At 37.2% G+C, this 57,671-nt stretch carries 50 protein-coding genes, 1 rRNA gene, 1 pseudogene and 3 riboswitches (1 of these 55 running past the window's edge); of the genes and pseudogenes, 17 read left to right on the top strand and 35 right to left on the bottom strand.

Translation table 11 applies throughout. The annotated features are described in order from the left end of the window. From B5473_RS00310 to B5473_RS00320, 3 genes are all read right to left on the bottom strand, one after another. Positions 1-221 (bottom strand): 16S ribosomal RNA (locus B5473_RS00310); the annotation flags it as partial. A gap of 403 nt (positions 222-624) precedes the next feature. Further along, positions 625-1,101, bottom strand: coding sequence for a GNAT family N-acetyltransferase (locus tag B5473_RS00315; protein ID WP_079523152.1), 477 nt, complete (start codon positions 1,099-1,101; stop codon positions 625-627). Positions 1,102-1,198: 97 nt separating this feature from the next. Further along, the gene (locus B5473_RS00320; RefSeq protein ID WP_079523153.1) at positions 1,199-2,533 is read right to left on the bottom strand and encodes an NCS2 family permease; all 1,335 of its coding nucleotides are present in this window, start codon (positions 2,531-2,533) and stop codon (positions 1,199-1,201) included. Positions 2,534-2,674: 141 nt separating this feature from the next. After that, a riboswitch (purine riboswitch) is annotated at positions 2,675-2,776 on the bottom strand. Positions 2,777-2,975: 199 nt separating this feature from the next. Here B5473_RS00320 and B5473_RS00325 point away from each other — a divergent pair. Together B5473_RS00325 and B5473_RS00330 are read left to right on the top strand one after the other, a co-directional pair. Beyond that, positions 2,976-3,383 carry an NUDIX hydrolase gene (locus B5473_RS00325; protein ID WP_079523154.1) on the top strand — a complete coding sequence of 136 codons (408 nt, stop codon included), beginning with the start codon at positions 2,976-2,978 and terminating at the stop codon, positions 3,381-3,383. Positions 3,384-3,463: 80 nt separating this feature from the next. After that, positions 3,464-3,865, top strand: a complete 402-nt coding sequence (locus tag B5473_RS00330; RefSeq protein ID WP_139377662.1) for a hypothetical protein — start codon at positions 3,464-3,466, stop codon at positions 3,863-3,865. Positions 3,866-4,154: 289 nt separating this feature from the next. Here the strand turns inward: B5473_RS00330 and B5473_RS00335 are convergent, their stop codons facing one another. The 4 genes from B5473_RS00335 to B5473_RS00345 all read right to left on the bottom strand — a co-directional run bounded on the left by B5473_RS00335 (position 4,155) and on the right by B5473_RS00345 (position 8,100). Then, positions 4,155-5,042: a DUF2382 domain-containing protein gene (locus tag B5473_RS00335; protein WP_079523155.1), complete on the bottom strand. Its 888-nt coding sequence runs from the start codon at positions 5,040-5,042 to the stop codon at positions 4,155-4,157. Between the two features lie 206 nt (positions 5,043-5,248). Then, a complete protein-coding gene (locus tag B5473_RS00340) occupies positions 5,249-6,940 on the bottom strand; it encodes a methyl-accepting chemotaxis protein (protein ID WP_079523156.1) in 1,692 nt (563 codons plus the stop codon). A 199-nt stretch (positions 6,941-7,139) separates the two neighbouring features. Beyond that, positions 7,140-7,292, bottom strand: a complete 153-nt coding sequence (locus tag B5473_RS20555) for a hypothetical protein (protein ID WP_176141982.1) — start codon at positions 7,290-7,292, stop codon at positions 7,140-7,142. Next, the gene (locus B5473_RS00345) at positions 7,270-8,100 is read right to left on the bottom strand and encodes a putative bifunctional diguanylate cyclase/phosphodiesterase (RefSeq protein ID WP_303047297.1); all 831 of its coding nucleotides are present in this window, start codon (positions 8,098-8,100) and stop codon (positions 7,270-7,272) included. Before B5473_RS00345 ends, B5473_RS20555 begins: the two co-directional genes overlap by 23 nt. A gap of 36 nt (positions 8,101-8,136) precedes the next feature. Here B5473_RS00345 and B5473_RS00350 point away from each other — a divergent pair. Further along, positions 8,137-9,683: pseudogene (locus B5473_RS00350) on the top strand (IS3 family transposase). Here the strand turns inward: B5473_RS00350 and B5473_RS00355 are convergent. The 5 genes from B5473_RS00355 to B5473_RS00375 all read right to left on the bottom strand — a co-directional run bounded on the left by B5473_RS00355 (position 9,630) and on the right by B5473_RS00375 (position 15,310). After that, positions 9,630-11,111, bottom strand: coding sequence for an MHYT domain-containing protein (locus B5473_RS00355; protein ID WP_254865204.1), 1,482 nt, complete (start codon positions 11,109-11,111; stop codon positions 9,630-9,632). The pseudogene B5473_RS00350 and the gene B5473_RS00355 overlap by 54 nt on opposite strands. Positions 11,112-11,845: 734 nt before the next feature. Beyond that, positions 11,846-12,406: a hypothetical protein gene (locus B5473_RS00360; RefSeq protein WP_079523157.1), complete on the bottom strand. Its 561-nt coding sequence runs from the start codon at positions 12,404-12,406 to the stop codon at positions 11,846-11,848. A 14-nt stretch (positions 12,407-12,420) separates the two neighbouring features. After that, on the bottom strand, positions 12,421-13,788 hold the full coding sequence (locus tag B5473_RS00365; RefSeq protein ID WP_079523158.1) for an AAA family ATPase: 1,368 nt from the start codon (positions 13,786-13,788) through the stop codon (positions 12,421-12,423). A gap of 317 nt (positions 13,789-14,105) precedes the next feature. Continuing rightward, entirely contained in the window at positions 14,106-14,417 is a 312-nt protein-coding gene (locus tag B5473_RS00370; RefSeq protein WP_079523159.1) for a hypothetical protein, read from the bottom strand. Between the two features lie 14 nt (positions 14,418-14,431). Then, entirely contained in the window at positions 14,432-15,310 is an 879-nt protein-coding gene (locus B5473_RS00375) for a helix-turn-helix domain-containing protein (protein WP_079523160.1), read from the bottom strand. A 595-nt stretch (positions 15,311-15,905) separates the two neighbouring features. Here B5473_RS00375 and B5473_RS20365 point away from each other — a divergent pair. The 6 genes from B5473_RS20365 to B5473_RS00405 all read left to right on the top strand — a co-directional run bounded on the left by B5473_RS20365 (position 15,906) and on the right by B5473_RS00405 (position 20,074). Then, a complete protein-coding gene (locus tag B5473_RS20365; protein ID WP_139377665.1) occupies positions 15,906-16,124 on the top strand; it encodes a hypothetical protein in 219 nt (72 codons plus the stop codon). Continuing rightward, positions 16,121-16,918, top strand: coding sequence for a cell division protein FtsK (locus B5473_RS00385; RefSeq protein WP_254865205.1), 798 nt, complete (start codon positions 16,121-16,123; stop codon positions 16,916-16,918). The genes B5473_RS20365 and B5473_RS00385 overlap by 4 nt, the downstream gene beginning before the upstream one ends. A 266-nt stretch (positions 16,919-17,184) precedes the next feature. Continuing rightward, entirely contained in the window at positions 17,185-17,658 is a 474-nt protein-coding gene (locus B5473_RS00390) for a hypothetical protein (protein ID WP_079523162.1), read from the top strand. After that, positions 17,658-18,686, top strand: a complete 1,029-nt coding sequence (locus B5473_RS00395) for a replication initiation factor domain-containing protein (RefSeq protein WP_079523163.1) — start codon at positions 17,658-17,660, stop codon at positions 18,684-18,686. Before B5473_RS00390 ends, B5473_RS00395 begins: the two co-directional genes overlap by 1 nt. Before the next feature lie 12 nt (positions 18,687-18,698). Beyond that, positions 18,699-18,893 (top strand): DUF3173 domain-containing protein, encoded by a 195-nt coding sequence (locus B5473_RS00400; protein ID WP_079523164.1) that lies wholly within the window; start codon positions 18,699-18,701, stop codon positions 18,891-18,893. A gap of 5 nt (positions 18,894-18,898) precedes the next feature. After that, positions 18,899-20,074 (top strand): site-specific integrase, encoded by a 1,176-nt coding sequence (locus B5473_RS00405; protein ID WP_176141983.1) that lies wholly within the window; start codon positions 18,899-18,901, stop codon positions 20,072-20,074. Positions 20,075-20,104: 30 nt separating this feature from the next. On the opposite strand, the gene B5473_RS00410 is transcribed toward B5473_RS00405, so the two are convergent. The 7 genes from B5473_RS00410 to B5473_RS00440 all read right to left on the bottom strand — a co-directional run bounded on the left by B5473_RS00410 (position 20,105) and on the right by B5473_RS00440 (position 30,513). Next, positions 20,105-21,742 carry a hypothetical protein gene (locus tag B5473_RS00410; protein WP_079523166.1) on the bottom strand — a complete coding sequence of 546 codons (1,638 nt, stop codon included), beginning with the start codon at positions 21,740-21,742 and terminating at the stop codon, positions 20,105-20,107. 227 nt (positions 21,743-21,969) lie between these two features. Beyond that, a complete protein-coding gene (gene guaA / locus B5473_RS00415; RefSeq protein WP_176141986.1) occupies positions 21,970-23,508 on the bottom strand; it encodes a glutamine-hydrolyzing GMP synthase in 1,539 nt (512 codons plus the stop codon). Positions 23,509-23,640: 132 nt separating this feature from the next. After that, positions 23,641-23,742, bottom strand: a riboswitch (purine riboswitch). Between the two features lie 31 nt (positions 23,743-23,773). After that, the gene (locus B5473_RS00420) at positions 23,774-25,924 is read right to left on the bottom strand and encodes a DUF4129 domain-containing transglutaminase family protein (RefSeq protein ID WP_079523167.1); all 2,151 of its coding nucleotides are present in this window, start codon (positions 25,922-25,924) and stop codon (positions 23,774-23,776) included. Then, positions 25,921-27,108, bottom strand: coding sequence for a DUF58 domain-containing protein (locus B5473_RS00425; RefSeq protein WP_079523168.1), 1,188 nt, complete (start codon positions 27,106-27,108; stop codon positions 25,921-25,923). Before B5473_RS00425 ends, B5473_RS00420 begins: the two co-directional genes overlap by 4 nt. Continuing rightward, positions 27,108-28,049: an AAA family ATPase gene (locus B5473_RS00430; protein ID WP_079523169.1), complete on the bottom strand. Its 942-nt coding sequence runs from the start codon at positions 28,047-28,049 to the stop codon at positions 27,108-27,110. The genes B5473_RS00425 and B5473_RS00430 overlap by 1 nt, the downstream gene beginning before the upstream one ends. A 151-nt stretch (positions 28,050-28,200) precedes the next feature. Next, the gene (gene nadE, locus B5473_RS00435) at positions 28,201-29,025 is read right to left on the bottom strand and encodes an ammonia-dependent NAD(+) synthetase (RefSeq protein ID WP_079523200.1); all 825 of its coding nucleotides are present in this window, start codon (positions 29,023-29,025) and stop codon (positions 28,201-28,203) included. Between the two features lie 18 nt (positions 29,026-29,043). Next, positions 29,044-30,513, bottom strand: coding sequence for a nicotinate phosphoribosyltransferase (locus B5473_RS00440; protein WP_079523170.1), 1,470 nt, complete (start codon positions 30,511-30,513; stop codon positions 29,044-29,046). 361 nt (positions 30,514-30,874) lie between these two features. On the opposite strand from B5473_RS00440, the gene B5473_RS00445 reads away from it, so the two are divergent. From B5473_RS00445 to B5473_RS00465, 5 genes are all read left to right on the top strand, one after another. Further along, complete coding sequence (locus B5473_RS00445) at positions 30,875-31,216, top strand: P-II family nitrogen regulator (protein ID WP_079523171.1); 342 nt, start codon at positions 30,875-30,877, stop codon at positions 31,214-31,216. Positions 31,217-31,245: 29 nt separating this feature from the next. After that, positions 31,246-32,598, top strand: coding sequence for an ammonium transporter (locus B5473_RS00450; RefSeq protein WP_079523172.1), 1,353 nt, complete (start codon positions 31,246-31,248; stop codon positions 32,596-32,598). 171 nt (positions 32,599-32,769) lie between these two features. After that, positions 32,770-33,495, top strand: coding sequence for an ABC transporter ATP-binding protein (locus B5473_RS00455; protein WP_079523173.1), 726 nt, complete (start codon positions 32,770-32,772; stop codon positions 33,493-33,495). Next, positions 33,492-34,250, top strand: a complete 759-nt coding sequence (locus B5473_RS00460) for an ABC transporter permease (protein WP_079523174.1) — start codon at positions 33,492-33,494, stop codon at positions 34,248-34,250. The genes B5473_RS00455 and B5473_RS00460 overlap by 4 nt, the downstream gene beginning before the upstream one ends. A gap of 77 nt (positions 34,251-34,327) precedes the next feature. Continuing rightward, a complete protein-coding gene (locus tag B5473_RS00465; RefSeq protein WP_079523175.1) occupies positions 34,328-35,299 on the top strand; it encodes a proline dehydrogenase family protein in 972 nt (323 codons plus the stop codon). A gap of 93 nt (positions 35,300-35,392) precedes the next feature. On the opposite strand, the gene B5473_RS00470 is transcribed toward B5473_RS00465, so the two are convergent. The 10 genes from B5473_RS00470 to B5473_RS00515 all read right to left on the bottom strand — a co-directional run bounded on the left by B5473_RS00470 (position 35,393) and on the right by B5473_RS00515 (position 48,437). Continuing rightward, the gene (locus B5473_RS00470) at positions 35,393-36,007 is read right to left on the bottom strand and encodes a response regulator transcription factor (protein WP_065216319.1); all 615 of its coding nucleotides are present in this window, start codon (positions 36,005-36,007) and stop codon (positions 35,393-35,395) included. Further along, on the bottom strand, positions 36,004-37,140 hold the full coding sequence (locus B5473_RS00475; protein WP_176141984.1) for a sensor histidine kinase: 1,137 nt from the start codon (positions 37,138-37,140) through the stop codon (positions 36,004-36,006). The genes B5473_RS00470 and B5473_RS00475 overlap by 4 nt, the downstream gene beginning before the upstream one ends. A gap of 88 nt (positions 37,141-37,228) precedes the next feature. Next, a complete protein-coding gene (locus tag B5473_RS00480; RefSeq protein ID WP_079523176.1) occupies positions 37,229-38,260 on the bottom strand; it encodes a fatty acid desaturase in 1,032 nt (343 codons plus the stop codon). 129 nt (positions 38,261-38,389) lie between these two features. After that, the gene (locus B5473_RS00485; RefSeq protein WP_079523177.1) at positions 38,390-38,902 is read right to left on the bottom strand and encodes a GNAT family N-acetyltransferase; all 513 of its coding nucleotides are present in this window, start codon (positions 38,900-38,902) and stop codon (positions 38,390-38,392) included. A 70-nt stretch (positions 38,903-38,972) separates the two neighbouring features. After that, positions 38,973-42,404, bottom strand: coding sequence for a methionine synthase (gene metH / locus B5473_RS00490; protein ID WP_079523178.1), 3,432 nt, complete (start codon positions 42,402-42,404; stop codon positions 38,973-38,975). Further along, a complete protein-coding gene (locus B5473_RS00495; protein ID WP_079523179.1) occupies positions 42,397-44,241 on the bottom strand; it encodes a bifunctional homocysteine S-methyltransferase/methylenetetrahydrofolate reductase in 1,845 nt (614 codons plus the stop codon). Before B5473_RS00495 ends, metH begins: the two co-directional genes overlap by 8 nt. A 104-nt stretch (positions 44,242-44,345) precedes the next feature. Further along, a riboswitch (SAM riboswitch) is annotated at positions 44,346-44,443 on the bottom strand. A gap of 87 nt (positions 44,444-44,530) precedes the next feature. Beyond that, a complete protein-coding gene (hemG, locus tag B5473_RS00500) occupies positions 44,531-45,916 on the bottom strand; it encodes a protoporphyrinogen oxidase (protein ID WP_079523180.1) in 1,386 nt (461 codons plus the stop codon). Positions 45,917-46,062: 146 nt separating this feature from the next. Further along, complete coding sequence (locus B5473_RS00505) at positions 46,063-46,557, bottom strand: chemotaxis protein (protein WP_079523181.1); 495 nt, start codon at positions 46,555-46,557, stop codon at positions 46,063-46,065. A 143-nt stretch (positions 46,558-46,700) separates the two neighbouring features. Further along, positions 46,701-47,543, bottom strand: a complete 843-nt coding sequence (locus tag B5473_RS00510) for a tetratricopeptide repeat protein (protein WP_079523182.1) — start codon at positions 47,541-47,543, stop codon at positions 46,701-46,703. 6 nt (positions 47,544-47,549) lie between these two features. Further along, positions 47,550-48,437 (bottom strand): LysR family transcriptional regulator, encoded by an 888-nt coding sequence (locus B5473_RS00515; RefSeq protein WP_079523183.1) that lies wholly within the window; start codon positions 48,435-48,437, stop codon positions 47,550-47,552. A gap of 188 nt (positions 48,438-48,625) precedes the next feature. Between B5473_RS00515 and B5473_RS00520 the strand changes: the two genes are divergently transcribed. After that, complete coding sequence (locus B5473_RS00520) at positions 48,626-49,372, top strand: alpha/beta hydrolase (protein WP_079523184.1); 747 nt, start codon at positions 48,626-48,628, stop codon at positions 49,370-49,372. A gap of 146 nt (positions 49,373-49,518) precedes the next feature. On the opposite strand, the gene B5473_RS00525 is transcribed toward B5473_RS00520, so the two are convergent. The 3 genes from B5473_RS00525 to groES form a co-directional block, all read right to left on the bottom strand. Next, positions 49,519-50,889: an S-layer homology domain-containing protein gene (locus B5473_RS00525; RefSeq protein WP_079523185.1), complete on the bottom strand. Its 1,371-nt coding sequence runs from the start codon at positions 50,887-50,889 to the stop codon at positions 49,519-49,521. Between the two features lie 146 nt (positions 50,890-51,035). Further along, entirely contained in the window at positions 51,036-52,667 is a 1,632-nt protein-coding gene (gene groL / locus B5473_RS00530) for a chaperonin GroEL (RefSeq protein ID WP_079523186.1), read from the bottom strand. A 116-nt stretch (positions 52,668-52,783) separates the two neighbouring features. Beyond that, a complete protein-coding gene (groES, locus tag B5473_RS00535) occupies positions 52,784-53,068 on the bottom strand; it encodes a co-chaperone GroES (RefSeq protein WP_008408486.1) in 285 nt (94 codons plus the stop codon). Between the two features lie 490 nt (positions 53,069-53,558). On the opposite strand from groES, the gene B5473_RS00540 reads away from it, so the two are divergent. Then, a complete protein-coding gene (locus B5473_RS00540) occupies positions 53,559-54,071 on the top strand; it encodes a CPBP family intramembrane glutamic endopeptidase (RefSeq protein WP_254865206.1) in 513 nt (170 codons plus the stop codon). 83 nt (positions 54,072-54,154) lie between these two features. Here the strand turns inward: B5473_RS00540 and tatC are convergent, their stop codons facing one another. The 3 genes from tatC to B5473_RS00555 form a co-directional block, all read right to left on the bottom strand. Further along, positions 54,155-54,979: a twin-arginine translocase subunit TatC gene (gene tatC / locus B5473_RS00545; RefSeq protein ID WP_079523188.1), complete on the bottom strand. Its 825-nt coding sequence runs from the start codon at positions 54,977-54,979 to the stop codon at positions 54,155-54,157. A 17-nt stretch (positions 54,980-54,996) separates the two neighbouring features. Next, complete coding sequence (gene tatA, locus B5473_RS00550) at positions 54,997-55,224, bottom strand: twin-arginine translocase TatA/TatE family subunit (RefSeq protein WP_008408483.1); 228 nt, start codon at positions 55,222-55,224, stop codon at positions 54,997-54,999. A gap of 78 nt (positions 55,225-55,302) precedes the next feature. Next, on the bottom strand, positions 55,303-55,938 hold the full coding sequence (locus B5473_RS00555; protein ID WP_079523189.1) for a redox-sensing transcriptional repressor Rex: 636 nt from the start codon (positions 55,936-55,938) through the stop codon (positions 55,303-55,305). Positions 55,939-56,171: 233 nt separating this feature from the next. Here B5473_RS00555 and B5473_RS00560 point away from each other — a divergent pair, with 233 nt between their 5' ends. Beyond that, positions 56,172-57,671, top strand: the 5' portion of a protein-coding gene (locus B5473_RS00560) for an ABC-F family ATP-binding cassette domain-containing protein (protein ID WP_079523190.1). Its footprint extends 441 nt past the window's final position; the window shows 1,500 of its 1,941 coding nt (coding positions 1-1,500); it begins with the start codon at positions 56,172-56,174; the stop codon falls past the right edge of the window.

Genomic DNA, 57,671 nt, shown 5'->3' on the forward strand with positions numbered 1-57,671 from the left:
ACCGTCTTTCAACTTTCAAACATGTGTTAAAAAGTATTATTCGGTATTAGCCCCGGTTTCCCGGAGTTATCCCAATCTATAAGGTAGGTTACCCACGTGTTACTCACCCGTCCGCCGCTAAAATTTTAAAGGTGCAAGCACCAATAAAATTTTCGCTCGACTTGCATGTATTAGGCACGCCGCCAGCGTTCGTCCTGAGCCAGGATCAAACTCTCCATAAAAGTAGTTTGAAAGCTCATTTGCTTTGCTAGCGATCCAACTTCGTTAGAAGTTGGAATCTATTGTTTGCTTCATTTAAGAAGCTTGTTTCATTAACGTTGCTTGTTCAGTTTTCAAGGTTCATAGTGTTAGTCGTTTGGTGCGACTGTTTTAAATTTTAACAGCGTTGTCTTTGTTTGTCAACAACTTTATTGAAATTTATTTTTTCGCTTATGTTGTTTGCGTTTGTTTCGTAACAACGTGATTAACTATACACCCGTTACAAAGGTTTACGCAACCCTTTATTTAAAGAAAAAATTTTCTGATTTCTATATGGTGAGCTAAAATGAGTTTCTTCCTATTATATATAAAGTAAAGTTAATTTACTTGTCACTTAAAAATAATTTACTTTTCCTATAGAAATAACTATTGAAGAGCCAATCTCAATTTCCTGCTGATAGTTTTCATAGAATGTTTTTTATAAAATGCAATGGCCTCTTCATTGAATTCCCATACATTTAACTCCACTTCATCAACATTCATTTCTTTCGCCCACTTTAGACAAGCTTCAAATAACAGCGATCCAATTCCTTTTCGTTTTTCTGACTGGTCTACACCAAAATCATGAATGTATGCAAACCTCCTCTGAACTAACGAAGGGAAATCAGGTGAAGCTTCTATACTAATGACAGCAAAGCCTATTATTTTATTTCCCTCCCTTGCTATTAATACTGTACTTTGCTCTTGCTCAAGCAATTCCAAATAATATTCTTCTGGCATAACACTCTCTACTTCACGGAATACTGTATTATCCCCCCTTACATGATCGTCATGTCCTTGTCTTACTAAACGATTTACTTCTATATAGTGTTGTTCCTTTGCTTCTTCTATTTTGATAACCATTCAACTCTCCCCTTTCTAATATTCAGTTCGATTACCAAATTATATTTTCCTGCAAAAACAAAGAAACCAGCCAACAATAGTTGACTGGTGAATGATTTTACATTGAACCGACAGTACCTAAATAGATCAGGAAGAGCACTGCGAAAATATACATAATCGGGTTTACTTCTTTTGCTTTACCTTTTAACACCATTGTTAATGGGTAGAACACGAAACCTACTGCAAGGCCTGTTGCGATTGATGATGTTAACGGCATCATTAACATTGTGAAGAATGCTGGTACAGCTACTTCGAATTTATTCCACTCGATTTGTCCAAGTGAAGATACCATTAAAATACCTACAACGATTAATGCCGGTGCAGTAACAGCATTTGTCACAACACTTAATACCGGTGATAAGAATAACGCCAACAAGAAACAGATACCTGTTACGATTGAAGCAAAACCTGTACGTGCGCCTGCTCCAACTCCTGCTGAAGATTCTACATAAGATGTTACTGTAGATGTACCAAAGATCGAACCTGAAATAGAAGCGATTGAATCTGAGATTAATGCTTTTCCTGCACGAGGTAATTTATTGTTTTTAACAAATCCTGCTTGGTTGGCAACGGCCATTAAAGTACCCGCGTTGTCAAAGAAGTCTACGAACAGGAATGATAGAATAACCGATACCATTGTTAGTGAATAGAACTCCGGATGAGTGAACGCTGAGAATAATTTACCGAAAGTTGGTTCAACACTTGGTGGTGCCGAAACAATTTGAGATGGTAATTCAACTAAACCAAAAATCATACCTGCGATTGCAGTAATAGCCATTGCAATAAATACGCCAGCTTTCATTCCACGAACTAAGAAAATTACTGTAAGAAGAATACCAAAAATCGCTAATAATACTTCTGCATCGTGTAAGTTACCTAAACCGACAACTGTTGCTTCACTCGCAACGATAATGCCAGCATTTTTTAAACCAATAAAAGAAACGAATAACCCGATACCAGCACCAACAGCAATTTTAAGTTCCATTGGGATGGCGTTGATTAATTTTTCACGTAATCCTGTAACCGTTAATAACAAGAAGAATACACCAGATACAAATACTGCAGCCAAAGCGTGTTGCCAAGGGCTTCCGTTTGTTAATACAACCGTGTAAGCAAAGAATGCGTTTAAGCCAAGACCTGGCGCTAAAGCTAAAGGATATCTTGCAACAATCCCCATAATGAAACATCCAATTGCTGCTGATACAGCTGTTGCCACAAATACTGCCCCATAATCCATGCGTAATGCATCTGGTAAACCTTCAATATCAGATAGCGTTAAAATGCTAGGGTTTACTACTAAAATGTAAGCCATTGCCAAGAATGTTGTGAAGCCACCTAAAATCTCTCGACGATAATTAGTTCCAAGTTTATCGAACTCGAAATACTTTTTCATAATGAAACTTTCCTCCGTGTTGTCGTCTTCAACATCTAAAGAACATTTTACCTTAAAAACAAAAAAGACACGCAAAGCATAAATGCCGCATGTCCACGATTTAAGGAAAATAAGTATACTACACTCCTATTATAGTAGTGTTATTACTTATTTATAAATCGTAGTCGAATCATTTACGGTGATTCGGTAGAAACTCACGGGCCATATTCCCGACATTATACGACGACGTATTTAATTTACGTTTGTAATATATCATTTCATTTTTTAAATTACAAGCTATTTCCGAACATTTTTTATAAATTTTAATTCATAGTTCGTAAAAACATCCATAAATTAGTCATTTACTTCTGTTCCTGTATTTTTATTTGTTATTATTAAACTTGGAATACACAAAAATCCATTCTAAGTTTTACTATATTTATACTGAATTGGGGAGTTCAAATTGAGTGAAATTAAGGTAGTTATAAAAGGAGTCCTTGTTAAAAATAATAAAATACTGATCGTGCAGCGTTCACAAATCGAAGCAGTTGGCGCAGGCACATGGGAGACGGTAGGGGGAAATATGCGTTTTGGCGAAGCATTTGAAAGCGCACTTAAGAGGGAATTTTTAGAAGAAGTTGGATTGAATATTATTGTAAAAAATCAGTTGTTTTCGACAACATTCCACACGAGTAAAACGCGACAAATTGTCCTGCTCACTTTCTTATGTGATACAAAAGAGGAGCAAATTACTTTATCCGATGAACATCTACACTATTTATGGGCGTCGAAGGATGAATTGCTCACATTATTACCGCAAGAGATTATCGCAGACTTTCACCAGCATAACGTTTTCGATTTGTTAGACTAATAATTATTTTATAGAAAGTTTATAGAAATGTTATATTGCTCCTCTATAGTGAAGTTTGAACAAATAGAGGAGGGGTTTTTTTGCAACATCAACGAAAATGGGCAATGTATCTAATACGATTTGCTGCTGTTTCAGGTTTTATCGGTGTATTAATCGGATCAATTATGAGCGGTAACTTGAACTATGCTTTACGACCAGTCCACGCACATTTTGTATTGGTAGGCTGGTTATCGGTTTTTGCATGGGGGATTTTCTATTATTCAGTACCCGTGCGCAAACTGATCTTTGTTAAAATCCAGAGTATTTTAGGTATGATCGGCGCTTTAGGTTTATGTATAGGGATGTGGCTGCATTATTTAAACCCGCTGGAAACAAATGAAACAATGAACATGGTCTTCTTCATTGTAGGCGGTACTCTTTTATTAATCGCATTTTTCTTATTTATAATTGTGACATTTTTTGTCACAAAGAAAGAGAATTAATTATATCCAGCTATATAAAAGTAAGTGTATTTCCCTTTAATATGTTAAAATAATAAAAGAAACACAGAACATTAAAGGAGCGGTTTGAATGCCATATTGGTTACATAACACATTATTTGTACTGTTAATAATTGTTACATTCGGATGTGTTACTAGTGGAATCGAGTGGAAAACTCGCGAAAAAGCCACTGTTGAAGAATAATTTAAGCCTAAAATGACTTACTAGCATATAACTAACATATAAAACAAGGAAGCCTGTGTAAAACAGGCTTCCTATTTTTTATGCTATTTATAATCCGCGGTTTGTTCGTTTTAACGGATCATTATCCAAATCATCTAAATCATTCAAATGATTCGTAGTATTAGTCGTATCCTTAATGTCTGCTTCTTCACGGCGAACCGTGTCTGAAACAGTTTCCGTATCTGTTACTTTTCGTTTGCCGACTACGATTTCTTCCGTAACGACATCTTTCTTCGTAACATCCACTTGTTCTTCAGTTACCGGGATATGGATTTTACCCTCTTCTTCATAGGCATGAGTAATACCGTCATGAAGTTTTCCATTTGCATTAAGTGTTGTGTCTTCATTAACAGGACGTCTTTCTACATAAACTTCTTCATGCTCTACTGGCACTTCAATCGTTTGTTGTTCTTCGACTACATGTTTGTCGACTTGCACCTCACCCGTTTGTACGCGTTTTTTATCTACTTGCAAGCGTTCTTCATGAAGCGCTAAACGTTCTTCATCCGTTTTATCATAATCACGCTCATAATGATTATTCACACCATAATTTTTAGTACCTTCATCAAAATAAGTACCGTAGTCTCTATCTACATATAATAAATATTTCCCTGCCTGTAATTCATCATAATAACGGTTTCGTTCATCCTCAGAGATGCCCATTTGTGTAAAGTGCTGATCGCGTACTAGATCTTCACCCATCATAAATGCTTTAAAGCGGTCCCACCAAGAACCTTCTTTATGATCAGTGTCATAACCATCCGTGTTAGTGCTGTAACCTTTTGAGTTTCGGTACATAGATAGTTGATCATTGCGATTCGATACGATGTACATATCTTCCTCACCATAGCCTTGTGCACGAAGGCGATCCATTTCTGCCTGTAATTCCGCTTCATTGTCATAAATACCATATAATTTGTTATCACGTGTTTCCATGTTTCATTCCTCCAGTTTCATTAAGTTAGTTTTTTTATACCGACTGTCTATACTTGATTTGGCATACTATACAATACCTTTTCTCCTAAATAATAAACGCAAGGATGATAAATTTAACATTCTGTAATAAAAATGAAAGAAAAAGCTCTCTTCCACCACGTAAGAGAAGAGAGCTGCAATTTAGTATTCTTTTCCCTTTTATAAAACTACAATTTAAATTGACGAATGACTTGTGTTAGTCGGCTAGACAAACCTTGTAAACCCTGTGCACTGCTTGAAACGCTGTCCATAGAAGTTGTTACTTCCTGTGTAGCTGCGGATGTTTCTTCAACACCAGCTGCAGACTCCTCAGAAATCGTTGCAATTTCCTGTACCTTCAAATTCATCGACATCGATGTTTGTGAAATTTCCTGTATCGAATTCATTACAACTTGAATATCCTCTGTAATTTTCTCCAGATTCGTTTGAATTACCCCGAAAGTTTTTTGTGTATCCTGAATTTGGACAGTGCCTTGTTCAACCTCTTTATAACCAACTTCCAATGCCCGGACAACATCCACCGTTTCATGTTGCACCCCCGAAACAATTGATGTTATTTCATCAACCGAGTTATTTACTTGTTCAGCTAAATTCCGAACTTCATTCGCCACAACCGCAAAGCCTTTACCATGTTCACCTGCACGGGCTGCTTCTATCGCTGCATTAAGTGCAAGTAAGTTAGTTTGCGCAGCAATTTGCTTAATCACTTCAACTAGTTGGGAAATTTCAGATGATTGTTTTTCCAATTGACGGACTCTGTTTACAGCGCCTTCCATAATCCCATCTATCTTCTTCATTTGTTCTGTTGACGAAGTCATTAATGAATAACCATTTTTACTCATCATTAAAATTTCATTAGCATTCGTTGTCACATTGCTGCTTCTGTCAGCCATACCTTCAATAGCATGCGCAAAAGTTCCCATCTCTTCAGATAAATGCGTTGCATGCCCTGCTTGGGATTCTGCTCCGGCTGCTATTTCTTGCATTGTACTAGCAATTTGTTCAGTACCTTCCGATACATATATAGAAGTTTCCGCCAGCATATTACTTTGCTTTTCTGTGGCATTAGAAACATCCGTTACATTTACAATAATCTCACGTAATTGCGAGTTCATTGAATTTGTTGATTCAATTAAAGTAGCAAATTCATCTTTTGATGTTGCAACAATCGGTTCCTGATCAAGTTGTCCATTTTTAATTTCAGTTAAACGTTCCATTACTTTTCTCAACGGATTAATAATTGCATGTGACGTCGAAATACCGATAATAATTGAAAATATCATAATAACTACCACAATAACTACACCAATTAGTAAAGTGCTTTTGACTAGAGAAATGACATTTTGGCCATCTTCCTGCATTAGCCCCTCACGCATTCGAATAGACTGTTCATATCCACTGAGGTATTCCTGCAGGTCATCTTCAGTAGCAAGCATTTTGGTCAATGCACCCTCACGATCCCCAGCATTATAAGCGGATAAAACTTCATTTTGCATAACTTCAAACCATGAAGCTGAGTTTTCCATTAATTTGACCGCTGCTTCTGATACACCAAAGTCAGCTGCTTCTTGTCTCAAGTTTTCATGTTGTTCATAAATTGATTCAAATTTTTCTTTATATTGCTGTTCTCCCGTCAATAAATAGGCACGTAATGATGATTCCCCTTGCGTTAAACGAAAGGCCATTTTTTCACCATATAGTAATATTTGCAGATTCGTATATGTAAATTCTTCTGTTTTTTCCTGCACAACCGATAGTTGTTTAAAATTCACCACCAACAAAACACAAAGTAACAGTAAAATGGAACCAAAGGCAAAAAAAATACGTGTTTTAACACTTTTAAAATTTAATAACCTCAATAAAACCCCTCCTATTAGCCTAATAACATATTCCTTATTTAATACTACACAAGTCCCAATTATACCAAAGACATAGTACTTACAAATATTCTATTAATGTTATAACAGTCATAACAAATTACTTATAATATAGAGAAAACGTCAAATAAAAAAACATAGAAAGACGTTATTCTCCCTATGTTACCAGTCAACCTATTTACTATTTATCATCTTGTTTTTGCTTCTTCTTTTCCAAATACTCCGCACGCAATTTTTCAAGTTGCTGCTTTTTATCGAATTGTGCCGGCTTGTTTTTTTCATGATATTTCGCTACAGCTGCCTTACCTTTACTATCCAACTGATATTTTCCCATTTTGTTCACCTACTTTTTTTCGCTTTTCCAACCAATATTCGTACTCTTCAGCTGTCAATGGCTTTGAATAATAGTAGCCTTGGACGATTGGCACTCTCTCCAAGCCCATAATAAATTGAACCTGCTCTTTCGTTTCGACACCTTCTACCAAAACATTTAAATCCAGTGAATTGCACAAGTGAATAATCGATTTTAGGATCGAGGCATCTTTTGCGGAATCAGGCACACCATCTATAAATGATTTATCAATTTTAATAGTGGATATCGGTATTTCTTTCAAATAAGATAAAGACGATAAACCGGTACCAAAATCATCCAGCGCAACAGACAAGCCATTTTCCCTGAAAGCCCTTACTGCTGATATGGCATTATGAATATCATGAATGACACTTGTTTCAGTAACTTCCAATTCAATTTTAGACGCTTGAAGTTTATACTTAAGCAAACTCTCACTGATTACTCTTTTTAAACGTGGTGATGTCAAATACATACCCGGAATATTAATCGATATTTGCGGCAGCTCTATCCCCATAGTAGTCCATGAGGCTAATTGTTGGCAAACTCTCTCAATTAGCCAATCTGTCACATCTGAAATACGATTAGTATTTTCTATAATGGGGATAAACACCGCCGGAGATATTATTCCGAACACCGGATGTTTCCAACGCATAAGCGCCTCTATCCCTACTACACTATTTTGCTCCGGATGCACTTTTGGCTGATATACAATGAACAACTCATTTTCATCCATCGCCCGTTGAATATCCCCCTCTGTTAGGATAGATGTCGTACCGAGCTTACGTGGCATAGTAAAGTAAAAACACGGAGGTCGAGACAAATGACAATGAAAAGAGAACGTATCCGCTACACGGCTGAACAAAAAAAAGCCGTTGTTGCACGCATGATGCCACCACAAAACGAAGCGGTAGCGAAAATAAATGAGGAAACAGGCATTACAGAAGCCACCCTATATAAATGGCGCAAGGAAGCACGTGCAGCAGGTAGTGCAACACCTGGCAATGGTCAAACAAGCGACAAATGGAACAGCCATGATAAATTTTTAGTAGTAATGGAAACCTTCTCGATGAATGAAGCTGAGTTAGCGGAATATTGTCGTCGAAAAGGCTTATATCGTGAGCAGATCGAAGCGTGGAAAGAAGTTTGTCTTCAGGCAAATGGTCAGGCATTTGATCAGGCAAAGCAGTTGAATGGGCAATTAAAGGAAGAAAAGCAGCGGGCAAAGGCGTTGGAGAAGGACTTACAGAAGAAAGAAAAGGCATTGGCAGAAGCGGCAGCCTTATTACTCCTTCGAAAAAAGGCCCAAGCGATTTGGGGGGACGACGAGGAAGAATGACCTGCCCGTCAAATCGCAAACTCGCAGTAGAATTGATTCAAGAAGCGAACCGAAACGGGGCGCGATTGGCAAAAGCATGTGAAGAATTGCATATTAGTGTTCGCACGTATGAACGTTGGGTAAAGGACGGGGAAATCCAGTGGGACCAACGCCCTATCGCTAAGCGTCCCCTACCGAAAAATAAGCTGTCCGAAGAAGAACGAACAGAGATTTTAACCGTTGTGAAGCAGGATGAATATGCCGATTTACCACCAACACAAATTGTCCCAAAGTTAGCCGATCAAGGAACGTACATCGCTTCAGAATCAACATTTTACCGTGTATTACGCGAAGAAAAGATGCAAAATCACCGAGGCTTTAGTCAAAAACCGACGAAGCGGGTACCGGAAAGTCATCTTGCTGTGGCACCGAATCAAGTATGGACATGGGACATTACGTGGTTAGCAGGACCTGTGAAAGGTATGTTTTATCGTCTTTATTTAATCATTGATTTATTTAGTCGCAAGGTTGTCGGCTGGGAGGTTTGGGAAACCGAAGAAGCAAACTATGCGGAGCAACTGGTGCAAAAAGCGGTACTGAATGAAAAAATTCAAGGTGCACCACTCGTCCTTCATTCGGATAATGGCAGCCCGATGAAAGCCTCCACTTTTCAAGGGTTTCTGGAGAAAATGGGCATTCAAAGCTCGTATTCAAGACCACGTGTCAGCAACGATAATCCCTATTCAGAAGCGATGTTTCGGACGTTGAAATACCGCCCTGATTTCCCGCGAAAAGGGTTTAAGTCCGTAGTGGAAGCACGTGCTTGGGCATTAAAATTTGTCCGCTGGTACAACGAAGTACATTTACATAGCGCCTTGAAATTTGTGACGCCGGTGCAGTGCCATACTGGTAAACATATCGGAATTTTAGAGAAAAGAAAATTAGTGTATGAAGAAGCCAAACAAAAGCATCCAGAACGTTGGGCTGGGCAGACACGCAATTGGTCAGCGCAACAACAAGTCGCACTGAATCCGATAAAAGAAGTCGTTCAGGAATAAAAAATCCCCCTTTTCCCTGTTGAAGTTCAATGGAAAGCGATTTTCTTTCCATTGAACTTCAACAGGACAGCAAGCACAGCGCGCTAGCTTCGATTGAATTGGGGATTTGATTGGAACGAATAGGAGTTTAGTAGAAAAGTAAAATAGCTCGATGCGACAACTATATTGACAAACACCGATATCAAGACTAAGTTGTCGTTCAAAATTAAACGTATGAATTTTTGGATCGTACTTTATTATTTCATGCCTGGATTGTGTAGACGGAGCATGTAATACCGCAATTGCATTGGCAAAATGTTCATGAACCGGCTTTTTTTCATCTGACTGTGAAACAGCAAAAACCGCTTCCACCGAAACCATACGTTCTCCAATATTTAGCGGACGCTCTAACGAAAGACAAATATTCCGCAATCCATTGATTGTATTTTGCACACTTTCGGCAGGTGCATGTATCACCGTAAAGCGATTAGCTTCCGTTCGATACAATTTCGTCTCATTTGGCAGATTAGTTTGCATTATTTCCATTACATTTTTGACAATTGCATCCCCAAATGAATAGCCATAAGCTAATACATACTTCTCCAAGTTGTTTAAATGGACAATGGACACCATTTCCGTATTCTTTTTAATACGTTGGTCTTCTGTAAATTGATTATGGTTCGGCAATTGCGTCAACGCATCAAAATTTTTCATCCGGTAGTCAACATATCTGTCTAGGCGACTGGCTAAAATTGCAAATCCAAACAAACTGACAATACCAATTGTCACAAAGAACACGACTTCAACCATATTGGAATCATGAGTATGTACATGGATCGGCCCTTCAACATAAAAGCTCATTGCTAACATACCTGTATAGTGCATGCTTGTTACAGCGATAGCCATTAAAAAAGCGGCGACACTTTTCACCAAAACCTTTTCCATTTTAGAATCAGTGATCGAAAAGATGTATAAAGCGGCAAATGATGCCACAATTGCTATCACGATCGATAAGCTAAACAGGACAGGATTATAAACAACCTTTGCATCCATCTCCATTGCAGCCATACCTATATAATGCATAAGTGCTATCCCGCATCCCATAAAAAAACCAGCCGCGATAAATGTTTGAATCTTTTTATAGTCGCTTTTGGTTAAATAAAATGCCATATACGATGCAACAATAGCAGGGATGACAGATATAAGCGTCAGTACCAGATTATGCTTCATAGGTATGGATATGACGAGCGCACTCATTCCAACATAGTGCATCGACCAAATTCCAAGCCCCATTGCCAGCGAAGCCAACACTAACCATATATTTTTATGAAAAAAACCCTTTCCATTGATGCGCCGATTAATATAAATTGCTGTATAGGATGCACCAAAAGCGATAATGAAAGACAATAGTATTACTAAGGGATCGTATGTTCCTTCAATAATATGCATACTTTCCAAGTCGGGTATTGTAAACAAAGATATTCGCTCCATTTATCTGAATGGTGATTAATGTCCCAATTATTCATGTTGACCTCAATTGCTGCATCTTGATAAGAAGTGCATGTTGGCTTCATAAAGTTTAATACATTCAATTTAAATTGAACAGAATAAAAATGATTCTTTTTCGCATTATCGAGACACAAAAACCCCTGGAGGTTAGATTTTTTCTAACTTCCAGGGGCATTATCATTAAAAGAATGGTGTTTTTGTAAATGTAATAGGAATAGAATTATGAGAAATTAGACAACTATTACTATTCCCACTCAATAATTAATTAACTTTACTTAGGCCTTAAATCCATTTTCTATAGGCTTTTAAACTTCTACTCATCACTTATACAATTTAAATTCTAATATGATTGGTATCAAAATTGGTATCAATAAAACTAATCATAAATTTTCTTTCCAATCCAACTATAACAATTTTTATATGCAACGATGTTCATGGACAAATATACTCGTTTAAAGATGTACACTTTTGACTCATTTTCTAGCATACTAATTATGAGGTGATTTGTATTACATAAGGCTAGATATTCAAATGCTTATGGAATAACAAGTTTTACTATCTCTCTAAAGCAAAAAAACAGCAGTTTCCCATTACTGAGGAAACGCTGTTTTACTTGTTATTCAGGAATGAGATTCTAACTTAGATTAAATATAAATTAGTAATCTAGAGGATAATTAAACAGGAATTAAAGAACTTAAACGAAATTCTTTTCCCTGCAGTAGATATATATCATATCCTCCTATATCCTTTATGTATTTTAAGGGGCTAGGCAAATTATCATCTCGCTCTGCCCTTCTTGGTCTTCTAATTTTTGTTGGACGGGCTGGACCATATCTAATACCAACCCGTTTAATATGCCAATCATCTGTATAACCCTCTAACTTACAACAAAACAATAAATGTTGTAACCAATATTCCCCAGATCTTATCTGTTTCATAAAGTTCCCGTTCGAGTAATCTTTATCCTTAAGTTCAATTACATAAACTATCTTCTCAATTAAATCTAAAATTATGTAATCACAATCCTTAGGATGTTGTTTTAAATACAAGGCATATTCTTTCTTTAAATCCTCCAATTTATGAATGACTAAGAATTTACTTTCCGCTTTATCTATTTTAATTGTTACTTCATACTGATCACCTTTTTCTTCAATTAAATGCAATTTATTTTGATTTTCAATAATGTAAAAAAAATTTTCTTTGATATAGTAATTAAAATTATCTATTAATTCCATTATTAAAACCTTCTTTAATTTGATTCTTTTTGATTCAACATATTTTTTAAAAGAAAATACTCATCTTCTAATTTGACATTAATATCATCAAAAATATCTATATATTCTACTTCTGATAAATCTCCAATTGTTCTGACGTCATTTACATTGAAATAGTAACCCATCACTTTACAATTTATATCTTCCTCATTTACCTTCGCATTCAAAATTTTATTAGTAGTAGATCGAATTAAATAATCACTATGACTTGAAATGATAATTTTTACGCCTAATTTAGACAATTCAACTAATAACTCTGCAAATTTAGTTTGATTCTCAGGATCTAAGTTCATTTCTGGTTCATCAATAAATAAAATATCACCTTCAGAAAAAAGATATTTTATATAGTATTCTAAACCAAACAAAGACTTAATTGATGAAGAAGATATTTGTAATGGTATTTTCTTCTGTTTATATTTAATCTTTTCATTATTTGTAGAGTATATTTCTCTATAATAGTATTCGTTTTGTTCTATATCATATTCATATTTACCTTTAAGAATATCCGCCGAAAAACGATTCCAAATATTTATTCTTGACTCTTTATCCAAAAACTTTTCGGCAACAGTAAGATCAATACGATTTAAATACTTCATATAATCGGATATAGGAAGCGGATATTTTTCAGATGGTAGCGATTCCGAATTTATATCAAAGGACTTGGTACTTCTTTTAATAGATAATTCCTTTCTAAAAACATTAATTCCATTTCTTTCTGCTGGAATATACAAAATACTCGGCATTGCGAATACTTTCCTAGAAAAAAATATTATAGCAACTTTTAAAAAGGCTTTATTTGTTCGATCAAAATCTAAATCATTTTCTTCATCAAATAATGAATCTAGTTCCTCTAATGTAACTTCCCAATACTCTTCCATATTTTTAATATTTAAAGTTATAGTAGAGGTAATTCCCTTTAAACTAATTTTTTCATTTGCACTCTTTGTTCTAGCTAATGACTTTTCAAAAAAATCTTCAAAATCCGAATTAAAGATTTTAAGTTTTGTTTCACTAAAATCATTTTGACTAGCATTAAAAATAATCGGCAAATCCTTAATTAAATTAGTATTTAAATCTTCTACTATTTTTTCTATCAAATACTTACTCATTTCACTTTTATCAACTTGAATAGTTAATGAGCTTCTTGTATCAATTAATTTACCTAAAAACTCCTCAAGAAATCTTAACTTTTCTTGGTCTACTCTTTTGTACATACCATATAACAAATATGAAATGTATGTTTTTCCTGAATTGTTTTTGCCTAATAGAATTGTTTCTTGCCCAAGTTCAATATTACATTTCTTTACAGGACCTAATTTTTCTACTAGCATTATATTCACCATTTTCTTAAATTATTTTCTTATTATAAATTATATCCTAAGGTCTAGTTGTTTTAAACATGTAAGTAAAAGCATAAAGGAATCAACTATCATTTAAAAATGAAAAGTCTTTTTAGTATAAATCTTATTATTTTAAACAGATTAAAATGACTCATTTATAACTTTTTTATTTGTCGTCTATGTACACAATATCTTATTTGTTTCTTTTCTATCCTAATAATTTAGTATAAATATTGCATCAAATAAAAAAGGTTTTAGCAATAAGGCTTTCCAAGCTTTTTTACATTGCACTATTTATTGTCAAAATACACTATTCATCACTAGCTCTTTAATTTTTCGAAGATCTTTCCTAAAATGCTTTTTTGTGATTTTTTATATTCCTCAGATACTTTAAAATAATGAATTTCAGCAAACTGTTCTAAAATTTTCTCAGCATCTTTTTTAATATGACCACTCGTTTCAAATGTTTGATTCACCTCTAATTTACCAGATCTGCAATCATAAGCTAGTAGTTGAGGTAATTCAGAAGAAAATTCATCGTAAACAATGTCATATCTAAAAAGAGCAACCTTTACATCATTTACAAAAACACCACTAATATATATATCATTCATGCCTTTTTTTAATCCCATTACAATTCTCTTTTCTATTTATTATTTTTTATTTGTTTTAACTTCGGCAATGTTGTCATCAGAAATTCAATTAATTCCTCATTTTCCTTTGCATTAGGGTTAAATATCAAATTGTTTCTTACTGAAATATCTTTTAATAAATTTTCAATTCCTTCATAAGTAGAAAACTTTCTAATTAAATATTCTAATGTGCTTTTAGTTTTTAAGTTACCACGTTCAATATCTGCATCATCTTTATACATTAATAAAATTTTATTAATTAATAATTCGTATTGTTCTTCTGCAATTTTTAGTATTGTTTCATCTTCACCATATCTTGGTTTCGGGAAGATTCTAGACAATCTTTCATGTAAAACTGATAAATAGCCTCTTCCATTTGAAGTCCATAATTTATTATAAATAGGATACTTCTCTAATTCTTTTATATACTCCACAACCAACCTTTCAACATACTCTGAAAAGATGATGTTATAATTTGAAATAAAGATTTCATTTGCAGCTTCACTATAAAATTGGCTCAGTTCTTTCAAATTTGATAATTCATTAATACCATGTGTTATTTTTAATGTCCCTAAGCTATCTTCAAATTCCCGCACTATCTCATCTAGCTTATCTGGATGTGCTATTTTAAATTCTTCATAAGTATTTAAGTTTTCTAAATACCCTTCCATATATTCCTTTGCCGTCCCAAAATATATCCATTCTTTTGTTGCATTAGTAACTATTGCAATTTTATCAACTATAGTTTCAGGCGGTAAGGCTACTCCACGAAGATATGAATTAAATGTCCCTTTAGTAGATTCTATTCTTTCTGCAAATTCTGCTAAAGAAATTCCCAATGTATCCTTTAATACTTTTAAACGCAAACCGACTTTTACACGATCAGGTTTCATATTTACCTCCTGTGTTATTAAATAAAAACTTAAACTAAAACTGTCTCTATTTATCTTTAATTTACACTATTTCTATTAAAATTTCAAAAAATGTTTTAATCATCGTTTGAAAGTATTGATATTAAATTCAAACGATATATAATTGAATTGTGGTCATTTTTATTCATTGAAATTGAGGGGGTGATTTATTGTTTGTTGAATAACAAAAAAGCAACGTTGGCAGACGTTGCTTTTGCACACAAAATTCAAAAAGGAGAATTCAGTGTTTAAAAAAAATATCACTTATAAGTATAGAGCCAAACTAAGATATAAACAACTTGATTTAATTTGGTATTTATCATTCTCGATTATTGGAATAGGATCTTTATTTTTCATTAAATTTTTAAATTCCTTTTTCAATAGTATTAATTCGAATTATCTAGTTCCAAATTACATTTATATTTTAGTTTTAGTATTACTAACTTCTATTAACCTTATTTTGTTTTATCAAAGCCCTATTTCATTTTCTGAAAAACAAAGAAATAAAAATAAACTTTTACAATTAATAGAACAAAATCATTTTTATTATGAAGTTAACGGTAAGATTCGTTCTTCTATGGAAATTGTATTTTATTACATCCAGGAAGAACTACATATCGAAGTCTACCCATTAGGTGGGAAGTATACGTATAAATTAGATGAATTAGGAAAATTATTCGAGACAAAATTTAATATGACATTAATTACAATTCAAAATGATTACGCAGACCACACAACATATATTTTATCTAAGAATAACAATTTCGCTTTAGATTCTAACGACTATTGGAGTTGAGTAACATATCATTTATACCTCTCGATAAAAATAAGAATTTTGAATTCGAAACTAAACAAATAGGTGCTATTATTCAGGCTCCTACTGGACAAGGTAAAACTCGGTTTCTATCTTATTTAATTCTTTCAGCTGCGAAAATTGGTGCAGATATTTATTTAATAGATGGGAAAAGGTCGGATTTATTTGCCTTGAGATTTGCATTTAACGAGGTTGATCGAAATTCACATATAGCTTCAACGCCAAATCAAACATGCAAATTATTACGAGAGTTAAATGAAAGAATGAACCTTCGATATGAAATATATTTTTCTACAGAAAGCTCTACCGTTGGTTCAAATTTCACTACCTATAAACTTAGACCCATTTTTTTATTCTTTGACGAATTAATTGCAACTATGGGAGAAAACAAAAAAATTGGTAAAGAAATCGAATCGTTATTAATACAAATAATGCTTAAAGGTCGCGCAGCTGGGATATTCGCTATACTCTCTTCTCAGAGGTTTTCAGCAGAAGTTCTATCAACAACAATTCGCGAAAATGCTGGGATGAGGGTTGCACTAGGAAGAATGTCTAAAGATAGTTACCGAATGGTTTTCGGTGATTTTTATGAAGAACTGCCATCTGCTGAAAAAGGGATAGGTAAAGGTTACATATTCTTAGATGGTCTCGGTTGGAGTACTCCTAGAGCTTTTCAAACACCTTTGTTGGATACAAATAAAGTAGATGTTAAAGAGCTATTAAATAAATTTCTTTATGATAATTCTCACAATTATAAAGATGAATCTTGTGAATAGTATACAACCCTTTTCGAGTGCTCAACTGATAATTATTAAAATCCTTGCGCAAGCAAAAGGATAGGCGGAGCCGGTTTAATGATTGTCTGTTTAGTGCAACCACGAAGCAATGCGGAGTGGAAGGTCTTTTAAACTTAATTCCCCCGTTAGTAACACGGGGGAAATGAACTCAATCGTTCTTTCTTTAAACCCTTGATGTTACTTGGTTAATCACGATTTTGAAATCCCGAATATTTGGGAAAATTAAATTAAAAGGAGCCTTTATAATGGCAAAATTAAAATTAGCAGCAACAAATAAAATTTCCCTAACAGATGGTACAGACCAAGATTTATCAGTTCTTAAATTTGACTTAAATCAATTTAAATTACCTCAAAACTTCGTAGCACTTGCAAAAGAAATCACTACAAAAGCAGAAAAAGAACGTACTTCCCTTGGCGAAGTTGTTGAAACAGGTAAAGTAACTATTTTATTCAAGGTATATGACCGTTCTTTAGTTGAACTAGCTGTAGCAAATCAATTAAGTGAATTCGGCGCCCCTATTACTATTACAGTTGAAAGTCAAGATTTGTTACCTATTTTAGATAAGTTTGAACAAGATGAATTTATTCCAATGACTTTTGAAAATATTACTGTAACACCTAAGAAAGTTCAAAAAAAATCTTTTTCAAATGGTTCAATGGTGGATACTTGGCAATTTGCTGAGTTAAAGGTCTCTGCAAAAAATTATAAAATTATTTAATGGATAAAGACTTTGCAAATTCCTGCCTGATTGATTGGTTAAGGTTTTCCATTACAGACATTAATCCTAAGTTTGTTGCTGAGAATGTATTAGGTATTCCATTTTGTGAGTTTGATCAAGAAGGGAAAGCTAGTCCTTTTCCTTCTTATCACATTCGCTACTGTTTCGCTAATATTGAAATTCATACTAGCGAAAAACATTCTAACGTTTTAGTTAATTTATCTGGAAAAGCTTGTAGACAGTACGAGAAATATATGTCACAAAACACTGGATGGCATTGGCATTCTTTTATTAAAACCATTGTATTTTTTGAAGCTAATATATCTAGAATTGATTTAGCACTAGATATCTTTGACGATTCTTCTCCTAGTGTTAGGAAAATTCAAGATTACGTCAAACGTGGGCAACTTTCTTCACGATCTCAAACCTTTAAAGAAATTAATAGTGGACGTATCTTAGACGGTGTTTTAACTGGATTTACTTTATACATAGGTAACCACCCACAAATGTTACGCATTTATGATAAAAAACAAGAAATCAGAGACAACACAGATGAAATTTTAAATATAAAAAAATGGGTTCGATGGGAATTAGAGCTTGGTGATTCTAAAGCCAAAGAAGTATGCAATTATATTTCTGATGGCAAACCGTTAAATGTCATAGTGAAAGGTATTTTAGCAAGTCATTACTCATTTAAAACCCAACCAAAAGGCAAAAAAGACTTTCATAACAAATCTCGGTGGAACAATATGAAATGGTGGGATGAATTTATTAAAGATATCCCTAAAATACCATTACGAGTGACAAAGGCAAAAACTACGTTAAAAGAAAAAAAGCTTTGGATTGAAAAATCTACAACAAAATCTAGGGCTATGATTTATGAAGTTTATAAACGTGCTTTTGGTGTGGAATTTGCCGATGCTTATTTACGTGAAGAGCTTAATATTGGGCAATCTAAATTTACGGATTTAGATCAATCTATGATTACTCAACGCGTAAACGAATTATTAGGTGATGATGAAATTTAGGAGTGTTTTAACTTGAATGTAATTAGTAAAGACGAATTAATCGCAATTGGTTATACAAAATGCACTGCACAAGGAATCATTCGTGAAGCTAAAGCTTTAATGGTTAAGCGTGGTTATAACTTTTATAACAATAAACGTTTAGGGCGCGTTCCTAAAGAAGCAGTTGAAGAGATTACAGGATTAAAATTTTTCGACACAAAGGGTTGATGTTAATGGCAAAAATCACTGGTGTCTATAAAGATAAAAAGTCTGGGAAATGGTACTACTCCGTTTCCCTCGGCTTTGATGCCGTGACGGGTAAACGCATTCGTAAAGTACGAAGGGGCTTTAATTCTCAAAAAGAGGCGTACGAAGCCAAAATCGCAGAATTAAAAGATGCTCAAGATATGGGACAGTTTTCAAATAGTAGTATGGATTACACTACATTTTTGGAACAACTATTCATTCCCGAATATAAATCGAAAGTACAAATAACAACTTTTGAAAATCGATTGCCTGTTCTAAAAAAGATTATGAAACACTTCGGGAAAAAGAAAATCGATAACATAACAAATTTAGATATTCAGATTTGGAAAAACAGTTTGACCGAACAACATTCTCAAAATTATTCTAGGATGGTTTACGGTCTCTTTTCTCAAACTTTAGAAAAAGCTGTTAGTCTAGGAATGATTAAAAATAATCGCGCTAAACAAGTTGGAACTGTTCCAAAAGAAAAAGTTAAAGTAGAGTTTTGGACAAAAGAAGAATTTGAAAAAGTACTATCTACATTTAATTTAGATGACTATTATGAGCATTATTCATTCGTAATTGTTTGGTTATATTTTATGACAGGATTACGAGTAAATGAAGCCACTGCATTAAGGTGGAAAGAAGAGATCGACTTGGATAAAGGAACACTCACAGTCACCCATTCTTTACGACTTAAAAACAGAAATGACTGGAGCTTAGGACCAACTAAAACGAAAGCTGCACTAAGAACAATTGCAATTGATACTGACACGATTTCAATTTTACAGGCTTGGAAAACACGCCAAGTAGATTTTGGTGATATCAAATTAGTTCTATCTTATGACGGTTCTCCAACATGGAAATCAACGGTAGCGCGAATTATTACTAGGCATGCAAAATTAGCTGGTGTAAAACCAATTCAAGCTAAAGGCTTACGCCATTCTCATGCATCATTTTTAATTAATGAATATAATGCTAATCCTTTGGTTATCAAGGATCGTTTAGGGCATGAGGATATTAAAACTACTCTTAGTACGTATTCACACCTTTATCCTAATGTAAATTTTGAAATAGCTAAAAACATGAGTGGTAAAATTCAGTACAAAACATCAGCAGCAAAGAAAACAAAGTTCCTAGGTAACCAATCATTTAAATATTAAAGTACTTCCTTTATTACTTTAACTTCATCTTTAAAGAAAAAAATAATTATATTTAGAAATTTTTTTCTTTATGAATTCTAATAACCGCCGAATAGGTTTTTTCAATTTATTTGTGGTAACTTGTTTCTTTACTACACTGAATACCTCTTGAAATTGAGATTTAAAAATAATAACTAAGAATGTATCAAATGCAATATTTACTATTAAATATATAAGTATTCTCCATTCCTCAATGGAGAATGCTGTAGTTATACTTTCTATTGATGAATATGATAAAAGTCCTGTTAGTAATATCGTCAATAGAGGTCCTACTAATGTAGCTCTATATATCGCTTTCTCTTTTTTTAATACTAAAACTTTTTCAATTTGGGTTTTTCTTTCATGAATAACTTTAAAATTCAAATAACCTTCACATTTTTCCAAAATAAAATTTCGTAATCTCATTAAAGATTCGTAATGATAAAATGACTTATAATAATTATCAATATAAGCTTCTGTTTCTAGTATCTGATTATCTAACAATTTCCACATAGGCATATTAATATCCCATTGTGTGTAATTTACTAAATCTGTTTGCATCTTCTCTATCAAAATATCTTCAATTGCAGTTATATTTGATTCTAAAGTAATTCTATAAATTTGCTCTGTATCAAATATACCCTCCTTCAAATCATCTTTACTAACACCATTAAATAGTAATTGGTCTTCCGCATCTTTTTCAAAGTTTTTACCTAAACACGAAATTAACCTGTCATAGTTAGCATATAAATTATAATTTTGAGAATATCTATATACTTGTTTTTCTAGTATTTCACTACATATTTCCTCAGACTGTAATTGATGTTTAAAAATCGGTGCAAATAAAATTCTATATATCCCTTCATTAAACGATTTAGAATTTTTTACTTTAAAGTACTCTGGTCTATATGAATAGTCTATTAGTGTTAAATGCTTTAGTCCATAACTAATGGCGTTATCTAGCCCCAAAAACTCCTTATAATAATCTACATATCTATATATCATATCGCTATAAGAGATATTTTTTATACTCTCCTTCTCTATTTTCTCAGGAAACAGAATTTCATCAAAAGTTATATCCCACTTATCTCCACTCAATCGAAAAACATCTACATCTTCTATAAACAATGAAAAATGTATTATAATTTTCCCATTCTTATATATCGTTAACATAATAGTGGGAATATAAACTTCATTTGAATTTAAAATTTCAGGAGGGCGAATTATAAACCTATTCTTAGTATCTTTACTCTGGTTACCAGTGTAAAACCTCTCCATATTAAGTAACTTCGCTAGTCTCTCTAGAGCTAATAATTGAGTGTTAAGGAGCCTGTCTTCCCCATCATGAGATACTAATAGCTGTGTACCCGAGGAAGTTATCTCTATTTTTTCAGGTAGCTTAATACTTTTCTTTAAGATGGGAGAAATTATTTCACCTTTTTCATTTGCTTTTTTACATAATTCAAACCTTTCTTCTATTTCTTTCTCAAAATTTTCATGGAAATTTATTTTATAATCTGCACTTTCAATAGAGATTCTTAAAGGATCCTTAACAATTTTATGAATATAATCTATAAATAAATCTTTTTCTAATATTTCATCTGAAGATAGAACATAAAAATAATCTAAGTAGCCACTATTAATTTTCATTCTTCTTCCCCTTTGTTATTTTAACAACTAAATTTTTTTAAATTTAGCATATCATTAAAGAACTACACTTTAAAGCAAGGCTAGAAATTAAATATATCAACTTTTATTTTAGCTTAATTTTTAATATAAATTGATTATTGGTATCAAATTAGGTATCACCAAACAAAAAAGCTCAGCAAAAACCCTATTAAATAAGGCTCTACTAAGCTTTTTAGGTTGTTATTTAACTATTCCCACTCAATCGTTGCTGGTGGCTTAGAAGTAATGTCATACAGCACGCGGTTTACGTGCTTCACTTCGTTGACGATACGTACAGAAATCTTCTCCAGTACATCGTAAGGGATACGCGCCCAGTCAGATGTCATGCCGTCGATTGATGTTACACCGCGGATACCTACTGCGTAATCATACGTACGGCCATCGCCCATTACACCTACTGAACGGATATCAGGTAATACAGCGAAGTATTGCCAAATGTCGCGTTCAAGACCAGCTTTTTTAATTTCTTCGCGAAGGATGTAGTCTGCTTCACGAACGATTTCCAATTTTTCTTCTGTTACTTCACCAAGTACACGGATACCTAATCCAGGGCCTGGGAAAGGTTGACGCCATACTACCTCTTCAGGTAGACCTAATTCAAGACCTAAAGCGCGCACTTCGTCTTTGAATAGTGTATTTAACGGTTCGATTAATTCAAATTTCATATCTTCCGGTAAACCACCAACATTGTGGTGAGATTTAATTGTTTGGGCAGTTGCTGTACCAGATTCAATAATATCTGTGTAAAGCGTACCTTGCGCTAAGAAATCCATATCTTTTAGCTTTGATGATTCTTCATCAAATACGTAGATAAACTCGTTACCGATAATTTTACGTTTTTGCTCAGGGTCAGAAACACCGGCAAGTTTATTCATGAAACGTTCACGAGCATCGATTTTGATCAGTTTCATATCGAAGTCCTCTGTGAAAGTTTTCATAACTTGCTCAACTTCGCCTTTACGGTTTAAGTTGTGGTCCACGAACATACAAGTTAATTGGTCACCGATTGCTTTGTGGATTAACACTGCTACTACAGATGAATCAACTCCGCCTGATAATGCACAAAGTACTTGCTTGTCTCCAACTTGCTCACGGATTTTCGCAATTTCGATTTCAATGAAGTTTGCCATAGACCAGTCGCCTTTTGCTTCACAAACATTGAATACGAAGTTTTTCAGTAAATCATTTCCGTATACAGAGTGGCGTACTTCCGGGTGGAATTGTACTGCATAAAATTTACGAGAAGCATCAGCCATTGCTGCAATCGAACATGCCGGGCTTGTCGCAATTACTTCAAAACCTTCTGGTACCGCTGTTACATGGTCACCATGGCTCATCCATACAACTTGATCTTTTGGTAATTCCGCAAATAATTTATTATCCGAAGTAATGTTAATTTCAGCTTTCCCGTATTCACGAGTTGCCGCGCCTTCCACTTTACCGCCATGTGTGTGGGCCATTAACTGCATGCCATAACAAATGCCTAAAATCGGTAAACCCAATTCAAAAATCGCTGGATCTACATGAAATGCCGATTCATCATATACAGAGTTTGGACCGCCTGAGAATACGATACCTACAGCATTCATTTCTTTAATTTCTTCAGCAGTGATCGTATGTGGATGTAATTCCGAGAATACACCGAATTCACGAATACGACGAGTGATTAATTGGTTGAACTGACTACCGAAATCAAGAACGACAATCTTTTCTTGCTCTTTTAACATAGGAGTTGACACTATTTCCACCTCTTCTAATTTTTTGCGGCCTATATTAAGAAAAAAACGCGTAAGAAAATAATTTCTACGCGTTCATATTTCATCTCTTCTTCAAGTGGGTATAACTATCCCTTAAAAGGATATAGTGAGACCCACCGTCATAGATAAGTTATTTAGGGTAACTTAGTAGAAACATCTGGACCATATTACCAGACTTATATGAAGGCACAATACTATTTATTTTTCTAAATTTTACTCTTTCATCGAATTAAAATCAACCACTCGTGCGATTGATTAAATATTCCCAAATTTCTTTCATTTCATTTGTGTTCATTTGATCGGTCTGTTTAGCGTAAATAAGACGCTCATAAAACGCCGTCAACTCACTCATTTTCGTTGTATCCAACTGTCGATCGACACGCATAGCAAACTGTTGCAGCGTTTCATCTTGCCCTCGTTTTAAATGAATGCGCTCCAGTTGTTTCAACAATACAAAGTACGCTTCTTCAAATGTTGCCGCTTTGTCTAATTTTGAACGGTTCATTTGGACAGCCAGTTTCGGTTGCCATTGTCCGCGTTTTTTCCAAGCGATAATTAAGCCAATTACAACAAGTGCCAATAATACGTACAGCACCAATTTAAATTTCGACCAGTCTATTCCACTTGTACTGTTAGTTGATTGCTTAGGTGTATCTTGCTCTTCCAACTCCGGCTTTGGTGCTTCCGGTTCTTCCATTTCAGGTAACTGTTCTTCTTCCGGAGCTTCAAAATCCACATCATAGTTAATATTCATCGGATTGCTAAACCCAATTGTCGGCTCAAACGGCATCCAGCCAATACCATCAATATACGCTTCAACCCACGAATGGGCATCATTATTCGTCACCTGATAAGTAAACATACCGTCTTGTGAACCAACTCGTTCTCCACTTGAAAAACCTTTTACCCAACGTGCCTGAATCCCTATCGAACGAAGCATGACAACCATTGAAGTAGAAAAGTTATCACAATAGCCAAGCTTTGTTTCAAATAAAAACTGATCTACATAATCTTGGTCCGCTGCTGGCACTTGTACATTCGTCGTTTCATATTGAAAACCACTACGCGCAAAATAACCTTCTATTGCCCGCGCCTTGTCATATACACTGTCGTACGTATCCGTAATTTCATGCGCTAAATCGGTTACACGCTGCGGCAAATTATCCGGAAGCTGTAAATAGCGCGGATTATTTTCAGTTGAGGATAATGTTTCTTTCAGAGCTACGTAACTATATTCCGGCTGCTGAAAGGTCATTTCGTATGATGCAGGCGCTATCACATCACTATTGATAAGCGGCAAAATTTTCTCATTGCCTGTATTATATCTCAAACCGGTATGCATCCCATTTAAATCATAAGAAGTAACTCCATAGGCCTGTAACAGAAACAAATATTCTTCACTTATAGCCTGTACTTCCACCGACTGGGGTTCTTCGCTTCCAGGTTCGATTGAAAGCGTCAGTGGATCTGATAACAGAAGCGTGTACTGCACTGACTCATCCATCGATTGCTCCCAACCTTTAGAAGTATAAACATCCTTCGTCTCCACACGCCAATATTGGCGGATCGGCGTTTTTATTTCATAGATAAGCGTATTGTCACCTGCAAACGGTCCACCCAGTCGCTCATCATTTTCCCCATAACCAACTGTCGCAACCGACTGACTCCCATTACCTCCAATACCCGCAATGCTTTTTACATACGGCACCGGATCCGACCATTGCGGCTCTGCTTTCGGCATAAGTGTTGCAACAATACCTGCCATCATGACAAAAATAATAATCGGAGTTGCATACTTCAAGTAGTTCATCCAGTCTTTTTGCATTTCCGCTGCCTGCATAAGCCGTTTTATAAACAGCAAAGATGTAAGCACAAGACCTAGCAGCATTACTTTTATAATCGCCGCTGTGCCATCGTATTCAGTAAAAGTATCGAGCGTCCCGATGAAAAATACTGTAAGTAACAGGAAATAGTAGATGCTATAGCGCACACTTACCCAATGCTGAATTAGATAAATCAGCATCCAAATCAGTATGAAAAACAGACTTGTCCGGAATGGGTCACTTACATAAATCCACTCACCCGCAAGTAGTATATCCAAATTATATTTCATTTCTTCCGATAAAAATTGCATCGTCATCAATGTCTCATCTTTATACACACTGACAATGAACCACGTAATGTAAGCCAATTTAATAAGCCAGTTAATAATAAAAGGCAGTGAAAAGATACCCAGAATTAAACAAAGCCCTATGAATAATACAAACTGCATAAAGTAGCCGGTGTTCGTCAACTCTATAACAGGTATTAGCCATTCTCGTAAAATCAGAAAAACAATAAAGTAAAAAATCGCGAGTTCTATTTTTTCGGCTGTGCTGCGTCTCATGCGTGCTTCACCTCCGAATATGTTCGCTGCAGCTCGTCCATCCCGATATAATGCACTTCATTATTTTGGCTTATATGCGGCACCGGATCTTTCTGGTCACTTACAACAAAGCATATAATTTTACGCGCATATTTCGTTCCGGCATTCAGTACTTCTTGCAGTTCCGGAGTCATTTCACCTGTCATGATGACAACAACGGAGCGGCTCATCATTTTCTGTTCTTCAAATAACAGACGTTCGACACCAAACTGCGCATCCGGTTCGACCGTCGCCAAATGCTGCAGCACCTTTTCATATTGTTTGCCCGTTTTAATTACGGGCGTAAAATAGCGGTCAACCCCAACACTTAAGAACGAAACATCGCCCTGTTTTTTTACAATTTTATTTATATAAGACGCCGTGTAATCGACAACATCACCGAAGTTCTTCTGTACTGCACGATCGATCAGCACAAATGTATTTTGTGATTTTTGATCTTCAAATTCCTTCGTTCGCAGTTCACCATTTTTCGCAAAGGATTTCCAGTGAATCCAGGAAAAGCGGTCACCCGGTACGTATTCGCGGACCCCTGTCGCAACCGTTGTATCCTTGATTAAAGAGTAGCGGGATTGGCTTGTCCCTTGGTCGTATTGCATTCCAATCGGCAATAATTTGACGTCGGATACTTTCGGATATACTAAAAATAACTGCGGGTGATTTATTACAACATTCCTTATTGTCCACCCAAAAAAGTCCGTACATGTAAACAGCAATCCTCTAAAATGATGCTCTCCGCGTTTTAACTCTTTCAATTCATAAGTCCACTTAAACTCGCGTTTCCAACCAACTAAAAATAGTTTCGTTACATTTCCGTTTGGTTTTTCAAAATGTTCTTCCCTCATCGGGAGTTCTCGGACCATCATGAAAACAAACGGAAACCAGCTCGTATTCCGGAATGTTACGGTAACTTGTACATTGCTCCCACGTTCAATTCGGTCCTTCGATAAAGTACGGGATATTTCTTTAAAACGAATCGGTATAATCGCCAGTAAAATTGAATAGACCAAAAACGGTAGAATCGTAAAGAAAACAAACCAGCTTACAAAGCCCCCTTGGAACATTGCATAGCAATACGTAATAATGAGCAACGAAACAACGGTAATTAAACGCCCGCCATGCTTCAGAAACTGCTTAATTCCCTTCATTACGGTATATACCTTTTCACAGGAACATGGACATTACGAAGAACACTTTCAATCACTCGTTCTTCCGTAATCCCTTCATAGCGTGTTTCTGGTTTTAAAATAATTCGGTGGCCGAATACAAATTTCGCTAAATATTGTATATCATCCGGGATGACATAATCTCTTCCCTTCATAAAGGCATAACTTTGCGCGGCACGCATTAATGCGATGGAAGCACGGGGACTTACACCTAAATACACATTTTCGTGATGACGTGTATGCTGTGCGATTGACACGATATATTCTTTAATATTATTTTCTACATGTACTTGTTTTACTTGTTCTCTTAAATCGTTCAACTGCTCAATTGTTAAGACCGGGAAAAGATCATCAATTGGAACCGATCTTTCGGCACGATTTAACACTTCAATTTCCTCTTCCTTTGTCGGATAGCCCATTTTTATTTTCAGTAAAAAACGGTCCAGTTGTGCTTCCGGAAGCGGGTATGTCCCTTCATACTCAATCGGGTTTTGTGTTGCCATTACAAAAAACGGTTTCGGCAGTTGAATTGTTTCACCGTCTACCGTAATTGAACCTTCTTCCATACTTTCCAACAAAGCGGCCTGTGTCTTTGGTGAAGTACGGTTAATTTCGTCCGCTAACACAATATTGCCGACAATCGGCCCCGGACGGAACTCAAACTGCAATGTTTTTGGATTATATATAGAAACACCTATTACATCAGATGGTAGTAAATCCGGTGTAAATTGAATACGTTTAAAGCTTGCTCCCAAAGACTTTGAAAGCGCACGTACCATCATCGTTTTCCCAACGCCCGGCACGTCTTCCAGTAATACATGCCCTCCTGCTAATAGTGAAACAATACTTAGCTCGGCAATCTCTCTTTTACCTATCATTACCTTTTCAATATTTCTGATTATTCCTTCGATCTGCTCATTCATAATAGTCCTCCCACTTGAATTCGTTGCATCTTTGGCATGTAGTTTAAGCATAACGAAAACAAAATGCGAGCACAACTAGTTTCCCTTTAAAATGGAAAATCACCCCACTTCATCAAAAAGAAGTAAGGTGATTTTTATGTTCTAATGTGTATTATTGTTTCCAGAAATCATCGAAAATTGTAATCGGCATATGACGTTTATGCATCGAGCGCAAGTAATGTCCTTCAAGCTTTTCACGTGCCTGTTCCGGTATTTCCTTGCCCTCCAAATAATCATCAATTTGCTCGTACGTAACACCAAGCGCTACTTCATCCGGCAATGCAGGACGATTTTCCTCTAAATCTGCAGTCGGAACTTTTTCATATAAATGTACCGGACAGTTTAAATGTTTTAATATCGCACGACCTTGACGTTTATTTAAACGGAAAATCGGCATTAAATCGGTACCACCATCACCATACTTCGTATAGAAGCCTGTTACCGCTTCTGCACCATGGTCCGTGCCAAGTACGACACCATCATTTGATGCTGCAATCGAATATTGTACTTTCATTCGTTCACGCGCTTTTTCATTCCCTTTTGCGAAATCACTCAGCGTAATCCCCGCTTCTGAAAGTGCATTTACACTTGCATCTACAGCATTTTTAATGTTAACTGTATACACTTTTGTAGGCTGAATGAAATCGAGTGCATCCTGGCAATCTTTTTCATCGAATTGCTTGCCATAAGGTAATCTTACCGCCCAGAACGAGTAAACGGACGATCCCGCTTCTTCATTTAGTTCATCGACAGCCATTTGTGCAAGCTTACCCGTTAATGTTGAGTCTTGCCCACCGCTAATACCGAGAACAAATCCTTTTAAGAAAGGATGATGCTTTGCGTATTCCTTTAAAAAATCAATAGACTTACGGATTTCCTGTTCTACATCGATTGTCGGCTGTACTTTTAACTCTTCAATAATTTGTTTTTGCAACATAGACAATGTCCTCACTCCTTATCGTTCTTCGAGTTCTGTTACCATATCGCGCACTTCCTGTATATTGCGCATTTTATTATCCCAGCATTTTTGACTTAAATCGACCGGGTATTCCTCGGGATTTAACGAACGTTTATATTCATCCCAAAGTAAATCCAAGTTGTCGAACGCATACTGACGGATTTCCATTAAGGTTGGATTTTTGTAAACAATCTCACCTTTGTCAATCACTTTGCGGTGCAATTCCTTTGCCTCAAAGTTCGTTACGAATTTTGAGATAAATGTATGCACCGGATGGAACATTTTAATTCGTTCTTCAGCAGCAGGGTTTTCATCAGCCATTGCAATGTAGTCCCCTTCTGATTTCCCGCTTTTCTTATTAATAATCCGGTAAACTCTTTTTAAACCAGGTGTCGTTACTTTTTCGGCATTAGCTGAAATTTTGATCGTATCTTCCATTTCACCATGATCATTTTCAATGGAAACCATTTTATAGACAGCACCTAGAGCTGGCTGGTCATATGCAGTAATGAGTTTTGTTCCAATTCCCCACATATCCACTCGGGCACCTTGCGCTTTTAAGTTTAAGATTGTATATTCATCCAAGTCATTTGAAACGATAATTTTCGCATCAGGGAACCCTGCTTCATCAAGCATTCGGCGTGATTCCTTTGAAAGGAAGGCAATATCTCCGCTGTCCAAACGAATTCCGATAAAATTAATTTTATCGCCAAGTTCTTTCGCTACTTGGATTGCCGTCGGAACACCTGACTTTAATGTATTGTACGTATCAACTAAAAACACACAGTCTTTATGACGCTTTGCATAGGAATGGAATGCATCATAATCGTTTTTATATGCTTGAACCAATGCATGCGCATGTGTACCCGATACAGGAATATTAAACAGCTTCCCTGCTCTTACGTTTGAAGTAGATTCAAAACCGCCAATTACTGCGGCACGAGCTCCCCAAACAGCTGCATCCATTTCTTGCGCGCGGCGTGTACCGAATTCCATCGCAATTTCCTTATGGACAACTTGCTTAATACGGCTCGCTTTTGTCGCGATCAGCGTTTGGTAATTTACGATATTCAATAGCGCTGTTTCAATCAGCTGCGCTTCCACTAGCGGCGCTTCAATTCTCACAATCGGTTCATTCGCGAAAACAAGTTCACCTTCCTCCATCGAATACACGGAACCCGTAAAACGAATCGTTTTTAAGTATTCGATAAAATCCTCTTTATAATGAAGTTCATCTCGTAAATATGCGATATCGGTTTCACTGAATCGAAAGTCTTTCAAATAATTCAGCATGCGCTCCAATCCAGCAAAAATTGCATAGCCGTTCCCGAACGGCAATTGTCTGAAATACAACTCAAATACAGCTTTCCGGTTATGCATTCCGTCTGCCCAATAGCTTTCCGCCATATTAATTTGATATAAATCGGTATGCAAAGCAAGACTACCATCTACATACTTTTCGTTCATCGTAAGTTCCCTTCTTCCAAAACATAATTTAGTCATAGTATACACCATCTTCAATTAATTCGAAGTATGAAGATTCTTTCTTCCATGTTACGTACTTTTACATGGCAGTTAATTTTGCTTTGCTGGTAATATAGTTTTCCCCAATTGACTAAATTAAAAACGTTTTGAAAATTTCTCCAGGTAGTCTAATCCCTGGATTTCACCTGTTCAACAAAACCTAACCACTCCCTCTTTTTTACATTATCTAACAATTAGATTAAACCAATCGAAAATACATGTTAATTTTCCTAACATTAGTTATTGATTTATCCAAAAATTCAATTTATCATGTTAGATAACATAACACAAGGAGTTGTTGAGCATGAAAAAAATTGAAGCAATAATTCGACCTGAGGTGTTTGCACAAGTTCGAGAGGGGTTAGCTCTTGAAGGAATTGATGGATTAAGTATTTCCGAGATTGCCGGAGCTGGGCGACAAGAAGGGAAAATCGGATTGTTTCGCGGAAACTCTTTCTCAATGGAATTTTCGCAAAAGCTCAAGCTCGAAATGGTTGTTGACAACGCAAAGGTACAACCGATCATCGATGTATTATTGCGTGAAGCTTCTACAGGTGAAGTTGGTGACGGTAAGATCTTTATTTACCCTGTAGAGCAGGCGATTCGTATACGCACAAAAGAGCTTGGCTCAATTGCAATTGACTAAAAAAATATTCCTAAAAGGAGGAGTTTTTAATGACGAATGAAGCATTGGAATTATCGATTAACTTAGTTTGGGTAATGCTTGGGGCATTTTTCGTATTCTTCATGCATGCGGGATTCGCGATGGTAGAAGCAGGGTTTACACGTTCTAAAAACGCCGTCAATATTTTAATGAAAAACATTTTAACAATTTCAATCGGAGGCCTTGTTTACTTCGCTGTCGGATATGCCATTATGTTCGGTGAAAGCTCAGGCGGATTGATCGGCACTTCCGGTTTTGCATTAAGCGGTGTTGATGATATCGCATTCTTCGTATTCCAGGCAATGTTCGCCGCAACATGTGCAACAATCATTTCTGGTGCTGTTGCTGAACGTACAAATATTATGGCCTATATGGCATTGGTCGTTATCATGACAGCAGTTATTTATCCGGTTGTCGGCCACTGGGTATGGCAAGGTGATGGCTGGTTAACTTCTTTAGGCTTCGTCGATTTCGCCGGCTCAACTGTTGTACATTTAACTGGCGCAGTTGGAGCTCTAGTTGTCGCAGCAATCATTGGTCCTCGTATCGGGAAGTATGCTAAAGGTGTTGTAAATGTTATTCCTGGTCATTCCATTCCACTTGGCGCATTAGGTGTTTTCATCCTTTGGTTAGGTTGGTACGGCTTTAATGGTGCATCAACATTGGCAGCAGATCCGGCATTAGTTCCTGGCGTTATTGCAAATACTTTCTTATCAGCATCTGCCGGTGTAATTGCTACTGCATTTTATACACGTCTTCGTTATGGCTTTATCGATGGTTCTTTAACATTAAACGGTGCTTTAGCTGGTTTAGTAAGTATTACTGCCGGTGCTGCTAACTTAAGCATTGTCGGATCTATTATTGCAGGTGCTGTTGGTGGCGTTGTGTTAGTAGAAGCGGTCCGCTTTATTGAGCATAAACTAAAAGTGGATGATCCTGTTGGTGCTGTTGCTGTACATGGTGTAGCAGGTATTTGGGGTACGTTAGCAGTCGGATTATTCGATACTGCTGGTGGTGGTCTATTTTACGGCGGTGGTGCTGAATTACTAGGCGTGCAGGCATTAGGTGTTGTCGCAGTAGTTGCATGGACTGCAAGTACTGTTGCCATCGCAACATATATTATTAAAGCATTTATCCCTCTACGCGTTACACATGAAGAGGAAGTCCAAGGTTTGGATATTGCAGAGCATGGCGCATACGCTTATGAAATGCAGGAAACATTTAAAGGTCTTACAAAATCAAATGACAGTTTTGCCCAACGTCTAACGAACTTAGGAAAAGTTCCTACTCCTTCAAACGTACAAGATAGCGGGTCTAAAACTAAAACCGGGTTCCCGAATTCTTTAAGCTCTTCCAAGAGCTAAAGCGAAATGTGTGCCCCCTTCCCCCACACATTTTCGAACCATTCTTTCAATAAATTATGAACTGAACAAGGAGCTGTTCTGAAAGTTTTTCAGACAGCTCCTTGTTATTTTGCTTTCTTTACTCAATAGGATTATCCTAATATATAGAAATTGATAGTGAAGGAGCAACATATGATAGAACAAGCTATTCACTTTAACAATGTAGCGTTTGAAGTGAATCAATCAAAAATTATTCATCCTTTAACCTCCAGTTTTTTTAAAGGAAAAATTACAACTTTAATCGGTCCTTCCGGTGCCGGAAAGACAACATTGCTTAAACTCTGTAATGGGCTCATCTCTGCAACATCCGGTACGATTTTTATTAACGGACAACCAATGCAGTCATATGAACCAACTACTTTAAGAAGGATTGTCGGTATTGCACTTCAATCTGCCCCAATTTTAAAATCAACTGTATATGAAAATTTAGCATTACCAAGAAAGCTCCAGCATCAGGAACTTTCAAAAGAAGAGGCGTTCCAGTATTTAAACGACGTCGGATTAAATGAAGATTTCCTTATGCGTGAGGCCAACGATTTATCTGGTGGACAAAAACAAAAACTGTCCATTGCACGAACATTAGTCAATAAATCGGACATTTTGCTTCTTGATGAAATTACTTCAGCACTTGATCCCAAATCAGTTCGAGAAATTGAGCAATTGATTGTTGAGTTAAACAGACGTTTTGGAACGACAATTATTTGGATTACCCATAATATCGAACAAGCCAAAAAACTTGGTCACTATACTTGGCTCTTAAAAAATGGCGAGCTGATTGAGGCATCGGAAACAGAAAAGTTCTTTACCTCCGCAAACCCTATTGTCCAGCAATTTTTGGCAAGGGGGAATGATGTGTGAGCTATACTTCGCTATCGCTGACATTAATATTCGTACTGATTCCGCTTATTTTATCGAAAACATTGAAACTCGGCCTTGAGCGCGACACAATCATCGCAACTGTGCGTTCTGTAGTACAGCTGCTTGCCGTCGGGTATTTGCTTCATTTTATATTCGAATCGGAAAGCATGCTCTATATGGTGTTGATGATTTCGCTAATTATTTTAGCTGCTACGTTAAATGCGCGTAAAAAAGGGGAAAACATTCGAGGTATCACTTGGAAATTAATCATTACCTTTATGACGGTCGAAGCTGTCGTAATGGGAGTTTTGCTCGGCCTGCAAATTATGCCGGCTACACCAAATTATATCATTCCGATCAGCGGAATGATGATTGGCAACTCAATGGTATTATCCATCCTATTTTTAAATCGCTTTAAATCGGAAGTCGAAGCAAACGAGCACTTAATAGAGCTTATTTTGTCACTTGGCGGTACACCAAAACAGGCCATTCATCAGCAACTGATGAATGCGATCAAAGCAAGCATGATTCCTACAATCGAATCGCAAAAAACAATCGGACTTGTACAACTGCCCGGCATCATGAGCGGTCAAATTATCGGCGGTTCCAGTCCCATTGAAGCCGTACAGTTTCAAATACTGATTATATTTGCCCTTTTGACATGTGCTACGCTTTCTTCTACTATTTTAGGCTTTTTAGTGTATCCTACATTATTTAATAATCGTATGCAGAAGATTAAAATGGGTGCAAATTAAAGCAGCTGTTCGTAATCTACGAAAATAGCACTATGGTATAATTTTAAGTAAATGACGAATTTTAAGGAGATGTTTTTATGGCATTACGTGATTTTTTCATTTCATTATCTGAAAACCAAACTCTTAACAATGCAGCTCAGCAATACGGTTTAAAGTTGGGCGCACAAAGCGTTGTTGCAGGGACAACGATCGAAGAAGTAATCGAAAGTATTCGTAAATTAAACGAGCAAGGAATTTCTTGCACTGTTGATAATTTAGGCGAATACGTTACGGATGAATCAGAAGCAACGCAAGCGAAAGAAGAAATTTTAGCTATGATCGAAGCCATTCAGGTTGAAGAATTGGATGCACACATTTCCTTGAAACCTTCACAGCTGGGGTTGGATATCGACATCGATTTCTGCTATGACAATTTATATGAAATTGTGGAACGCGCCCATGAATACGGAATTTTCGTCAATTTTGATATGGAAGATTATAAGCGACTTCAGCCGTCATTCGATATGTTGGAGGAACTTGCAAAATCATTCGATAATGTAGGAACAGTCATTCAAGCATACTTCCACCGCGCAAAGGACGATATTGAAAACTTCAAAGATTTCCGTCTACGGGTTGTAAAGGGTGCTTATAAAGAATCGGAAGAAGTAGCTTACCAGGATAAACTTGATATTGATATCAACTTTATCGAGCTGATTGAATATCATTTGGCGCACGGAAATTTTACATCGATTGCCACACATGACCATAATATTATTAAGCATGTGAAGTATTACGTTGAGCAATATGATATTCCGAAAGAAAAATTTGAGTTCCAAATGCTTTACGGATTCCGGAAAGACTTGCAGCTGGAACTTGCACGCGAAGGCTATCAAGTATGCGTATATGTTCCATACGGCAAAGACTGGTACGGCTATTTCATGCGTCGCTTAGCAGAACGTCCACAAAACATCAGTCTAGTCACTAAACAAGTATTTAACAAAAAGACAAATACTCTACTGGCAGTAGCAGCAGGCGCATACCTCCTCGGACGATTAACGAAAAAGAAATAAAGGGAGTTACCCAATTAGAAACCCCCTCATTTTGTTCACAGACAAAATAAGGGGGTTTATTTAGTACTTAAATTAATTCCTGGTCTTTTTCAATTACATCTTCTTTTTATTCCAGCCTTTTTCTTTAAAGCGTGCGATCGCTTCAATTCGATTGCCGACACCAAGCTTATCAAGTATGACGGAAATGTAATTTCGTACCGTACCTGCTGATAAATAAAGCTCGGCAGCAATTTCCTTTGTCGTCTTCCCTTCCGCAACAAGTTCCAGCACTTGGCTTTCCCTTTCCGTGAGCGGATTTTCACTATCATCTTCATATACAAAATCCACTAGCTCCGGTGCGTAAATGCGGCGCCCATCCATAATGATTCGAATGGAATTGACAAGCTCCTCAATCGGACTGTCCTTCAGTAAATAGCCGCGCACTCCCGCTTTTCTTGCACGTTCAAAATAGCCTGGTCGCGCAAACGTCGTTAAAATAATGATTTTACATTCGCTTCCTCTTAATGCTTCGGCAGCATCCAACCCAGTTTTGATCGGCATTTCTATATCCATAATACAAATGTCCGGATTTAGTTCTGTTACCATTTCAATGGCTTCTTCCCCGTTTTTTGCAAGGCCGACCACTTCCATATCTTCTTCCATGCTGAGCAATGATTTCATCGCCCCAAGCAGCATTCCTTGATCCTCAGCAATTACAATACGAATCATTTCGCGTTCTCTCCCTTTTGATGCGTGATCGCCAACGGTATTTTCAGCACGACCGTTGTCCCTTCATCGCTCTCTATTTCAAGTGAACCATTGATAAATTCAATACGCTCCTGCATCCCTTTTAAACCACTTCCACCGAGTAATGTATTCGAGCGTTCAAAGCCAACCCCATTATCCTGAATCGTCATTTTGAATTCATCATCACTTTGATAAAAGCTAATACGGCAAATCGTCGCTTTACTATGTTTGACGATATTTGTAACTGCTTCCTTCAAGCACATACTAATAACATTTTCCGCTAATATCGGCATTTTGATTTCACTTTTATCTCCATTTAACCGCAGTTTAATCTGTGCAGCTTTTAATATTTGTTCTACACGGTAAAGCTCTTCTTCCACCCTCACTGCACGCATATCGGCTACAAGCTCACGCACTTCTTTTAGCGCGACACTAGCAGTTTGACGAATATCCTTTATTTCTACAATGGCTTGTTCCGGGCTTTTCTCAACCAGTCTTGCTGCCAAGTCGCTTTTTAAACCAATCATTGAAAGTTTTTGCCCAAGTGTATCGTGTAAATCACGTGCAATACGCTGGCGTTCTTCAATCACCGTCAATTCAGATATCCGTTCCCGCGCCGTTTCCAGCTCACCTTCCAAGTTTTCCCGTCGCGTTCTTGAAAAGAGCGTAAACGGCAACAGCACAACACCCAGCATATTAATAATAATAAATGGTGTTTGCGATAAAAATAAGTCAAGGAAGATGAAATAACCTCCGACAATTGAAAGAACGGTAAAGCCTATATGTAAGCCATACATAATATAAAATCCAACTGGCTGTTTAATATTACCGATGAAAAATGCGGTGAATAATGCTAAATATACATAGCCAAATACAAGTGTCATTGCGATATTCAGCAACATTTGAAAGCTGATCCACATATATTTCAGTCCAGGTCTGGCACTGAATGAAAAATAATGACATAAGAAATAACTTAAAATTAAAGTGATCCCTAAAACAATCTGCCATAATGTGAATGATTGTATAATGAAGAAAAATGGCATAATACAAAAGATTATCCATATATAAATACTCAACATCGGACTTTTCGGGATGATACTATACCAAGTTTGCATAATTGCCTCGATTCTCTTTTTACCTATATTCTATAATAAAACAGGTACCTCAAGCTATAAATTGAGGTACCTTAATTGTTGTATAAAGTTAGTTCGCAACAGTTTGGTTACGTGTTGCCTCAAGTTCTGCCGCTTCTCTAAATGTAATAAAGCGGTAGTTGTCGGCATCATATAATTTGTAGCGAATCGATTCTAAGCTTGTCTTTAATGTAATCGTTGTTGCCTGTTGAAGAGGCTTGATCGATTCATGTGCATCTTCCAGCTTATAGTTCGGTACACGCGGTGACAAATGGTGTACGTGGTGGAAACCGATATTTCCTGTAATCCATTGCAGTACTTTCGGTAATTTGTAGTATGAGCTTCCTTCTACCGCTGCTTTTACATAATCCCACTCAGAATCAACTTCAAAGTATGAATCTTCGTAAGTATGCTGAATATAGAACAGCCAAATCCCTAATGAACCTGCAACAAACAATGTTAAACCATGTACTAATAAGAACGTAGACCAACCAAATATTAAAATAAGGGTTGTACAAATAACTAACAATGCGATGTTATTGAAATAAGTGTTTAAGCGCTCTTTACGCTTTGCATCTTTACGATTGAAACGATTCAGTATAAGAACCATAAATAGTGGCCCTAATCCAAACATGACAATCGGGTTACGGTATAAACGATAACCTAAACGACCTAATTTTGATTTTTCCAAGTATTCATCAACTGTCAGCATATCAATATCGCCAATTCCGCGCTTATCCAAGTTTGAACTTGTCGCGTGGTGAATCGTATGCTCGCGCTTCCACTTTTCATATGGGAACGATGTCACAATACCTGTAATATTTCCGATAATGGCATTCGCCTTTTTGCTTTTAAAGAATGAACCGTGTGTACAGTCATGGAAAATAATAAATGCACGAATAACAAATCCTGAAGCTAGGATACTACATAACGCCGTATACCAAGGAGAGTACTGGAGCAATACATAACCCGCCCCCCAAATTAATACAAGTGGTACAAGCGTATTTAATATTTGTTGAATACTAAGTCGCGTTTCTGATTTTGCGAACGGTGCAACATCTTTTCTCAGCTGCTTTGTTTTATCTGCATGTGTGCTTACCATGTGTCGATCCCTCTTTCCACAAAAGTTGTTAATATCATCTTATAAAAAGAGTGAACATGATAAAACGCTCAAACATCACATATTTTTTATGACAGATGTCATATGACCTGGTAACAACTAATAGCCTCTTTAATTCTCCTGTGGATTTTTCGGACCATCCAAATCTAATTGGTAAAACACTAAATCCAGCCATTTCCCGAATTTATAACCGGCATTGCGGATTGTTCCGCTATATAAAAAACCGAATTTCTCATGTATTTTAATACTGGCGATGTTTTCTTTATCGATACAGCCAACCATCGTCTTTATACCTTTTGCATTTGCTTCCTCTATAATTGCATGCATCAGTTTACTGGCAATCCCTTTTTTATAATGATTTTTATGCACGTATACTGAATGTTCTACTGTATATAGGTTTGCTGGATAATCACGGAAACTTCCGTAAGTTGCATAACCCGCTACTTCACCGTCTTCATCAAATACGAATAGCGGATAACCTGAAGCCTGCTTCTGTTCAAACCATCTTAAGCGGTCTTCCAGTGTTTGTTCCTTGTACATGTAAATCGCTGTGGAGTTTCGGATATTATCATTAAATATTTCCAAAATCGTCGGTATATCTTCTTTAGTTGCGCGTCGAATCATCATTTTTTCCTCCTAAAGGTCGCAAAACCGCCTTACCTCAAAAAAAGGTAAAGCGGTATTTTTGAATCAATTATACATTAAAATAACGTGCATCCGGGTGAGCAAATACAATTGCCGATACACTCGCTTCTGGCTCCATCATAAAGCCTTCCGTTAAATGTACACCAATTTTTTCCGGTTTTAATAGAGAGAACAATTTCTCCTGGTCTTCCAGATTTGGACATGCCGGATAGCCAAAGCTGAATCGTTGTCCTTGGTATTTTGCTGCAAATCGGTCACGCATCGTAAAGTCCGTTGCATCCGGGAAGCCCCATTGGTCTCGGATTTCCTGGTGGATACGCTCCGCAAATCCTTCCGCAAGTTCAAGTGCAGTCGCTTGTAACGCATGGCTCTCCAAGAACTTGCCTGCTTTTTTCAGTTCATTTGCTTTTTCGCTTACCCCTTTACCTGCCGTTACGACCATTAACGCAATATAGTCCATTTCACCACTGTCAACCGGCTTTAAATAATCCGATAAACATAAAAATGGTGCTACTTGTTGGCGCGGGAATGTAAAGCGTTTAATTTCCGTTTTTGCATCTTCCGGACTGTACACGACTACATCATCGCCATCGGATTGTGCCGGGAAAAATTGATACATTCCTGAAGCACTCAATCCGCCGCTTGTTAAATAACCATTCACTAAATCATTTAATAAAATGGCGCGTGCATCCTGATCTGCAAGCAATTGCTCCAAGTTCCCTTTAAGCCCTAAATGATGCCCGATCAATGTACGCATATTTACATACGGATGTAAATGAGCGACCGAATAATCCGGCTTAATATGCGGCACTAAATCTTTTGGCTTCCAAACAGCTGCATCTCCCACTGTTCGAACTGGCTTTTCAAGTACTGCCACTGCCGGACGTGCTGCACGCTTCGCATCCGATTCCAGACGTTTTTCTCGTGCATCACGCAATTCTTCTATTAATACTTCACGCTCGTTTGTATTCATTAAGCGATTCGCTTGTTCCAAACCTTGCATTGCATCTTTTGAATAAATTACCGGTCCATCATACTGATCGGCAATTTTCGTCTCAGTAAAGCGACGTGACAATGCCGCGCCCCCTACTAATATTGGAATATTAATGCCGGCTTCTTTAAAATCTTGTGCCGTGATGACCATTTGCTGAGCCGATTTTACAAGTAAACCTGACAAGCCGACAAAATCCGGTTTTTCTCTTCGAATTGTTTCAATCAGTTGTGCAGGTGTTACTTTAATTCCTAAATCTACAACACGATAGCCGTTATTGCTTAAAATAATGTCGACCAGGTTTTTCCCGATATCATGAACATCGCCCTTTACTGTCGCCAATACCATTGTCCCTTTATTGGCACTCGTATCGCCCTTTTCCATAAACTGCTCTAAATGAGCGACCGCAGCTTTCATGACACCGGCACTTTGAAGCACTTCTGCTACAATCAGCTGGTTTTCGTTAAACAGCTTTCCGACTTCCGCCATCCCTGCCATTAATGGTCCATTAATAATATCAAGCGGTGTATCGAATTTTTCGAGTGCTGCATTTAAATCTTCAATTAATCCTTCCTTCGTACCTTCCAATATGTAATACGCAAGGCGTTCTTCCACTGTCGCCGGTAATTCCTTCACGACTGCATCTTTCTTTTTATCGCGGTAAAAGTCAGTAAATACAGCGAGTGTTTCATCATTTGTATTGAAGATTAAATCGTTCGCCAGCTTGATTTCCTCTTCAGGAATCGATGCATAGCGCTCCAGCTTTTCAGTATTTACGATCGCATAGTCCAAGCCTGCTTGTGTACAGTGATATAAATAAACCGCATTCAATACTTCACGTCCAACTGGCGGTAAACCGAACGAAACATTACTTACACCGAGCACTGTTAAACAGCCAGGTAAATGTTCTTTAATTAGGCGAATTCCTTCGATTGTTTCCTCAGCAGCACCAATATATTGCTCATCACCTGTACCTACCGGGAACATTAACGGGTCAAAGATAATATCTTCTGCTGACATTCCCCATTTTTCTGTTAAGAGCTTATAAGAACGCTTCGCTACTTCAAGCTTTTGTTCACGTGTAATAGCCATTCCAGTTTCATCAATCGTACCGACAACAAGTGAAGCCCCATATTTTTTTACAAGTGGCATAACCGCATCGAAACGCTCTTCTCCATCTTCCAAGTTAATGGAGTTAATAATAGCCTTCCCTTGCGAAAACTTCAGTGCGACTTCCATTACTTTTTCATCTGTAGAGTCAATAACAAGCGGCACTTTAACTTTTTTCACAACTTCCTGCATGAAGTTTTTCATATCTTCCACTTCATCACGGTCAGGGTTTGCTAAACAAATATCGATGACATGTGCTCCGTTTTTAACTTGTGCACGTGCAATTTCCGCTGCTTCTTCAAATTTGCCGTCAACGATCAGATTTTTGAATTTACGAGAGCCGATAACATTCGTACGCTCCCCGATAAATAACGGGCGCATTGATTCATCGTATTGCAATGGCTCGATACCTGATACGACATGTCCATGTGTTACATCTTTCGGCTCACGCGGTTTATAGCCATCTACCGCTTCACGGATCGCCGCAATATGTGCCGGCGTTGTACCACAGCAGCCGCCGACGATATTCAGCCAGCCTTTTTCTGCGAAGCCTTGCAGTTTTTTTGATAATGAATCCGGTGTTTCATGGTAGCAGCCTTCCTCGTCCGGTAAACCGGCATTCGGATAACAGCTAATATAACCATTCGAAAGCTCCGCCAATGAACGGATATGATCGGTCATAAATTCCGGACCTGTCGCACAGTTCAGTCCGACAGACAACGGTTTAATATGTTCTATTGAAATATAAAATGCTTCGATTGATTGCCCGGCAAGCGTTGTTCCCATTGGCTCAATTGTCCCTGAAATCATAACAGGCAGCTCTTTGCCAAGCTCTTCAAATGCACGGTGAATCGCAATCGTTCCTGCTTTAACATTCAGCATATCCTGGGAAGTTTCCATTAAGAGAAGATCCGCCCCAGCTTCGATTAACGCTTTAGCCTGGATATAAAAGTTTTCTTCCAGCTCTTCAAATGTAATACCGCCTGTTACCGACAATGTTTTTGTTGTAGGGCCGATTGCACCTGCGACAAAGCGCGGCCATTCCGGTATCGAATACTCTTTTGCCGCCTCCAGTGCAATTTCAACCGCCCGCTTATTAATTTCAACCGCCTTGTCCCCTAAATCATATTCATCCAATACGAGTGGTGTTCCCCCAAACGTATTTGTACAAATAATATCAGCACCAGCAGCTAAATATTCGCGGTGGATCTTGCCCAGTACATCAGGTCTTGTCAGTACCAGGTTTTCATTACAACCGTCCAAATCTTCTCCGCCAAAATCTTCATATGTTAGGTTTTCTGCCTGAAGCATCGTCCCCATGGCACCATCGATGATAAGTATTCTTTTTTGTAATTGCTCATGAATTGGGTGATTATACATTCGACTGAACTCCTTTACTTTCCACATCATATTGTTTTACATAGTCCATTAATTCCAGCGTCATATCATAGCGTAAAAACGGTGTAATTAAATAAATACCGTTAAAGTATTTGCATGCTGTATCAAGCAGCTCTTTGGCAATCGCGATTCCTTCTGCTGTCGATGCTTCCTTGTCGTCCCCGCAGGCAGCCATACGCGCAAGTACTTCATCAGACAATTTAATGCCCGGTACTTCATGATGTAAAAATTCCGCGCTGCGTGAAGAAGTAAGCGGCATAATCCCGATATAGATTGGTGTTTCCAAGTGCTTAGTCGCCTCATAGATTTCGATAATTTTCTCTTTCGTATAAACCGGCTGTGAAATAAAGTAATCTGCACCATGCTCGATTTTCTTCTCTAAACGGGCTACTGCACGGTCCAATACGCGGACATTCGGATTAAAAGCAGCAGCAACCGAGAAATTCGCCTGTTTGCGCAGCGATTTCCCTGTAAAAGAACCGCCTTTGTTTAACTGCTTAATAAGAGAAATAAGCTCCATTGACGAAACATCATATACGCTCGTCGCTCCCGGGAAATCCCCCACTTTTGTCGGGTCCCCTGTGATAACAAGAATATCATGAAGTTCCAGCGCATCAAGTCCCATTAAATGTGACTGAAGCCCAATTAAATTGCGGTCACGGCACGTTAAATGCGGCAATGAACGAATTCCATGCTCTTTTAAAATAGCGGCCATAGCGATATTACTAATACGCGGCGAAGCAAGTGAGTTATCAGCCATCATAATGACATCTGCTCCCGCTTTTGCCAGTTGTTTTGCCCCTTCGACAAATCCGTCGATTTCCAGATGACGCGGTGTATCTAGTTCAACAATAACAGAGCGTTCACGTTTTGCTTTTTCGTGAAGCGGCTCTTGTTTACGTGGTTCCGGAATACGGACAAATTGTGTTTGCCCATGTTTCGCTTCTTTCGTTTCAATTGGCTCCATATTCGCCAAACGCTTTTTTACAGCTGCAATATGCTTCGGTGTTGTTCCGCAGCAACCGCCAATTAAACGGACTCCCTGGTTTACGAGTTCAACAGCTGCACGTGCGAAATAATCGGTTTCCGACTCATAAACAACACGGCCATCTTCAATATCTAATAACGATGCATTTGGATAAGCTGATAAAAATGCCTTGTTCGGTAAATTGACTCCCTCAAACGCCTGAATTGTATGGAAAGGACCTAATCGGCAGTTGCTTCCAACAATGTCTGCACCTAACCTTTCCAAATCTTGAAATGCTTCATTTAAAGACATTAAATTTTGAAGGACACCTGGCTCCTGCATTGTCACTTGGGCAATGATCGGTAAATCAGTCATTGAACGTAATAGATGGACACAATGCGATAATTCTTCAAAATCGTAATACGTTTCCAGTAAAAACCCATCCGGTTCACCAGCTAGTAATACTTCGGCCTGCTCTTGGAATGCAGCTAAAATTTCGTCTAATGTCGCATCACTTTTTCGGATTCCGCGAATACCGCCAATTGTCGCCAGAACGTATTGCCCATCAAGAGAGGCAGCACGCTTTGCGATTTTTAATGCGGCTTCATTAAATTCCATGACACGATTTTCATAGCCATAACGTGCAAGCTTAATCCGGTTTGCACCGTATGTATTCGTTTGAATAATATCTGCACCAGCTGCAATATATTCGCTATGAATTTTCTCTATAATATCAGGACGTGCAATATTCATTTCTTCATGACAATAATCCAACCCATATGAATAAAGAAGTGTTCCGATTGCCCCGTCTGCTGTTAAAACTCGTGTTTGTAATTCTTCAAGTAAACCCATTGCCTTCACTCCATCATTTACAGTATTTTCAGTATATTAACGATATAAAAAAAGCCTTCTTTCATTAAATAAAAAGAAGGCTTAGTAGTTATCAACTTAATCCCTTCTCATCTTCTGGCATTAGCCACTGGATTTAGCACCTGACTTAATGTTGGTTGCTGAAGTTTCATCGGGCCAGTCCCTCGACTTCTCTTGATAAGAAAATAATATGAATTTTTAAAATAATTAAATGAATCATAACGTTATCTAATAGTTACGTCAATACCCTTTAGCCGAATGAAGTATTTCTTTACATAATTCGACTAATAATCTGTTCAGCCGTTTTTTTGCCGTTTAAAATACAAGCACCCATTCCTACTCCGAAATAGGCACATCCTGCTAATAGAACATTCGGGTAATCTGTTGCCAGCTGCTGCACAACTTTCGATAACGCTTCATTATGAGCCAAATCATAGCGTGGCATTTGATCAATCCACTTTGTTACATTGACGACTGTCGGCTCCGCTTCAACGCCTAAGCTAAGTCGTATATCTTCCAGCGCAACTTTTGTCAGTTCTTCATCAGACATGGCTGCCAACTCTTCATAGCGCGGATTAATATTTTTATAAAACAGGCGAACGAGTAAATTACCTTCTGCTGACGTATGTTTCCATTTACGGCTCGTCCATGTCGATGCATTGCAAACTAAATCACTATTATGCGAAACGATAAAGCCTGTACCATCTGCCGGTAAAATATCGTCCGGTACATCAAAGCCAACATACATCGTTAGAGTAGATGCTGTCGTGAACTTTTTAAGCTGTTCTTCCAGTGAGTCGTCCTGAATGACATGACGTACGGTTTCATTCGGAACGGCCAATACAACAACATCCGCTAAAATCGTTTCATCTTCCAGCACGACCTCATATTGCTCGCCTAATTTATTGATTTGCTTTGTTACTGTATTTTTCATGAATTCAACTTCCGGCAGCTGTTGCTCTAAACGATCGATCAATGCCGATAAACCTGAACGGAAAGAAATAAACTTCTTATTCGCCGCTTTTTCGAATTGCTCTCGATGTGCTTCGAATCCTTTAATAATCGATCCGTAGTTGTTTTTATAGTCCACTAAATAAGGCAGAGTAGATGCCAGGCTTAATTGATATAAATCGCCTGAATAAACACCCGCTAATACAGGGGCAATTTGCTTGCGGACAATTTCTTCCCCTAAAAAGTACTCTAAAAACGTACCGATAGAGCTTTCTTTTGTAAATTTAGTATTCGGGATTTCTAAATCTTGAAGTGCTCTTTTCTTTCCTTCTTCAGAAATTAATGTACTTGACATGAGCGATTCCACACTCATCGGAATACCGAATGTCGATCCTGCCGGGATTGCATGGAGCTCATTATTCGTATGAATGTAAGAAATTCCTGTTTCGTTATAGACAAGCTCTGATTCAAAATCAAGCTCTTTTACGAGTTCCAAAACCCCCGGATGGCGAGCTACAATTGAGTCAGCCCCCGTTTCCATAATAAAACCTTTATCCTTTTCGGAATGGATTTTCCCGCCTAAATATGCGTTCTTTTCAATCAATATTAACCGCGCTTCCACGTTTTGCTCATGCATTTTATTTTTTAAATAATGCATCGTACATAGCCCGGTAATCCCGCCACCTACAACTACTACTGTTTTCATATTCATTCTCTCCTATTTCGTTCGCTTCTCTTTTATAAGTATAAACTCTTTTATGTAAAATATGGTCAGCGGGGTATTACAATTTTTAGAACCACATAAGAAAAGCCATCCTACCTAAAAAACTATTGATAGAATGGCCTCTTATTTTATTTGTAAGATAGTTGCTTTGTTAGGGAAATAATTTCTGCTTCCAAAGATGTAGAGCGTTTATCAAAATAGCGTATACGTTCACTACTGCGATTTTCTAAATGTTTGTTTAGATCTAACATGTTCACTGCATCGCTCGCAAACAGTTTTAAAGTACGTACACCAGATTCGATTTTCCGAACTTCTTTACCGTATATAAGTGCGGTATTATCTGCTGTTTTACCCTTCTTCAGTTCCAAAATATTCGTATTGATCAGCTCATCAATCTGATGGTAACGTTTTTCTTGTTTATCCGTCATCATTTGGATTTTTTGTTTGTATTTAACAACATCTTTATGATCTAGCCCTGTTTGGACATAACTTTTTAAATATTCAACGATTGTACATAGCGTCGTCAGATTCTCTCGCTGTTCTAATAGCATTTGTTGTAGTTTTTGAATACTACTATCCTCATTGTGTTCAGAAGAGAATTGATGGACTGCAAACATAAACATGAAAATTCCCCCTTCTTAATACTTTCCCCTTATAATATATTTCCTATTTCTCACTAAAATTAAACCTATTTTTCTCCATGAAATGGGTCTAAATTATGACAGTGTACTAAGAAATGTAAACTTTTATTGTTTCTATCACATTATTATTCATATATATCGTTATTTAGAACTATTAGCTTTTCCTGCCACTTGGATGCTTCAGCTGCGTCCGTCATCTCAAAGTAACTTACCACTTTTTTTGTCGCTTCTAAATCTCCAAGTAAACTTGCCTTCTTATAGTAATGGATTGCTTTTTCGTTATCTTGGGTTACACCATAACCATATTCATAGCAGTAGCCGATATTAAATGTTGCATCGACATGAAACTGTTTACTCGCTTTTAAAAACCATTCCAACGCTTTTTCATTATTTTGCTGTTGCCCTAGTTCTCCTGAAAAATAGATCATACCAATACGATACATTGCCTCGACATCTTGCTGTTCTGCACTGCGGGAATAATAGGAAAAAGCCTGTGATTCATCACATTCGGTTCCCAATCCTTGTTCATACATCATTCCGAGGGTAAACATCGATTCAGCGACACCTAATTGTGCAGCTTTCTTAAACCAGCTGAGCGCCTGTTGTTCGTCAACTCCTGTTCCCTCACCGTTCAAATACATATCCGCTAAATTATTCATTGCATCACGGTGACCTAATTGTGCAGCACTTTTATAGAGTAAGAACGCCTGTTGCTCGCTTCCTTTTTCACCTAGCTCCTCAAAATAACAGTTGCCCAGTTCATACATAGCTTCACTGTTTTGCCGCTCACTTGCCTTATCTAGCAAATCGTACATTTCGTCATATTGTCCATATTCTTTATATAACAAGGCGATATTAACGGTTGCCTGCTCGTCCCCTATAGATGCTGATTCAAACTGCTCAAGCCACTTTTCCTCATGCTCGATTTCAATTAGTTTCAGCCAGTTTTTAAATTGATTGTGCTCCATAATTATTCACTCTTCTCTTTGCTGAAAATAATCCAGTAAGTATTGTTTAAATTCGGAAACTGCTGGAGGTAAATAGCGGTTTTTCGCCCATGAAACACAGACTGAACGATAGCAAGGCGGATCTAGCTTCAAACGTTTTACTTTATAATGATCAAGCCCTTTAATATTCGGTATTACGGATATACCCATTCCCGCACCGACAAATCCTGCTACTGTATGCATTTCTTCGGCAGCAAATGTTGTGTTTAACACAATTCCCCGTTCTAAAAAAAGCTCATCCACTAATTGACGGAGTGAATTCCCCTTTTTAATCGCAATAAATGGTTCATTCTTTACTTCCTCAAATTTAACGGCATCTTGCTGTGCTAATGGATGCGTTGTCGGGACAATGACAAACAGTTCTTCCACAAATAATTCTTCTGTCTCTATTTCAATAACTCTTGATTCTATTTTTTGCGATAGGCACAAATCGATAGCTCCTTCTTCTAGCCGTTTTAATAAGCTTAACGAAGTCGCCTGTGTTAAAGAAAATTGCATGTTCGGAAATGCCTCACTTGTTGAAGCAATCAGTTCCGGCACGATTTCCATACCGAGCGTATGAATAAAGCCAAATGACACTTCTCCAGAACCCGGTTTGATAATATCTTCAAACTCTTCTTTAATACGATCGTATTCATCCAAAATGACATTAACACTTTTCAAGAAAAGCTCGCCAAAACGGTTCAGATAGATGGATCTTCCTTCACGGTTAAAAAGCGGTACTCCCAAATTCTGTTCAATGTTCGCGATGGACTTACTTAACGCCGGTTGGGAAATCGCTAAAACTTCTGCCGCACGTGTCATATGTTGCATTGTAGCAACGGTTTTGAAATATTGAAGCTGTTCAATCTCCATTTTACATACCTCACATCATTCATAACTTTTTTGCATCAATATAATAAAAATAATAAATTGTACTTATATGTTTATACTCTTTATAATAGTCGATAACAACAGGTTTTCATATCAAAATTATTTTTAAATTTCAAGTGTTTTTTTTGAAGTTTTGTAAAATTGACATAAAAAAAGGAGTCTAATTGACAATGAAACTCATCGCGCCGAAACCTTTTACAATTGAATCCGGAAAACGTGCCGTATTATTACTGCATGGCTTTACCGGCAATACAAATGATGTAAAACGTTTAGGAAAATATTTAGCGGATCGTAACTACACAGTACATGCACCATTATATAAAGGCCATGGTGGTGGCCCTGACTTATTAATTCAATCACAACCCGCTGAATGGTGGGACAGTGTTATAGAAGGCTATGATGAATTACGTAATCGTGGCTATGATGAAATTGCAGTAGCAGGTGTTTCTCTTGGCGGCATCTTCTCTTTAAAGCTTGGTGAAGAACGTCCGACAAAAGCGATTGTTACCATGTCTGCTCCAGCAACAGCAAAATCAACAGATAGTTTACAAAATCGAATTATTGACTATGCTATTAACTATAAAAAGTTATCTGGCACTTATGATGAAACAGTTGATAGTCGTAATAAAATTGCTGAACTTGTGAAAATGCCTTCATTAAACTATTTACAAAATATGATTAATGAAACAAGTGAAAAATTAAATGTTATCAAAACACCGGTCCACATTTTACGTGGTTTGGAAGATGATGAATATTATTGTGAAAGTGCCGACCTAATTTATAGTTCAGTAAATTCACGAATTAAATCAGTTAAAACTTTCATTAATTCCGGACATATATTAACATTAGGTAAAGAACGTGAATTAGTGTTTGAAGAAATTTACCGTTTCTTTGAAGGGTTAAAGTGGAAAGAATAATCGTTGGCCCACTTTAGCTTATATATGACATTGTGTCCCCTTGCAAAAATCCCCGTTTTTGCAATGATATAGACGAGTTTGCTTTTGTTTACTCGTCAGCAAAAAACGAGCGTTAAATGGATCCCCGTCCATTTAACGCTTGTTTTTTATTTTTCATTTATTGCAAGCACTAAAATCTTCGCCACTTGAGCGCGTGTAACATTGCCTTTAGGTGAAAATGTTGTAGCATTTGTTCCCTGCACTATGCCTGTATCATATAAAAAAGTAATTGCTAACTGTGCTTCACGGTCATAGTTCGCAATATCATGGAAAGGTGCCTGTTTTACAGGTACATATTGCTGCCCAGCTTGAACAGTTGAAATACGCATTAAAATCAATGCTAACTGTGAACGTGTAATTTTACCTTGCGGGTTAAAATACCCGTTATTCTCTTTAATTAAGCCAGCTTCATACGCAGCGGCAATTCCATTTTGAGTTTGCTGTGCATATTGACTAATATCTTTAAAAGGGGCTTTGTTTGTTGCAGTTAATCCAAAGGCCCGTGAAATAACAGATATTACTTGAGCACGCGTCATGTTGGCATTCGGCTGGAATGTACCATCCTCATACCCATTCATAATACCTTTTGCATAGGCAACATCAATATAATCTCTGCCCCAATGGTTTTGAATATCAGTAAATGGCGCTTTAACGATCTCGCCTTCCGTAGGACCTTCTTCTGATTCTTTAATTAATGCATTCAAATAATCTTTCATCATCGCATCCGCTACGACTTGATAACCCGCTTCACTTAAATGAATATTTTTAGGGTTCGGTAAATAAGTTTTTGCATCCGTAGCGATCTGTGCAGCTACTTCAGTAAAGATGCCACCATTATTTTCTACAATACTCTTCATAGAATTATTCAAAGTCGTTACTAGCATGCTCAGCTGTTTTTGAATTGCCGGATCTTCAATATAAGGAAACGGATTGTAAAGCCCCATCACAATCATATCAACTTCGGGATTAATTTTATAAATGCTGTCGAAAATCTTTTTATAATTTACCGATACATCCTGAATGCTCTTAATAACACCTGCAGTATCAAAGCTAAATTCACCGGATTCAGAGCGATTTACATTTTTCAAAATATCATTTGCCCCAACACTCAATGTAATTAGGTCTGCCTGTTGAATTGCATCCTTGATTGCTACTGTCTTTTGCGAAACACCATTTAAATCGTAAATAGGCTTAGTGACGTTTTCTTCCATACCTTTTAATACATCGACTGTTGTAAATCCTGGATAAGAAAACCCTTTATTGAATATAATTTCACTTTTCTGCTCTTGATAATTTTTAGCAAGTAAGTCTGCATAACCAAAACCAATCTCACCGTTTTCATTCATTCCCGCTGCCAGCGAGTCACCAAGTGCTACATAATATAGCGACTTACTTTCTTCTGCCTGCACTATATTTGTTAATGGTAAAATGAGTTGTAAAACGAGTACTAATGCCAGTAAAACCGAAAACTTCTTCATCCAATTCCCCCTTATTTTGGAACCTTTCCATATTATAATTTATCGGTTATTAAAATACAAAACAATGTAAAAAATCGGCTGTTTTGCTCTAATAAACAAAACAACCGATTATATTATAAAAACAATCTATACATTACTTAAAGGAATTACATCATCCCCGGCATACCCATGCCGCCCATGTCCGGCATACCGCTGCCTGCTGGTTCCGGGATGTCTGCAACTACTGCTTCTGTCGTTAAGAATAGTGAAGCTACTGATGCTGCATTTTGTAATGCTGAACGTGTTACTTTTGCTGGGTCAACTACGCCTGCATCAACCATGTTTACCCACTCGCCTGTTGCCGCGTTGAAGCCAATACCTACCTCTTCACGTTTTAAGCGGTCAACGATAATTGAACCTTCTAAGCCAGCGTTTTCAGCAATTTGACGAACCGGCTCTTCTAATGCACGTAAAATAATGCGTACACCAGTTGCAACATCGCCTTCTACTTGATCCAATACTTTTTCAACTGCCGCGTATACATTTAGAAGTGCTGTACCACCACCTGATACGATACCTTCTTCTACCGCTGCACGAGTTGAGTTCAATGCGTCTTCAATACGTAATTTGCGCTCTTTTAATTCTGTTTCTGTTGCAGCACCAACTTTAATAACAGCAACACCACCAGCTAATTTAGCTAAGCGCTCTTGTAATTTTTCTTTGTCGAATTCTGATGCTGTTTCAGCAAGTTGTGCACGGATTTGGTTAACGCGACCAGCTACTGCATCTGTGTTACCAGCACCTTCCACAATTGTTGTGTTATCTTTTGATACGATAACTTTAGCAGCACGACCTAAAGATGATAAATCAGCTGATTTTAAATCTAAACCAAGATCTTGTGTAATTACTTGACCACCAGTTAATACAGCAATATCTTCTAACATTGCTTTACGACGGTCACCGAAGCCTGGAGCTTTAACTGCTACAGCGTTGAAAGTACCACGTAATTTATTTACTACTAATGTTGCAAGTGCTTCCCCTTCAACATCTTCAGCAATAATTAGAATTGGGCGACCTTGTTGAACAACTTGTTCTAATACCGGTAAAATCTCCTGAATGTTTGAGATTTTTTTATCTGTAATTAAAATGAATGGGTTATCAAGTACCGCTTCCATTTTATCTGTATCAGTTACCATGTAGTGTGATGCATAACCACGGTCGAATTGCATACCTTCTACTACATCCAGTTCTGTTGTAAAGCCTTTCGATTCTTCAATTGTAATAACGCCGTCGTTTCCTACGCGCTCCATCGCATCTGCAATGTATTGACCGATTTCATCATCTGCTGATGAAATTGCCGCTACTTGTGCGATTGATTCTTTATTTTCAACTGGACGTGAAATAGCTTGAAGCTCTGTTAATGCAGCAGCAACCGCTTTGTCCATACCTTTACGAATACCTACTGGGTTAGCACCAGCTGTTACGTTTTTTAGTCCTTCACGAATCATCGCTTGCGCAAGTACTGTAGCTGTTGTTGTACCGTCCCCTGCGATTTCGTTCGTTTTAGAAGCTACTTCCGCCACTAATTTAGCACCCATATTTTCATAAGCGTTTTCTAATTCAATTTCTTTTGCGATAGATACACCGTCATTTGTAATAAGTGGAGAACCGAATTTTTTCTCTAAAACAACGTTACGCCCTTTAGGTCCTAAAGTTACTTTTACAGCGTTAGCTAACTTATCTACACCAGCCGCCATTAATGAACGTGCTTCTTCTGAAAACTTAATATCTTTTGACATAATTCATTTTCCTCCTAAAATTTACGATCTATTTTTTTGATTTATTGTTTATGAAGATGTGCAGCTAGAAAAGATTAGTATGTATAACTAGCTGCAGTTTTCTTTTGATTTTGTAATTATCCGACAATTGCAAGTACATCGCTCTCACGTAGGATTAAATATTCTACGCCGTCGTACTTAACTTCCGTACCAGAGAATTTAGAGAAGATAATTTCGTCGCCTTCTTTTACGTCAAGCTCAAGACGAGTGCCGTTGTCAAGAACACGACCTGTACCTACAGCCACAACTTTACCAGTTTGTGGTTTTTCTTTTGCTGAGTCGGGTAAAACAATACCAAATGCTGTTTTTTCCTCTACCTCAACAAGTTCGATAATGATGCGATCTCCTAATGGTCTTAACAATTGAAACAACCTCCTAAGAAATTTTCTATTTTTAGCACTCTCGTTTGTCGAGTGCTAACACATTTATTAGTTTAAAGAATTCCATATTTTTTTGCAAGTATGTGCACCAAAAAATTTTGATTTATTGGCAAATTCCTCTACAATAATGTTAAATGTATAACAGTGGGGCATTCATAAGAGCCCATTGTAAACGCTATAATAGAAGATACACCATTCCTCATTCATTTGGGGGTGTGATTCTACTAGTCTGTAAGAGAAAGAAGGTTTTTCATTCGTGACTTCCCGTTCATCAGATAAGTTCAAAACACAGAAGACCGCATTTTATGTGTTAATAACTTATATCATCTGTCAGTTATCAGTCTTATTACTTATATTCATTCCCGGCTTAAAAGATTCCCTTTTACAACTATTTTCTGGTATATCTGAGCAGGATAAACTTATAAAATTATCTGCTTGGTGGTCAACTATATCATTTGCGGTTGCTTTTATTGTGAGTTTTATATTAATCTCACGCAATAAACAATTCTGGGAAGTTTTTAAAGGAGAAAAAGCGTCAATTGGGGCTTCTATCGGTTGGGGGATCATCGGTTTCTTCCTAGTCTTTTTAGGGCAGACAATCGGCGCCTACATCGAGCTAGCATTAGGAATTGATATGGGCTCGGAAAATACCGAAGCAATTATGGATGTCACAAAGGTAGCACCTATCATGATTATTGCTACTGTCTTTTTAGGACCGATCTTGGAAGAGCTTGTATTCCGCCGGGTCATTTTCGGATCGATTATACAAAACTATAATTTCTGGATTGCGAGCATAATTAGTGCAATTGTGTTTGCTGCGATCCATATGGATTTTACGCATATATTATTGTATACGATTTGCGGTATGATCTTCGCATTTTTATATCATAAAACAAAGCGTCTTCTCACACCGATTATCGCGCATGTCCTATTGAACGGTTTCGTCACATTTATCCAAATGAATGCCGATAAGTTTCAAGTATAATTTTTGCCCGCTATGTAAAATAGCGGGTTTTTTATTTCCCCATATGAAAATAAAAAAACGCTACCTTGTTCGATAGCGTTACGTTAACTATTATTCATCTGTTCCATTTGCCTACGCTGTATTTCAAGCAGCTCCTCCACTTGCAGTTCACGTTCACGTTCTTCTTCTGCTAATATGCGTTCTTTTTCAGCCACTTCATATTTTCGATAACCGAGACGTGCAATGACAATACTCAATTCATATAAAACAAATAGCGGAATCGCAATAATGATATTCGATACTAAATCAGGCGGTGCCAGCAATACCGAAATAACGATTAATACAAAATACGCATATTTCCGAAATTTCACCATAAGCTTCGGATTGATGATTCCGAGACGTGAAAGAAACAGTGTAACAACAGGCAATTGAAATAGCACCGCAAAGGGTACAATTAACTTAATTAGAAATGAGAAGAATTCATTAATACCGATTGTTTGCGTAATATTCAAATCATTGGATAAATCCGTCATAAAGCGCATTATAAATGGAAATAACACATAATAAGCAAAGGCTATCCCCCCTATACACAGTACAAAAGCATACGGAATATATTTCAATGTTGCCTTACGTTCAGCCTCATGCAAACCAGGTGTTATAAATGCCCATAGCTGGTAAAGCAATAATGGCGATACAATAACGGCAGCTACAATAAATGTAACTTGTAAATAAACGGTTAAAGGATCTGCCGGACTAAATGCGTTCATCGAAAAACTGGCAGCTAAATCACTGCGTTGAATGTATCGAATAAGTGGTTTCGCCGTATAGAAACCGATGAAAAGAGCCATCACGAAGAAAATCGCTACGAAAAATAGACGTTTTCTAAGCTCTTCCATATGTTCAACTACGGTTAATTCTCTTGAATTCATAGCAAGACATCCTTATTTTACTTAACTTCGTTTTTTTCGTTCTCTTTATGTTCAATCACTTTTTTCTTTGTATCGAAATCGTCATCGTCATCCGTCAAGCCTTTCGTAGCGCTACGGAATTCACGTAAAGTTGTCCCCATCGCACGGCCTAATGATGGCAATTTTTTGGGACCGAATATTAACAAAGCAATCAGTCCAATGATAATCAGGCTCACAGGTGTAATCGCATTTAGATGTACAATCACTATAGCCACCTCCTCTATTATTATGTATATTTTACATTAATTAACTAGATTTTGCTATTTATAGTAATGAACATTTTGTTACTTACCTGAGTTTCGCACTAAATACGTAAGTGCCTGTAATTCTACCGATAGATCAATGTTCATCACTTTAATCGTGTCAGGAACAGATAATCGTACTGGTGTGAAATTTAATATACCTTTAGCATTTATTTTAACGAGTCGGTCTGTCATCATTTGTGCTGAGCGGGATGAAACAGTCAATATTGCTAACTCCGCGCCAAACTCCTCATACATTTCTTCCAAACGATCTGGATGGAATACTGGAATATCACTAATCGTCGTTCCTTCCATCGGTGCCTTCGTATCAAATGCAACAACGATACGCGTGTTATGATTTTTTTGGAAGTTATATTTTAATAAGCCATTCCCCAGATTCCCGACCCCTATTAACGCAACATTCATCGCCTCGTCCTGGTCCAGAGTTTGACGGAAAAATTCGAGTAAATACTGGACATCATATCCATATCCCTTTTTACCGAGTGCTCCAAAATAAGAAAAGTCACGTCGAATCGTAGCCGAATCTATTTTCATCGCATCACTTAATTCCTGTGAAGAAATACGCTTTTTACCTTCAGTTGCGAAGTTTTTCAAAAATCGATAATAAAGAGGAAGTCTTTTTGTTGTTGCTTGTGGAATTTTTACTTCTTGTTTCACACATTCTCCTCCTATGTACATTTGGAAATCTTTTTCAAATAATGCCTCCGTAAATGACCAACATGATTTAATCACGTAGTTGACGCCAAGCGATATGACACGCTTAACATAAACTCCACTCTTTGTGCAGAAGCAAGTTAATCTTACTAAACAAGGAGCGACAAGTAAAGTATCCATCGTTGCGTACAATGTTCCCATCCATTAAACTAAATAGGAGAAACTGAGGTGTAAACATGATTGTCTTACAAGTAAATCAATTATATAAATCGTTTATTACAGATGAAATATTAAGTGGTGTAAAACTAGAAGTACAGCACCGTGATCGTGTGGCATTAGTAGGAAGAAACGGTGCCGGCAAGTCCACGCTATTAAAAATAATTGCCGGACAAATGAGCTATGACTCTGGTGAAATTATTATTCCAAAAGATATTCAAGTCGGCTATTTAGAGCAGCATGCAGGCATCGACTCTGAACTTTCGATTTGGGACGAAATGATGACAATTTTCGCAAACTTGCAAAACCAGGAAAAAACGCTGCGTCAACTTGAACAGCAAATGGCCGATCCTGCAATATATGAAGATAGCGAACAATATACACGCATTATGGCGGAGTATGATCAGTTGCAGCATGATTTCAAAGATGCAGGTGGTTATCAGTATGAAGCCGATACCCGCTCTGTTTTACATGGGATGCAATTTTTCCCTGAAGATTATCAAAAGCCGATCCGTTCTCTATCCGGGGGACAACGCACACGCCTAGCACTAGCTAAGCTTCTTTTGTCAAAGCCCGACCTCCTTATTTTGGATGAGCCGACCAACCATCTGGACATTGAAACATTGTCATGGCTGGAAGGCTATTTAAAAGGTTATGATGGCGCGATTTTAATCGTCTCGCATGACCGTTATTTCTTAGATCAAGTCGTGTCGATTGTTTACGAAGTGTCTCGTACAAAAGTGTCGAAGTATGTAGGCAACTATAGTGCTTACTTAGATGAAAAGGCAAAAAACTATGAACGTGATTTAAAAATGTACGAGCGTCAAATGGATGAAAAGGCCAAGCTCGAAACATTTATCCAAAAAAACCTTGCCCGAGCTTCAACTACAAAAATGGCCCAGTCACGTCGCAAAGTGTTGGAGAAGACAAATTGGATGGAATCTCCTGATGGCGATGAAAAGAGTGCCAACTTCGGCTTTACAATTGAGCGCCAAAGCGGAAATGACGTGCTGTCGGTAGATAATTTAACAATCGGTTTTACGGACAAGGCTATTTCCAAAAATATTGGGATGCGCGTCTTTAGAGAAGATCGTATTGCACTTGTCGGTCCAAACGGTGTTGGGAAATCTACCTTATTGAAAACAATCGTTCAAGATATCGAGGCACTGGCCGGGGATATCCGTTACGGTACGAATGTTCAAATCGGCTATTATGATCAGGAGCAGGCGAAACTTCATTCGAATAAAACTGTTCTTAGTGAGCTTTGGGATGAATGGCCATTACTGAATGAAAAGGATATCCGCAACATTTTAGGTCGCTTCCTTTTTAGCGGAGATGATGTTTCGAAAACCGTAAACTCCCTATCAGGTGGAGAAAAGGCGCGACTTGCACTTGCGAAGTTAATGATGCAAAAATCAAATTTCCTAGTACTTGATGAACCGACAAACCATTTAGACTTGGACAGTAAAGAAATATTGGAAAACGCCTTAATCGATTATCCTGGTACACTGCTATTCGTT

The organism is Solibacillus isronensis (genome assembly GCF_900168685.1).
In the GTDB taxonomy this organism is placed as follows: domain Bacteria; phylum Bacillota; class Bacilli; order Bacillales_A; family Planococcaceae; genus Solibacillus; species Solibacillus isronensis_A.

Coding starts and splice junctions, on each gene's coding strand:
- B5473_RS00315 (WP_079523152.1), bottom strand. CDS start 1,101: ATGGTTATCAAAATAGAAGAAGCAAAGGAACAACACTATATAGAAGTA.
- B5473_RS00320 (WP_079523153.1), bottom strand. CDS start 2,533: ATGAAAAAGTATTTCGAGTTCGATAAACTTGGAACTAATTATCGTCGA.
- B5473_RS00335 (WP_079523155.1), bottom strand. CDS start 5,042: ATGGAAACACGTGATAACAAATTATATGGTATTTATGACAATGAAGCG.
- B5473_RS20555 (WP_176141982.1), bottom strand. CDS start 7,292: ATGGGAAAATATCAGTTGGATAGTAAAGGTAAGGCAGCTGTAGCGAAA.
- B5473_RS00345 (WP_303047297.1), bottom strand. CDS start 8,100: ATGCCACGTAAGCTCGGTACGACATCTATCCTAACAGAGGGGGATATT.
- B5473_RS00355 (WP_254865204.1), bottom strand. CDS start 11,111: ATGCATATTATTGAAGGAACATACGATCCCTTAGTAATACTATTGTCT.
- B5473_RS00360 (WP_079523157.1), bottom strand. CDS start 12,406: ATGGAATTAATAGATAATTTTAATTACTATATCAAAGAAAATTTTTTT.
- B5473_RS00365 (WP_079523158.1), bottom strand. CDS start 13,788: ATGGTGAATATAATGCTAGTAGAAAAATTAGGTCCTGTAAAGAAATGT.
- B5473_RS00370 (WP_079523159.1), bottom strand. CDS start 14,417: ATGGGATTAAAAAAAGGCATGAATGATATATATATTAGTGGTGTTTTT.
- B5473_RS00375 (WP_079523160.1), bottom strand. CDS start 15,310: ATGAAACCTGATCGTGTAAAAGTCGGTTTGCGTTTAAAAGTATTAAAG.
- B5473_RS20365 (WP_139377665.1), top strand. CDS start 15,906: ATGGAAATTGTATTTTATTACATCCAGGAAGAACTACATATCGAAGTC.
- B5473_RS00390 (WP_079523162.1), top strand. CDS start 17,185: ATGGCAAAATTAAAATTAGCAGCAACAAATAAAATTTCCCTAACAGAT.
- B5473_RS00395 (WP_079523163.1), top strand. CDS start 17,658: ATGGATAAAGACTTTGCAAATTCCTGCCTGATTGATTGGTTAAGGTTT.
- B5473_RS00405 (WP_176141983.1), top strand. CDS start 18,899: ATGGCAAAAATCACTGGTGTCTATAAAGATAAAAAGTCTGGGAAATGG.
- B5473_RS00410 (WP_079523166.1), bottom strand. CDS start 21,742: ATGAAAATTAATAGTGGCTACTTAGATTATTTTTATGTTCTATCTTCA.
- guaA (WP_176141986.1), bottom strand. CDS start 23,508: ATGTTAAAAGAGCAAGAAAAGATTGTCGTTCTTGATTTCGGTAGTCAG.
- B5473_RS00420 (WP_079523167.1), bottom strand. CDS start 25,924: ATGAGACGCAGCACAGCCGAAAAAATAGAACTCGCGATTTTTTACTTT.
- B5473_RS00425 (WP_079523168.1), bottom strand. CDS start 27,108: ATGAAGGGAATTAAGCAGTTTCTGAAGCATGGCGGGCGTTTAATTACC.
- B5473_RS00430 (WP_079523169.1), bottom strand. CDS start 28,049: ATGAATGAGCAGATCGAAGGAATAATCAGAAATATTGAAAAGGTAATG.
- nadE (WP_079523200.1), bottom strand. CDS start 29,025: ATGTTGCAAAAACAAATTATTGAAGAGTTAAAAGTACAGCCGACAATC.
- B5473_RS00440 (WP_079523170.1), bottom strand. CDS start 30,513: ATGAACGAAAAGTATGTAGATGGTAGTCTTGCTTTGCATACCGATTTA.
- B5473_RS00445 (WP_079523171.1), top strand. CDS start 30,875: ATGAAAAAAATTGAAGCAATAATTCGACCTGAGGTGTTTGCACAAGTT.
- B5473_RS00450 (WP_079523172.1), top strand. CDS start 31,246: ATGACGAATGAAGCATTGGAATTATCGATTAACTTAGTTTGGGTAATG.
- B5473_RS00455 (WP_079523173.1), top strand. CDS start 32,770: ATGATAGAACAAGCTATTCACTTTAACAATGTAGCGTTTGAAGTGAAT.
- B5473_RS00465 (WP_079523175.1), top strand. CDS start 34,328: ATGGCATTACGTGATTTTTTCATTTCATTATCTGAAAACCAAACTCTT.
- B5473_RS00470 (WP_065216319.1), bottom strand. CDS start 36,007: ATGATTCGTATTGTAATTGCTGAGGATCAAGGAATGCTGCTTGGGGCG.
- B5473_RS00475 (WP_176141984.1), bottom strand. CDS start 37,140: ATGCAAACTTGGTATAGTATCATCCCGAAAAGTCCGATGTTGAGTATT.
- B5473_RS00480 (WP_079523176.1), bottom strand. CDS start 38,260: ATGGTAAGCACACATGCAGATAAAACAAAGCAGCTGAGAAAAGATGTT.
- B5473_RS00485 (WP_079523177.1), bottom strand. CDS start 38,902: ATGATTCGACGCGCAACTAAAGAAGATATACCGACGATTTTGGAAATA.
- metH (WP_079523178.1), bottom strand. CDS start 42,404: ATGTATAATCACCCAATTCATGAGCAATTACAAAAAAGAATACTTATC.
- B5473_RS00495 (WP_079523179.1), bottom strand. CDS start 44,241: ATGGGTTTACTTGAAGAATTACAAACACGAGTTTTAACAGCAGACGGG.
- hemG (WP_079523180.1), bottom strand. CDS start 45,916: ATGAAAACAGTAGTAGTTGTAGGTGGCGGGATTACCGGGCTATGTACG.
- B5473_RS00505 (WP_079523181.1), bottom strand. CDS start 46,557: ATGTTTATGTTTGCAGTCCATCAATTCTCTTCTGAACACAATGAGGAT.
- B5473_RS00510 (WP_079523182.1), bottom strand. CDS start 47,543: ATGGAGCACAATCAATTTAAAAACTGGCTGAAACTAATTGAAATCGAG.
- B5473_RS00515 (WP_079523183.1), bottom strand. CDS start 48,437: ATGGAGATTGAACAGCTTCAATATTTCAAAACCGTTGCTACAATGCAA.
- B5473_RS00520 (WP_079523184.1), top strand. CDS start 48,626: ATGAAACTCATCGCGCCGAAACCTTTTACAATTGAATCCGGAAAACGT.
- B5473_RS00525 (WP_079523185.1), bottom strand. CDS start 50,889: ATGAAGAAGTTTTCGGTTTTACTGGCATTAGTACTCGTTTTACAACTC.
- groL (WP_079523186.1), bottom strand. CDS start 52,667: ATGTCAAAAGATATTAAGTTTTCAGAAGAAGCACGTTCATTAATGGCG.
- tatC (WP_079523188.1), bottom strand. CDS start 54,979: ATGAATTCAAGAGAATTAACCGTAGTTGAACATATGGAAGAGCTTAGA.